Genomic DNA, 57671 nt, shown 5'->3' on the forward strand with positions numbered 1-57671 from the left:
CAATCAACATCAGTATAGAATTTTATCAATTTTATGCGTTTTAAAATGAACGCTATGACTTATCACCATATTTGAACAAATAGACTCATAACAGTGACGCGAGTGTACCTCTGCATTCGCAAAATAAAACATAGTTTTATTACTATAAATTAGAATGTCATGCCAGAGATACATGCTTGGCGAAGTGGTTGATTGGAGTGGAGGCTGAAGCAACAATCTTTGAGAAAGAAGCTTAAAATAAAGACTTATATCAATAGAAAAATCCGCCTCGCTTTCTTTGATCAAATCAAGAGCCACAAAAGTCTGCGTGGATTTTTCTCTTTTTATTTAAGGTAACAGATTCTCCTTTCAACTTAACAGCTACAGTCAATTTATTAACCATCGAATAATTATTTTAAAATAATAAAATGCGGACCAAAATTTTCTAAAATATACTATTTGATTACTTTTTGATACACTATTGGAAAAACAAAATGAGGTCAACATGAAAAGGAAAGTATTTATTTTACATGAGATTTATGGAGTCAACGATTTTATAAAAATGCAAGCTGAGGCATACAGTAACGCCAACACTACTGTTGAGTGCATTTCTTTATATATAGACAATAGAATATTTCCATATAAGCAAGAACAGCACGCTTATGCGTATTTCATAACTGAAATCGGCTTTGATACTCCCCTTGAACAACTCACAGAAAAAATATTGGAGGCTAGGTCACATTATGATGAAGTGCTCTTAATCGGATTTAGCGTGGGTGCAACATTAGCTTGGAGACTATCAACACTGCCATTACAAGGAATCGTTTGCGTTTATGGTTCACGCATTCGCCAATACCTAGATGTAATCCCCTCTTGTCCGACACTCGTTATTTTACCAAGTCATGAGAAAAGTTTTAATGTCCATGACTTAAAAGGAACACTCGATGCATTGCCATCTGTTCATACGAAACAATATCTAGGTCAGCATGGTTTTATGGACTGCAATCATTCAAACTATTTTTATGAAAGTTATCTACAGGCACAGGCTGAAATCTCGCAATTTTTCGAAATTAAACAAAGTCAAGGAGGACTAAGTAATGAATCAAAATGAAAGCATAATTATTGATCCTTATATAGAAGGAGGAAATGTAATTTATCCAAATTTCCACCTATCTATGCAGCCTGGCATTATTATTGGCATCTATACGGACGTGACAAAAATACATACATTAATACAGTGGTTTGCGAAGCAAAGCAATACGTATACACATTTTCGTGAAAATGCCTTGTATGAGCGACTGACGGTTCAAGAATATATCAAATTTTGCTTAAAGCTTTTTAATGCTTCTTCTGAAAAGCTGGAAGATCTATTAACATTGTTCGCTTTAACGGAGAAAAAAAGCATTAAAATCAGCAAGCTTTCAAATGGAGAAAAGCTACGCTTAAAATTTATTCATACATATCTTAATCAGGCACCGATACAAGTTTTAGAAGAACCATTCCAAAATCTAGATGAGTTTTCCAAACAAAAAGTCATTCAGTTATTGGACGTCCTTCAAAAACAGAATAAAACAGTCATTTTACTGTCTAACAATTTTGAGGATTTAATCGTTTCGAGTACAGAAATACATAGACTGGATGCAATGGGCTTACATGCATTAGATGTGAAAGAAGATGAGGCAGAACTAGCTTCTCCCTCTCTTGAAAGTGCACCTATTCGACTTGATAAAATCCCTACAAAGAAGAACGATAAGATTATTTTATTTAATCCCCCTGAAATCGATTATATTGAAAGTGTTGAGGGTGTTGTTTCACTGTATGTTACAGGTGAAGCCTTTCCATGTACATTATCACTAAATGAGCTTGAGCAGAAACTGACACCATTTGGCTTTTTTAGAAGTCATCGCTCATATATCGTTAACTTACAAAAGGTACGGGAAATCATTACATGGACTCGCAATAGCTACAGCCTAGCCTTAAATAGCAATGAAAAGACCGTAGTACCTTTGTCGAAAAATAAGCTTGCTGATTTAAAGGAAATACTCGGAATTTAGTAGATTTCCCAGGAAATAAACGACTCCTGTCAGCTAAACTATTTCTCCGCTAATGGTCATTTTACTGCCTTTCACCTGTAATTTAATGTTGTTATCTTCTTTGTCCCTTATAGTTGAGACATCAACAACAACACAGGGAGGTTATCAAATGAACGCAGTGATCGATGTTCAGCATTTGAAAAAAACATTTAATAAGGAAACAGCATTACAGGATGTTTCATTTACCATTCAAAAAGGAGAAATATTCGGCTTTCTTGGACCTAGCGGCTCCGGAAAAACGACTACTATTAAAATATTAACAGCACAAACTGAAAAAACTGATGGCGACGTTTTATTGTTTGGCCGCCCAGCAAATGAGATGAAACAAAGTAACAATCGTAAACGCTTCGGTATTTTAACAGATAATAGCGGACTATATACACGACTTTCAATCGAGGAGAATTTATTACTATTTAGTAATTTATATCAATTACCTAAATCAGCCGTAAAAGAGGCGTTGGATTTTGTTAACCTATACGGTGACCGTAAGAAGAAAATTAGTCAGCTTTCTAAAGGAATGATGCAACGTGTTACGCTGGCACGTGCCATCATGCATAAACCAGAACTATTATTTTTAGATGAACCAACTTCTGCACTCGATCCTGTTAATACACAACATATTTATAATGGATTGCGCAAATTAAACGAGATGGGTACAACAATATTTTTAACAACACATGATATGGGTGAAGCAGAAATACTTTGTGATCGTGTAGCCTTCTTACATAAAGGAAAAATTCGAGCAATTGGTGCGCCAAAGGATTTGAAAAAAGAGTTCGGTGATGAATCTATTACCGTTGAATTAAAAAATGGCGCCAGTGAAGTCATTCAAAATGGAGAACAGGATGCAGAAAAACTGTTTCATTGGATGCAATCGAACGAAGTTTCACGCATTTATACGAATGAGCCAACACTAGGTACTATTTTTATGCAAATAACAGGGAGTGATTTAGTATGAACCTTTCAATGACACGTATTCAAGCTATTTTAATGAAAGATTACAAGGAATTTTCACGTAACTATGCGGTATCCGTTATGTTACTTATGCCACTTGTTATGGCATTTTTATACAACAAAACAGGTGCAGCTACTATCGATGCCTATTTCCTTCCAATAAATATTGCATTTTCTACGGTGACTGCCTATGTACAATGCTGTCTAATTGCAGAGGAGAAAGAAAAAAATACGCTTCGTAGTCTAATGCTTTCCCCTGCTTCACTTGGCGATATTTTAATTGGTAAAAGCTTGTTTGTCTCTATCCTTACAATGGTAGTTGTAGCATTGACTATTTTCATAGTTGGCTATAACCCAGCTAATCTTTTCATCTTAGCTATCGCTTTAATACTTTCGACTGTGTTTTATATTGCAATAGGAACATTATGTGGATTATTCGCCAAAACGATTATGGAAGGATCTCTTATTATTCTACCAGTTATCATTATTTTCTCGTTTGGCTCGCTTGCCTTAGCATTATCGTCTGCCTTTCCTATTTTAAAAATCGCTGAGTGGTTACCAAGTTCTCAATTGCTACTATTAGCAGAAGCTTTAGAAGGAACATACACAACAATGGATGTCATTATTCCAATAGCTACTATCATCGCATGGTCAATAGTAACTTGGATAGTAGTAGGATATATTTATAAAAAAAGAATGGTCGATTAATTTTTATTAAAAGTCAAGTTATAAGCTAAAATTACTTTAAATAATGAATTCTTATTTAATGTCACACATTATATGTATAGAAATTAAGAGGATAGAAGAGCTTAAATAAATTCGCTCTATCTATCCTCTTTTTTACCAAAGATATAGGTTGTTTTCTAAAAGATTGTTGCTATTCAACTAACGGAGCAGGTTAGTTTAAGGAGGGGACTTATAAGTTAATAAAGAATAATTAAGAGGATAAACCAGAAAATGAGGTGTTGATATGAGGTTTATAGATAGATGGGCAAATTCAGAAAAAGTTAAAATTCATTACCTTGAAAGTGCTGATTATAATACGTCTGTAACCCCTTTAGTTTATGTGCCAGGTGCTTTAAATTTTGCAGAACAATCAACTGATTTGTTGGGAAAACTATTATCAAGAAAATGTATAACGATGAGTCTAAGAGGCCGTGGAAATAGTGATGCCCCCAAAGGTGGATATTCTTTTGATGACCATGTTAAAGACCTACATGCTATAATATCAGATTGTAAAGTTAAGAATTATTGTTTAATGGCATATTCTATGGGTGTTCCATATGCGATTAAGTTTGCTTCGGAACAGACTGATATAAAAGGTTTGATTATCTGCGATTACCCTGCAAAATACCCTTACATACCTGAAACATGGTCAGATAGAATTCTTAATAGTGGTTATTTAAACGAAGGCAGGAGACATGTTGTAACAGGTATCCAGAAAGAATCAAGACAAATTGACCTTTATAGTGAATTATCCTTGATTAAAGTACCTGTATTAATTATTAAGGGTGGAACTGATGGTTCACTTTTGAAAGAAATGGAAGTTGAAAAATATAGGAATTACCTTAATGATGTGAACATAATTGAGATAGCTAGTTCGGGACATGAACTATGGGAGCCAGATTTAAATAAATATCTTCAAATAATTAATGAATTCTTAGAAAAATTGGATAGTTCTTGTTAAGCTAGCCTAATAAATTTGAGTTCGATAGAACTCTTTACTTAGGAATCCCCCACTTCTAAACGAAGTGAAAGTGGGGGTAGTTCAATCAATAATTCCAATTTCTAGAGCCTTGTGGACAGCTTCTTCCTTGTTACGCACTCCTAACTTTGAGTAAGCTGTTGAAGCATAGTTCCTGACCGTACCATTCGATAAATATAGCCTTGAAGCTATCGTATTGTATCGAAGTCCTTTTGCTACTAGCTGCAATATTTCTATCTCCCTAGCTGTTAGCTCATAAGCGGTTGCTTTTGATTGTGGTGTCTCTTTTTGCTCATCAAACTTCTCAAATATTTTGTGAGACATCCCCTGATCAATCAGTGTCCCACCTTTGTGAATAAGTCGGATCGTATTAGCTAGCTCCAACGTTTCAATAGATTTGAGTAAAAAACCATCCGCACCGTTGCGAAGCGATTCTAACGCCTGTTCGGTATCTTGAAACGTTGTAAAAATCAATACGCGGATATGTGGCCATTGTTGCTTAATCTTTTTGGTTGCTTCGATTCCATCCATGTGCTGCATATCTAAATCCATAAGTATAACGTGGGGTTGAAGGCGCCCACACAAATCGATGGCTTGATTGCCATCCTCAGCCAAACCGACTACATTTAAATCTTCATATCTATCGAGTAGTGTCCTCAAACTTTCTCGAACAAATGGCTGGTCGTCTACAATTAACAAACGAATAAGTCCATCTTTTATTTCAATTTGTCGCGGTATGGTACATGTAACAAGCATTCCTTCCTCTGGCTTTGTATATACAGACAATTGCCCCTGCAAATTCATTGCCCGTTCTTTCATCGCATTCATACCGAAGCCTTCCTGCCATTCTACATTTCCTTTTCCGTTATCTTGAACTTCTAACCTCGTATATTGTTGTTCAAACTGCAATGAAACTATAATTTCAGTCCCCTGACCATGACGTACTGCATTTGTAAGAGATTCTTGTAAGCAACGAATGAATGCGATCTTCGCTTGCTGAGACAGTTGATATTCCTCTCCGAATGTCCTAAAACTTACATATACCTGAGCGTGCTCCTGAAATTCGGCTCCAAGATTTTGTAGAGATTGAATCAAGGAAGACGATTGACACGGAGAATCCATTTGATGTAGGTAACCTCTCACGTCCTCGATGCTTTTACGTCCCATTTCAAGCAAAGAATCTAGCCTCTGTATACCCATTTCAGTAGCAAGTTCGGTACGCAACGTTTCCATCCCCATAATAATAGAAGTATAAGCGTGACCAACTGTATCATGAAGCTCACTCGACAGTCTGTTCCGTTCTTCTGCCAGTGTAATGCGTTCAATCTGAGACATATATTGCTCAAGTACCGCGTTTTGTTTACGAATCGCTTCATTTTGCTTATGATTGACGATTAATAAATGGAAAGCGAAGCCCATTACATAAGCGAGTCCATAGTAGGTAACCAAAATCCAATAGCTATTACTTGGCGCAACCGCATAGAGAATTCCAGTTGTTATAAAAACTGTTGTTGGAGCTGTCCAATAATAGGACAAATGCTTACTATTCGCAGCAATTAGAAACACCGATATAAGAAATGTGATGTAAGCTTCCGGAAATAATGAGGTTAAATATATACATAGTCCACCATATAGCAGTATTTCTGTGAACAAATAATATTTATAATTGAATAGTAAGGCTACCCATGGAATCGAGAAGGCAACAACCTCCCAAAAAATAATAATCCAAAGTGGCAATGTTAAACTAACCGGAAAATCTAATGTGTTTATGACGATAGAGATACTAACAAGTATACGGACTCCTAACATAATCCAATCGTACCAAACCCAATACTTAACCATATCTAACAAGTCATTTACCCCCTAAATAGCCTACCTTTTTACTTCCTATTTTATAAATTAATCCTTCATACATTGTTATAATTTTTAATTTTACACTACAATTCTCTCACAGAAGGCAAACTTCTATCGATTTAGTTGCCGAATCATGCTACGTGTATAGCCCCCAATTTTCTTTGTCAAACCATCTACTATTCTACTACTTATGGCGATAAATACTATACCCATAGACATTACAAAGAGTGACTTGGCAAAAGTATCTATCTGTATGAATATAATATTCATTTCGAAGTAGCGATACAGTAGTGGTGCGAACAGCAACATAAGTGGCATTATATAAAAAATGGTTGCACAAATGAGACTAAAAATGCCAATCACAAATTTCTGCATTAACCAATAGACAGCAGACCAATTGCGACGATCGGTAAGCACTAATTTCACCTGAGTCCAGTTCGATGTATCTATTGTTATACTTCTATCATAAGAGTCTGTTGAAATATCTGTATAAATTTTCGTCTGTATGCGCTCGAATTGGATAAAAGGTGTAGTAGTCTGTAGTACGCGTATAACTAGTGGAATCCCAATTACCGTAAATGAAAGGGTGAAGCTGAATAGCAGAGCTATTAGATAAAAACAAAAATAAAACAATCCTGTAACGAAAGTTAGCAATAAAAAATAACCATTCTTGATGAATCTTGATTTCATAAAGTTCATCGCTCCTATCTATGTAATAACCGAAATGTACTGCTTTTTTTGTCATTCTCACTAGTGTAAAAGTGTCATATGACATTTCTAAATGATGCTAAAAAGGGGAGAGTAACCTACTTCTGGTTAAAAAAAGATGCTTTTATTAACCTCCACAAAACAATCCCGTTCTTGCAGATGCAAGAACGGATTGTTTTGCACTTTTATTTAATATGAGATGGACTTGTTTTTCGAATATGAAAAATAATATCAAATTGCTCAAGCAATGACTTATCAAAGTATGCCGATTCGTTCGGTACGAGTCGTCCCCCTATACTTAGTAATGGTCTTTTTGCTTTAACCCATTTCTCTGCTGGTCCTTTAAGGTGACGGTTATCCAATAAAAACATTTTATATGGTACTTTTCCGAGGGTATAATTGAAACTATTTACATCTTGTGGAATCAGATCCGTTATAATCTTATCTGCGGTGTCGTTGTATAAGGTGAAATTCCCCTCCGTAGTTGTACTGCCAATTGTGACATAATTATTGTCTAAACGTTCCTTCAAATACTTCCCCGCAACATAAGGGTATAATTTCTCATCGATAATTCCTTTAGCTATATGAACATTGTGTCCCCATACCATCGTTTTACCACCCAATGTCTCTTGTGCCCACATTGCATGATCGGCCAAGTATTGCTCATGTAGCTTTAACATACTTGGATAGTCGTTAGGAATTAGCATTGTGGTAAATTTCTCTATTGCACTTACCGTTGCTTTCGCCCAGATGTACTCGGGTGAAGCTATTTCTGTGTTGGCTTGCTTATTCTCATCTTTTAGTAATCGAGCTACTCTCTCAGCGTTTGCCTTGAACTTTTCTTTTATTTCAGGAGCAAGGTCCATATATTCCTGTGTACTTCCATTAAAAGCCGACAATTCTTTATAATTTTCTTCTACTTCTGCCAGCAAATCTGGTCGATGCAGCCTTACATAATCAATTACTTTATTAAAGCAACCTTGGTCCAACTCCTTTAAGTCGAGCCCAATAAATTGGATCTTTTTTTTATTGGATGGATCAGCATTATAATCTTTCATCCACTCAATCATGGCTATAATTTCATCAGTAGGATATAACAAGTTTAAAAATTCCCTAGGGTTTCCTTTTCCTGTTTGGATATATTCATTTAACTTTAAGCCGTTTCCCCAATCTTCTTCCATTGTGAAATTTGTAAAACCCATCTCAGTAACCAAATATTTCACAAGTCGAAACTTCATAGTGAAAATTTCAGAGCTTCCATGAGTATTCTCTCCTAATCCTACATATTGTGCGCTCCCAATCATCTTCTTAAGTGGTTTTAAATCCTCAAATGATTTTGACGGCTCTATCGTTTTTAATGGGTAAGCCTGTGATTGTATTGATTTAACTATATTTTTTTGGATTGATTGGCCTGAATTTTCGACTGCTACTTTTTCGACTGCTACTGTTTGAGCCTTTCCTACTTCTCCACATCCTGTGACTAATAAAGCTGTACTAACCATTGCAATTATTCTTTTCTTATTCATTTTTTTCCACCTCAATTGAATTATTTGTAAAAGCAAGATTGATTCATGTACTTGCACGAATCAATTGCCTTAATTCAATTGTTATCTATCCCATATCATATTTTCTAGTTACATATTGTCATAAGGTTAATTGACACAGGTCATAGGCTAATCATTACACTTTTGTACTATCGGCTATGACAACTTATAAATAATAATTACATTGATGAGTCGCAAGTAAGACTAGATTATAAATTTGGGAGGGATTTTAAAGATGAATTAATCTGTATGCCAAAATATTTTTATTCTAAGTTGTGTCTGTGGAAATGACAGGAAGTAAATTCGATAAACAAATGAATTAAAGAGGAAGGGCGGATTACAATGATATTACACGCAAAATCGTTCCACAATAAAGATAAAATCCAACGTGCTAAAATAGGACTTCAACTCTTTCTGAGTATTTTAATCATTACTTCTATCATCCTAAATGTAGTAGTAATAATTACGAAAAGTATGCCGCTTATTGTGGTATATATGTTTACCCCAGCATTTTCTTCTGTTTTGACTCGCATAATACTGAAAGAAGGGTTTAAAGATGTATCTTTTAGTCTCGGTAACTTAAAGATATGGAAGGGGATTGGTTTTGCTCTGCTAATCCCTATGATTATTTGTGGAATTACTTATTCTATCGCCTGGTTGAGCGGAATTGCGGGGTTTCAGAATCCCGAAGGTGGTATGTTAGAACCAATCTACAATATACTTGGGCTTCAGTATCTAACGGCCCCATTCAGTTTCATTTATCTAGTAGTATTGAGCGGCATTTTCGGAAGTTTGCTTAGCTTAATCCCAGTTTTGGGAGAAGAAATGGGTTGGCGAGGTTATATGCTCACAAGGCTAGTCGATGCAGAGTTTTCACGGCCCATCCTTATTAGTGGATTGATTTGGGCAACGTGGCATGTTCCAATAGTTATTGCTGGTCTATATGTAGAGGGACCATCTGTCCTTCTTTCAGTACTTGGCATCTATTTTTGTATTGTGCCATTCAGTTATATTACAGCCTATTTACGACTTATCACAGGTAGCATTTGGCCTTCGGTTATCATCCATACTACTTGGAATGCCATTATTCAAGGACCTTTCGCACGTGCAAGTACAGGATATCAAACTGAGATTTGGATTGGAGAATCTGGTTTGATAACCGCTATTATTATCTTAATTACTGCAATAATTACGTCTCGAATGGTAAATTTAACTAAATAGCATACGGATTCAATTATCGAGCGCGATTGTTTAATAAGCGTCGCTTTTCTTCTTAAACTCCCATGAAAGAACGTAAAAATCTTTCATTTTCTGTGGTGTAGTGTTGATTTTGCGCTACATGGATGGCTAACGGGGTGCTTTAGTTAAATTTTGATTCACGAAATATCAAACCAAGTTGTACAAAAAAGGTACTGCAATCGCAGTACCTTTTAATATGCTAATTAATTGTTTTTTTAACCTGCGATTTTGCTTTTTGTACTTCAAAACAGAACCCGTTAGTGTTTAGCAAGTTTTTTAATAAGCTTCACGTTTCTTCTTCAATTAAACCAGCTAATAGATTGTCAATAAAAATCTTTTAAATTAAAAAACACTTCATGCTATACTAAAAAGCGCAACCCAAATAACCATCCGAATTCAATTTGGAAGGTTATTGTTGTATTTGAAAATACTGTCACTAAATAGTTTCTTGAAATGGTGTTTTCGTTTTTAAAATAGCATAAATCCAATGTAAAAACTTATTTGCACAAGCAATAGTGGCTACTTTATATGGCTTTCATTCCTCACGTTTTAAATCGTAGAAGGCTCTTAATCGCTTATTTCGTGCTATATTTTCAGGTGTTGTTTTCTTTTTCCGACTATCTCGAATGGAACAACGAACAGCTGTATAAAGCATGTGACGAAGCCTAGTGGAGCCACGTTTAGTAATGTGATTTTTTATATTAAGCGATACAGCAAAACACCCAAGCAATAACAAAGATTCTAATCCGCCTGTTTACCCTACTGCAGGAAAATGGACGGAAATCTCACAGATATGAGAAGAAGACTGTCTTTGATATTATGGGTGTTTCCTATGATTATAATCTATGGCATGCATCCTTAAATTGATGGGCATGGGGTGTGGACTAATTACTAACAAATAAAAAAAGCAACCTCAGAGGAAGCCTCATAAAGTTGCGATCATCGCCTGCATCAATAAGTTTCTGAAAGTGACCTCTCAGTTACTGACGTTACGATTATGAGTCCGCACTACCAGCTCAGAAATCGTAATCACCTACATAGAACTAAATCATAATGACCTTTCGAAAAAAATAAAAATCGTCAGGTCTTTTTGGTGTATCTAAAAATGAGTGTGAAGTGGTGAGGGATATCCCTCACCACTTCACACTCATAAAAATATAAATCATTCTTTAAATAAGGTTGACTAATCGTAAGAAGAGGCTGGAACATAACTAATTAGCTTTTTGTGAAAACCCAATTACATTCAAACAAATCAAGCACTGTATTTAGAAAACCCGAACAATGGCAAAACACCGTATGAGTGTCTTGCAAATTTGTTCGGGTTTTACTTTAGCTAAAATACTTTTGTCCTAGCCTCTTGTGAATTAGGTATTATTAATTTCGTTTACTACTAACTTCTTTTTGCTTAAATAAACTGCTCGATCCGATTTTTTTGCAACTTCTTGTGAATGCGTAACAACAATTACGCATTTATTCTCTTGATGGGCGAGCTCCTGAAACAACTCAATAATCTCTTTTGCTGTTTCTTCATCAAGGTTTCCTGTTGGTTCATCAGCAATAAGTAAATCCACATTGCAAGATAATGCTCGAGCAATTGCTACACGTTGTTGTTGTCCACCACTTAGCTGCAAGATGTTGCGTTTCGCTTCTACTTCTGTGAGTCCTACCTTCTCTAGTAATTCTAATGCTCTTGCTTTTTTATTTTGTACCTTCACACTTGTAATTTCCATTGCCGTTAGTACATTCTGAAGAGCAGTCATATAGGTAATCAAATTATAGGATTGGAAAATTACGGATACATTTTGATTACGGTATCGATCCAAACCAATTTTTCGAATATCCTTGCCATTATATAGTACATAACCATTCTTAGGTATATCCAGCCCACAACCTAAGCTAAGAGTTGTAGTTTTACCAGATCCAGATGGCCCTAAAATCGTATAGAAAAGCCCTTTTTGAAAAGAAAAATTAACATTCTCTAGTATCGTTACTTTTTTTCCGTTACTTTCATAATAATAATCTAAGTTTTTAAATTGTAAAATCGTCTCCATATCGAGCCTCCTTATTCATCTTTTAAAAGGATTTGTTTTGGATTTAAGCGCAGAATAGATAATGCTGGAAGAAGAGTGGCTAATAGAGCAATAGCTAGTCCAATTCCCCCCATTTTCCCTAAATCCTCTCCTGTTATACTTACATCAATTTCATCAATTGGATCTTCTGTTTCATTTTGTAGCGTACCACCAGGTCCAGATACCACAACTGCACCACTATTTTGCGGATTTTCTTCTTCTTCGCTTGCTGTAGCAATTTCGCTCGAAAGTAAGCTATCCCCTATAAATTGAGAAACTTTAGCTCCTGTTGCTAGAGATAATGAAAATGCTAAAATAGCAATACATACTACTTCCACCATGAACTGTGCCATCAATTTCCATTTTTTCTCTCCAATGGACAATAGAATTCCCATTTCCTTACGACGTGATTTAATCGATAACATAATGATTAATCCTAAGATAATAGCACCTGCAATAGATACAATATAGATTATCATTTGAGAAGTAGACGAGATATTTTCGATAGGACCAATCATTTGTTTGTACAATGAATCATGTGCATCTAACTTAAAATACTTAAAATCAATATCAGATTGTTTTGCTTCTTTTTTAAATGCATCAATGTCTAGTGGATCGTTCAAGAAGTACACAACTTGAATGCTACTCATATTACCTTCATCTGCTTCTAATTTTTTTAGAGTAGAGTAAGGCATATATAGCTTATTAGCTGGATCAATAAATGGTGGGGGATTTTGACCCATTCCTTGCTCATCCGTTTCATAAATACCAATAATTTCAACTTCAAGAGTTTTCTTCTTATCCCCTGATTGAATTTTAACCTTATCTCCTACTTTTAATTTGTTTTGTTCCGCTAATCTTTTTTCCATTAAAGCTACATTCTGATCTTCCATCTTTTCTGTAATTGGTTTTCCATCAATGATTTTACTTTTTCCATTTTTAAAACTTTCTTGTAATAAAGTCTTCCGAACTCCTTCTATCAGAAAAGAGGAATTCATATCTATTTCTATAGCTGAACCTGCTGATCCTCTTGCTACACCCGCCATTCCCGCTTTGCCTGCTCCTGCGTCGTCTTCTCCTTCTTCTGGAGCTCCTACTAATTTAAGCCCCTCCGAAGTTCCCATAGTACCGGTTAGATAATTATAGTCTTTTACATACTGGGACTTCGCTAACTGCTCTGCTTCTTTTATGTTGAGATCTGGCACAATAGGCATTTCACCAGTTTCCCTTGCTTGTTTTCCTAATTTATCAAAATCAAGACCTAAAGTAACATCTGCGCCCAGTTTTTTTCTTGCTGAATCAGCAGCTTTTTGTGATGCATTTTGGATTGCGAATCCTCCTAGCACCAAATTTGTTACAATCAGGAAGACCGCCATCAAAATTAATGATGTTCCTATTCTTTTTTTCATACTAAGAATTGCGCGTTTTATAAAATTCATTTTCCTAACCTCCTTGATAGTTATTATTCTAAATATGCTATCTGGAGTTTGTATGAAGTTATTCAGGAGTTCGTATGGAGTTTTTCAGTAGATTGTATGGAGTCAATTTTATTACCCAATTATTTTTTCTTCTTAAATAAATATTTTCGGAATTGGATGATATTTTCTATTTTTTGTTCATTCAATGTGCAATCATAACATCATATTGTTGTAATCCACTTTTTCTGTTGGTGATTGATTGGAGATATTCCCTATTAATGGGTTTATTATAAAGGCTTGTAATGCTAATCCGTAATCACCGGTTACTTCTGTTTCTTCTACACATAGTTCTATAGTTTTCATTACTTTCAGCCATCCTCTTTCAGCCGGTTAAAACGTACCGAAAGCAAATAATAGCAAGTATTTGAACTGGGGATAAAAGAGTGTTCCCCACTTCTCTATTTTCTTGTATGAAGGACTTACCACAGCGATAATGTATTTAAATGCTAATATAGCCATTCACTTTTGCTTCTTTTACTATACAGCCTGGTTACTTGAATCCTTTTTAATCAACGCTCTTTTTGCATTTTCGCCTTCTCTTCCCCAGTTTCTTCAGCCAAGCATCTCGTTCTTCTTTTAATTTTAGTCCACGTTTTTTTGGTGGTGCCGTCTCTTTTTTCACCGAAGGTTTCGCTGCATCGCATGATTCGAAATGTGTGGCATCTATAGCGAGATGTTCATCGTTTAGAAAGCCTTCTGCCATTGCTATTTGTATCAATGTATCTTGCATCACATCAAGTACATCGGATTGACTAATGACATCAATCATTCGAGAATAAGATGCTTCAGAAGGCACAGCATCAGAAACAAGAAATCCACAATCCAAGCGGAATAAAGGATCATTGACCAAACGTTTGTTTAAATCCTTGATTGTTGGAATACGTTCGACAATGCGAACAATGAGTGACTGTATCATAGCATCGTAAATTAATTCACATGGAGCACCGCGTAACGTTTTTTGAAAATAGCTGAAAAATCGGCTGTACGTCGAAAGTGGCAAAAATCAATTCCTAATTCTTGATTTGAATTGATAAAGTTATATAATTTTAGTTAAAAAGGTAAGAGCCGTACTACAGATTATAAGTAGCAAGGCTCTTTAAGTTGTTTCATTTACATCCTTTATCTCGAATCTTGCAATATAGTTTATGCATTAAATACGCCTCAACTACTACACGAATTTTCTCCGCAGAATCATTCCATTGCACCAGTTCTCCTTGGAAATTACTATCTGTCTCTAACCATTTAAAAAAGGGAAGTAAGCTGTTTAAATACGAGATAGCCGAACTTTTACTAACTCGCCCTAAACAATCATGGTAATAATCTGTTAACGGTAAGAATGGCTCATACGCCTTAAATACTAATAATTGATATCTGCTTTTTATATGTTTTGGACAATAGTCATACCAATACAAAATAGATGCCCCCTATATATTAAGACTCGTTCTTGCTTGTAGACAATGTTACATACTATCCCTCTATTTTGACCAACGGAAATAAAAAATGTACACCACTAAAAGTTCATTTTAGTAATGTACATTTTATAATATGTGCAACATATTAAACAAGTAGGTGTGAATTTCAACTTCTTGTACCATTACTTGTCTTTAATAATACAGATTAGACCATTCTTTTTTTAGTATAATAATTTCTTCACCCTAATTTTTCAGTAGCATCCATTAGCAACCTCTGCAAATGTTTTTTCACTTGTAGCCACTCCTGTAGAGTAATGCTGTACATCACAGTATGACGAGTTGTACCATCCTTACGCACCATATGATTACGTAAGACTCCCTCCTTTGTTGCTCCTAGACGCTCAATTGCCCTTTGTGAACGCACATTTTCATGATCTGTTTTAATTTGAACACGCTGTAGATTTAATATCTCAAAGCAATATTGTAATAATAAATATTTGCAATTCGTATTAATAGCCGTACGCCAAAAAGCAGGTGTAATCCATGTAGTACCTATTTCAAGCCGTTTATGCGTGTCATCAATATCCATAAATCGAGTCGAGCCGATGATTTGTCCAGATTTTTTATCCACAATTACGAATGGGAACTCAGTTTTTTCTCGTTTTGTTAGTAATGCCTTATCCACAAATTTATTCACATCGTCCATCTTCTCTATTGCTGTGGACATGTATGACCAAATCTCTGGATAACTACCAGCTTCTAATATTCCTTGCCTATCCTCTTGTGCTAATGGCTTAAGTAATACGACCTCATTTTCTAACGCTAAGAATTCCATTTCGCTTCACTCCTTTTTAATAGTTAACGATAATTCTGATATGATAGATAGAACCAATTTTCAAAAAATATACCGTACCAGGAGGTGCACCGTTTTGGAATTATCGATCTCATTTACGGAAGATTCATCTAAGTACGTGCAAATTTACGAAGAAATAAAGCAGGCCATTTTAAGTAAGAAACTAATGGCCGATGAGCAATTGCCTTCTAAACGGACACTTGCGAAAACGCTTGACGTTAGTGTCCATACAATTAAAGAAGCTTATGAGCAATTACTTGCTGAAGGCTACATCTATAGTAAGGAACGCTCTGGCTATTTTATAGCGCCCTTTGAATTTGAATGGGGGCAGCAGCAAAAACATCACATATCCACAGCTAAACTATCAACTACATATACTATAAAATTTGATTTCAATAACGGACATGTGGATAAGGAGGCTTTTCCATTCACCAGCTGGCATAAGCTGTTGAAAAAGCACTTCAATGTGGATAATTTAACGACAAGTCCTTGGCCAGGAGAAGCTATATTACGGACGGAAATCGCTCGTTATGTTGAACGATCCAGAGGCGTTACTTGTGAGGCATCACAGGTGTTTGTGTATAGTGGTACACAAACTCAGCTTCAAGCTCTATGTCACTTTTTTGGTCCAAAAGCACATGTCGGTTTAGAGGAGCCTGGCTTTAAAAGAGTACGTGCAACATTGCAACAATGTGGATTAACAACTCAGGCTATTCCTGTTGATAACTCTGGGGTTACTATACCGAAAAAATCAATCCACATGTTATACACAACACCCGCACACCAGTTTCCGCTAGGCATGGTTATGCCTGTTGAACGGCGTGCAGCACTTCTGCAATGGGCTACTGCTGAGAAGGCATATATTATTGAAGATGACTATGATTCAGAATTTCGTTATAAGGGGCTCCCTATCCCCTCGTTAGCAAAAATGGATCAGCTTCAACGCGTTATTTATTTCGGAACCTTTTCCAAAACACTTATCCCATCGCTGCGCATAAGTTACATGATTTTGCCTAAATCGTTAGTTGAAGATTTTATTCTTTTTAATCAAGAACAAAAATCTGTTGTCTCTAAAATAGACCAGCTTGTGTTAGCCGATTTTATTGCTCAAGGTTTATTTGATAAGCATTTATCCAAAATGCGCACTATTTATCGCAAAAAGCAACAGACATTACTAGTAGCTATTAACACCCATTTTCCGAATGAATTCGAAGTAATTGGTGAAAAATCTGGACTACACATCGTTATGAAGTTACCAAAATGGCTTTCTGAACAGGAGGCAATTAAGCTTGCACAGGAGGTAGGAATCAAAGTCTACCCATGTTCAACCTCCTATCAGCACGACTCTGAACATGCTATGGTCATTATAGGCTATGGTGGGCTTACCCTTGAGCAAATCAATGAAGGTATCGCGTTACTTGCAACAGTTTGGCAATCATCCATTCCAGCATAATTTCAAAAATTTATAAAAACTATCGAAACCTTTTTAAAACTCTTCTCGTATTTAAAATAAATGCACATATAAGGGGAATAGACAAAATGGAGAATCTCGAGCAATTAGAAAAGTATTTGCAAGAAGTTCAAGCGTGGGAGAAAGATCAAAAAGATTTGTGGTTTTTGGAAAAATTAGGTCGCATTCCGTTTAAAATCTTAGATAAGATGACACCCGCCTTTCTTCAAAATAAGATAGCATTACTAGTTGATGAATTAGGGAGCTATATTCAATCAGGTGGGCAATACTTAATTAGTGAACAGGCTATGTTGCAGAAAATCCGTAACAATTCTTCGTTTCATACTATTTTTGCTATATCCGATATTGGACAAATCCCTTTGGAGGATATGATTGCTCTTAGTGACAAACTCCAAAATGAACGCGTAAAATTAGCAACAGTACAAGGCGCTTCTACCGGCTTTGGTGGTATCTTTACACTGGCTATTGATATTCCTTTTATTTTAGGAATGGCTTTAAAAACATTGCAAGAGATTGCGATCATTCACGGCTATAATCCAAACGATAAAATGGAACGAATTTTCATCGTTAAATGTCTCCAATTCTCCTCTGCTGATATTGTCGGCAAAGAAGCTATATTGAAGGAGCTTTCTTCTATGCATACTACGAATCGTGCAGCGGAGGATATGATTTCACAACTGCAAGGCTGGCAGGAAGTATTTTTTACGTATCGCGATCAATTCGGCTGGAAAAAGCTGTTTCAAATGATTCCGGTAGCTGGGATGATTTTCGGTGCCTATGCAAATAAAGGAATGATTCAGGATGTTGCTGAAGCAGGAATTATGCTCTATCGTAAACGACGTATATATGAGAAAATCAATGAACTAGACAAGCAATAACACTAACTATGCCGGTATAAAAAAGATGACTCTGACATATCCGAGTCATCTTTTCATTGTTTATTCAATATTTATATCTACCAATACATTTTTAAGGCACTTAAGATTCCTTTTTTTACAGATTGCATAATTAAAGAATCCCCAACGTTTGGATTGTAATGCGACCAATCGAAAAAGTTGTCCTCATCTCCGTTATTTCATTCACACCAGGGTTTGATTATTTTATATTTTAATTAATATTTTCCCTTGATGCTGGCGACTTTCCATCAAATCATGGGCTTTCTGCATATCCTCTAATTTAAAGATATTCGCAATAGGTACTTGGAAGCTCTCATCCTTCAGCAATGCAAACATCTCCTGGGTAACTTGTTGGAGCATTTCCGGCTTGGAAGCTCGAGTTGTTCCTAGGCTAAAACCTTTTACATTGCGGCAGCTAATATGTAAATCAGATGTTTTTATATTACCTGCTTTACCACCACTATTTCCAAATTGCACTAGCGTCCCATACAGAGCTAAACAGTTAAAGCTCTCTTCCGTAATATTTCCAGCGATGGAGTCAAAAATAATGTTTACACCTTGACCATCCGTAAATTCATTGACTTGCGCACTAAAATTATCGTATGTCAGTACATGGTGGGCACCTAGTTCATAGGCAATTGTCGCTTTTTTCATATCACTAACTGTGCCAATAATATTTTTAGCACCTAGCTTTTTCGCCATTTGAATAAGCATTGTCCCTACCCCACCAGATGCTGCATGAATTAATACGCTATCATTTGTTCGAATTGGAGCGATTTGATGTGTTAAAAGATAGGATAAAAACAAAACCGTTGGCACAGCGGCTGCCTTTTCCAAAGGGACATCATTTGGAACTTTGAAAACAAGCTGCTCTTTCGCCACCACATATTCTGCATAGGCTCCATCTTTCGGGAATGCAATAACAACATCTCCAGCTTTAAATGCACTTTTTTCATCAAAAACCTCTTCAACTACACCAGCTACATCTAAACCGAGTATCATTGGAAAATTTGCTTTTGCTTTATTACCTGTTCTATTTTTAATATCAGCAAAATTCACACTCGTATATGTCGTACGTATTAACACTTCCCCTGCTAAAATAGTGGGCTTTGGACATTCTACGTACTTTAAAACATCAGAAGTACCAAACTCATTGATGATCACAGTCTTCATAAATTTCTCCCCCCTTGTTATAGTTAGATTATAAAATAGAACAAATTTCACAAAAAGAGACAAAAGGAGATATTAAATGTCCACCTTTCTATCAAAAAATAAAACACTACTTTATTTACTTTCACTCTATTGTCAACAGAAAGGCAACGATTTTCATCACCAGCAATTAGCAACTTTATTAAAGATAAGTCCTAAACAACTGAATCGTTATCTTAAATTGTTTCAGCAACACAATTGGCTTATTTATAATGCCGGGAATGGACGTGGACACTTATCCAAAATTCAATGGCAAGGAGAAATTGAACAAGTTATTGTAGATAAGCTTAAACCTCATCTCTCAACAATGACTATGATGGATTGGGGGGAATTATTTGCATTTCCTAATTTAACAGATTCTTTAGCCGTGAAATTTAAGCATCTATATCAACAAAATTTAAAAAACAATATCCTATATAATGAGCATTTGATTGTACCAATCTACCATCCTATTCACACTTTACAACCGAATCAAGTAAACGATGTTTATAGTGCCGCACTCATATCCAATTTAACAAATCGTTTAGTTGAAGCAGATGCAAATGGTAATATCCTCCCTTCTCTTGCGCACCACTGGAAAATTAACGGAGAAACATTGCGTCTTTATTTACGAAAAAATGTTGCATTCCAGAATGGCGATTTACTAACAGCACAAGATGTAGCTTGGTGTTTACACCAATTACAACATCTACCTTTATGGCAGCCTATTCGAGAAATTATCATTGTTGATATGTGGACAATTGATTTTATTTTTTCGGAGTCTTGCACATATGCACTACACTTACTAACAGATATACAAGCAAGTATCTATAAAATTGTAGATAATGTAGTTTTCGGAACAGGTTCATTTGCAGTATCAAAACATACACCCCATCAAATTGTTTTAGAAGCATATGACAATTATTTTGGCATGCGAGCATTATTGCATACGGTAGAATTAAACATACTTCCAAAAGGATCTAATTCGTTTTATCAAACTAATTTCTCAAATGACACGAATCATAAAAAAATTAATATCCAAAACGGGATTTGTGCAGTCATTTTAAATAAAAATGAAGAAGCTTGTTCTACTAAAGCGCAAAGGCAACATATTAAAAACATCATACACAAACATTTATATAAAGCTATTGAAAAGGATTCTGCATTACAAAATCATTTAAGCAGTTTTAATAAAACTATCTCGACTCTATGTAAAAATGAGATTTTAAAAATCGGTGTACCTAAAGAGAAAATCAATCTAAGCCAACACTTATTTTCATCTTTAACGAAATATGGTTATCACCCACAAATAGAAACATTAACACTATCTCAATATATTAAAGATAGTCTTCAACCCCTTAAGTACGATGCATTTGTTTATACAAATGTCACAACTGTAAAAAGCGCTTTTCACAAATTGCATGACTTGTTCAGCCCTGTTTCTCCAATTTACAAAGTGTGCAAAGAAGATGCTTATTTTATAAATATCTTCGAAAAATTTAAATTAACCACGTTGGCAGAATGGCCGTCACTGTTCGATTCTTTAAACCACTATTTAATTGAAGAAGCTATTTTGATACCATTATTTACACATCTCGATGATATTCCGTTTGCCAACGATATTTTAGAATTGGACTTCAACCACTTAGGGCATATCAACCTTTCAACAATTTGGTATGACAAGGAGGAATTATGATGAAAATTAAACCGAGAAAAGAACAATACAACGATGTACCATACAATTACTTTGATAACGAAAGTGACAGGGTATGCTTTATGTTCTTTGGCACTGGCTATTCGTATGAAAAACCACTTCTTTATTATTCAACTGAGCTGATGCTAGAACTTGGCTATGATGTAGTACAAGTATGCTATACGTTTGATTCGCAACAATTTGAACAGGAGCCAGAAGCTATTTCAGCAATGGTTTATAATGCCGCAAACCCTATTGTGGAATATATTTTAAGTACCAAATCTTATACCGAAGCTGTATACATAGGAAAATCACTCGGAACATTACCGATCACCGATTTTTATATGCAGCGAGTGTCATCTGTTCCTTCTCGTTATGTGCTTTTGACACCCCTACTGTCACTTGATCATGTAATGAAAAATTTGCTTGGAAAGCAGGCATTTCTAGCAATCGGTACTGCTGATCCTCATTATTCTAAAGAAAGATTAGGACTACTTTCTTCATTCGAGCTTACTATTGTAGAAAACGCTGACCATTCTCTTGAAATAAAAAATCATACAGTAGCGTCAGTGATTCTTTGCCAATCACTTTTAACGGAGCTTAAAGCTTATCTTCAATAATGTCGGAACATTTTCGTGAAATATCGGAATCTTTTCTGAATTTATCGGAACATTTTAGAAGTTTATCGGAACAATCCTAAGATTTATCGGAATGTTTTTAATTCTTTATTCAACATCTTACCAAAATTGAAAATATATGCTACACTATCGAAAATACATTGAAGAGAAGAGTAAATAAGGTTGTTCTTCCCAGAGAGCTCGGGTTTCTGAAAACGAGTAAGAACGAATTATCGAAACAAGTCTCGGAGTAGCGCATTGGATTTCTGTTTGAATGATGGTGCGACGGGAACTCCCGTTACAGAGAAACAGTATAAGCATAAGTATTTATGCCGTACTGAAAAGGCTATTATGGTAACATAATAGTGAACTAGGGTGGCACCACGTGAGTATAAATTCCACAATCTCGTCCCTAAGACAAATCGTCTTGGGGGTGGGATTTTTTTGTTTTAGTTACTTGTCATAACTACAAGGAGGAATTTATATGGGCGTGAATAAATTAATAGAAAAGTGGCGTTATCCGGCTATATTATTGTTTAGTATTGGTGTTTCCAGCGTTGGAAGCTGGATATATTTTATAGCTTTAAATCTAATTGTTTTAAACCTTACAGGATCTGCTATTGCTGTGTCCGGCTTATATATCGTTAGAGCGTTATCTACACTTTTTACCAGTTTTTGGTCAGGTAGTTTGATAGATCGTTTAAATAAAAAATATCTCATGATTGTTCTCAATCTTTTCGAATCTTTACTAATTGTCACACTACCTTTCTTCTCTACTTTGACTTGGATATATTTTATGGTCTTTGTTATCACAATGGCTAGTTCTATGTATCATCCGACTTCCATGACCTACATTACGAAATTGATACCCGTTGAACAAAGAAAACGTTTTAACTCGCTTCGTAGCTTACTTGATTCCGGCGCATTCGTAACTGGTCCAGCTATTGCAGGACTGCTATTTACGATTGGAACGCCTAATATGGCAATTTACTTAAATGCCATTGCTTTATTTTTATCAGCCTGTATTACATTTGGGATGCCTAATGTTGAAGCCAATCAACAGCTGGCTAGTAAAGCTGTTGATGAGAAAATTTCCTATAAGATATTATTCAATGATTGGAAGCTTGTTATAAGATTCAGCCTTAAAAATCCCTATATTATGATGATCTATCTTTTATTTAGTGCGATGATTGTTATGATGACAGCGACGGATTCTTTAGAAGCTGCTTTTGCTACTCAAGTACTATCATTATCCGAAGGTGAATACGGTGTTTTGGTGGGTATAGCAGGTGTTGGAGTATTAGTTGGTTCTTTAATGAATACAGCCATCGTTGAAAAAATACCAACTGCTTGGCTTATAGGTTTTGGGTCATTAATAACAGCATTAGGCTATTTAATTTTTACATCCTCTTATATATTTCTTATCGCTTCTTTAGGATGCTTTATTTTGTCCTTTGCGATGGCCTTTGCCAATACGGGCTTCTATACGTTTTATCAAAACAATATTCCTGTCGATAGCATGGGGAGAATAGGCAGTATTTATGGTTTTGTAGAAGCCTTGTTTATTATTATCATCACTGCCATCTTTGGTGTTGCCGCTGAAATTACATCTATTCGATACGTTGTTGTATGTGCAGCCATTATTATGTTTGTGGTAGCATCTGTACTGCTAATTTTTAATGTTCAACCTTCGAAGGTCAGATTTTATAGAAATATTTCTAAGATTAATGACTAGACGCAATTTTATTTTATTGCTTTCGCTTCGCTTTCACACGCGGAAGCAATAGCGTTATAAAAATAGTAGCACCTCCTATTAGAGGTGCTACTAAAATGTTGGGATAAGACATAATGGCATTTTACAGATGTATCAATATCTTTATTTGTCGCTTTGGCTCTGCTATCCGTCACTTTGACGATTCTATCCGTCACTTTGATGGTTCTATCCACGATTTTGGCGGTTCTATCCACGATTCGGGCGAGGCTATCCACGATTTTGGCGGTTCTATCCACGATTCGGGCGAGGCTATCCACGAATTTGGTGGTTCTATCCACGATTCGGGTGAGGCTATCCACGACTTTGATGGTTCTATCCACGATTCGGGCGAGGCTATCCACGATTTTGGCGGTTCTATCCACGATTCGGGCGAGGCTATCCACGATTTTGGCGGTTCTATCCACGATTCGGGCGAGGCTACCCACGACTTTGGTGGTTCTATCCACATCTTCGGCCTCTCTATCCGTCGCTTCAGCTGTTTCTTCCGTCGCTCTGATTTCTTTCCGTCACCTTGGCTCTTCTTTCCGCCACTTTGACGATTCTATCCGTCGCTTCGGCTCTTCCTTCCGTCGCCCTGGCTCTGCCTTCCATCGTTCTGACTGTTCTTTCCGTCGCTTTGGCTGTTCCTTCCGTCGCTCTGATTTCTTTCCTTCGTTCTGACTGTTCTTTCCGTCACTTCGGCTGTTCCTTCCGTCGCTCTGATTTCTTTCCGTCGCTTTGACTGTTCCTTCCGTCGCTTTGACTGTTCCTTCCGTCGCTTTGACTGTTCCTTCCGTCGCTCTGGCTCTGCTTTCCGTCGCTCTGCTTTCTTTCCGTCGCTCTGCTTTCTTTCCGTCGCTTCGGCTGTTCTTTCCGTCGCTTTGACTGTTCCTTCCGTCGCTTTGACTGTTCCTTCCGTCGCCCTGGCTCTACTTTCCGTCGCTCTGATTTCCTTCCGTCGCTTCAGCTGTTCCTTCCGTCGCTCTGGCTCTACTTTCCATCCCTCTGATTTCCTTCCGTCGCCCTGGCTCAGCTATCCGTCGATTCGACTGTTCTTTCCGTCGCCCTGGCTCTGCTTTCCGTCGCTTCGACTCTTCCATCCAAATTTAAGGCTGAAATGTCTGGCATTCACTTCACCTTAAAATCTCCGTTTACCTTATCAAAACAAAAAGGGCATGAATTCAATATTACTATTGATTCATGCCCTTAAAATATTAGTACGCTAAGCCGAATAGCGCTTTAATGTGTGTAAGATAGCGAATGTTAGACGCTTCTTTCATAAGTGTTGCAGGAAGACCTTTAAGTTCTGTGTTGCTAGCACCGATAGTCGCAACAGCGTCTTTACGGCCTAAGCTTGCAAGTGTACCAGAGTTAATGGCAGAGAAAGGTTTCATATCTTGATTTTTGTATTGTGCGAATAGGTTGTATCCAGCGCACTCACCCATTTGCCATGCAACTTGAGCAGTTGGTGCGTATAGTGGACGTCCACCATCAGCTGGCAATGCTACAGATGCGTCACCGATTACGAATACGTCATCGTGAGATGTAGATTGTAAGAATTCGTTAATCGTAGCTTTACCGCGGTCTGCTGCAAGGCCAGACTCGCCTACCATTGGAAGTGGAGCTACCCCACCTGTCCAAATAAGCGTGTTGGCAACGATTGGTTCGCGATCTTTAAGAGAGATGACATTACCATCAACACCTGTTACAGGAGTGCTAGTAATGAATTCAACGCCACGTTTTGTTAAGCTTTCAGTAGCACGTTGGATAAGTACATCTGGAAGTACTGGTAAGATTTTTGGACCCGCTTCAACAAGTTTGATTTTAAGGTCAGCAAAGTTAACACCGTGTTTTGCTGCGATTTTCGGGAAGTTGTCCACGATTTCACCAACAAGCTCTACACCTGTTAAACCGCCACCACCGATAACGATTGTTGCATCTGCTTCGTCTTTTGTTTGCGCGTATGCTTTAATACGGTCTTCGATGTGTTTGTTAATTTTGTTTGCTTCGTTCACTGATTTAAGTACCATTGAATTTTCTTCTAATCCTGGGATACCGAAGAATCCAGTTTGGCTACCTAAAGATACTACTAAAGTATCGTAATTTAAAGTATAACCAGTATCTAGGTCAACTTTTTTATTGTCTACATTGAATTTTGTTACTTTAGCAATTTGTAAATCAATATCTAAACCTTTAAAGATTTTTTTAAGTGGTAAAGCAACAGCACCTTCAGCAATAGTACCACCAGCTAAACGGTGAAGTTCAGTGATGATTTGGTGTGTTGGGAATTGGTTTACTACAGTAATTTTAGCTTCATCTGCTGATAAATATTTGCGTGCAGTTAATGCAGTTAAAACGCCAGCGTAACCAGCACCTAAGATGACGATTTCTTTTGACATGATTAATTAATCCTCCGTCCGTACGTTTTGAATATATCTCAAGTCGAGTCTTATTTAGCTTTACGTTCAGCGTTTACTTGTAAGAAAGCATTAACAAAACGGAAAACACCTTGAACTTGTGGGTCTTTTAACATTTTCATAAGACCGAATAAACCAATCGCTTCTTGGCTTTCAGACGCACGGTCTTTCGCTTCAATTGCAGTAGCTGCAAGGTTTTTAGCTGAGCCTACTACTGGGCCTGCCATTTCTGTTACCGCACTAACAGTATCATTTTTCAGTACTTCGTCAGTTGAAACAGCTTGAGCAAACTCATATGATTTTGTTAACAACGTCATCATTTCAGTTAACTTTGGTAATTGTTCAACTAAAGTTGTAAGTGATTCCTGAACCTCAGGCTTTAATAATTGATCTAGCACATCCAATTGTTCTTGACTCACAGTTAATTGTTCAGACTGTGTTTGGTTATTCGTTTCTGACATTTTGAACTCTCCTTTGCCATCACTATCACTATTTTAATTTTTATTACTTCCATGTAAAAAAGACCATTAAGGCACTTCTTAACAGTCGTTACAGCGCGTATATCTTACAAATCACCAGTCTCAAGAACTGGATAGCAATTCGTATAATTTGTTATTACAATGTTAACTTTATTTTGCAAAAAGCGCATCATAATTCCATCCTATCTTGTCTTGGTGACGTTACAACCTCCATTATAAGACTGTTTGTACATTATTTCAATGAGCTAAATCACAATTTCGACAATCTTTTCAAAATTCATTGATTTGTAACTATATATCGTAGTTAAGTTTTCTTTTTGTCCCTACTGATAAAGAAGGATCCGTTCCGGTTGCCTCTGGACGTTTAGTCTATTTAAATTTCCCCTGCATCCTGCATGTAATACTTAATAAATAAAAATTTATCGCCTACATTTTTTGATTTATCGACCAACTTTTTAAGTTTATCGACTACTAATTACGTTTTATCACCCAAATTGCCTCATTTATCGATCAATTGGCCTTTCCTTTTATCAAAAAAAACCTGTTAGAAGAAAAATTCTACTAACAGGTCTAACTATCATAATTATTTAGTTGGTTTTTTCAAATCCATTGAAGTCGCTGTGCTTTCAATTTTAACGCGTTTTAAGAAGAACGCTAGCACAAGTGCAATAACTGTAATACAAGCTGCAATGAAGAATGAGTGTGTAATACCATCTAATAAAGCCGTTTGCTTTATCTGATCCAGCATTTGTTGCATTTGTTCTGGTGTTGATGCGACACCTGATTGCGATGCATTGACTTTTGCTTCTGCAATTAATTCTTCTACTCTTGCTTTTGTACGGTTATTCATGAACGTTACCATCACGGCACTACCAATCGCCCCCGCCACTTGCTGTACAGTATTATTAATAGCTGTACCATGCGGGTTCATCATTTGTGGTAATTGGTTTAAACCGTTTGTCATAATCGGCATCATCACCATTGATAATCCAAACATACGAATTGTGTACAAGGATACAATAAATGTATAGCTTGAATCTATTTCTAACTTTGTTAAACCGAATGACGCAATGGTTGTAATCGTTAAACCGATAATCGCTAGTATACGCGGTCCAAATTTATCGAACAGTTTCCCTGTAATCGGCGACATAATCCCCATTACAAGTGCCCCTGGAAGCATCATTAAGCCTGCTTTAAATGGATCAATTCCACGAATCGATTGTACATAAGCAGGAGTTAAAATCATCCCAGAGAACATAGCCATTGAGACGATAACCGAGATAGCTGATCCCAATGCAAACATTGGGTATTTATAAATACGTAATTCTAGTAAAGGCTGATCCATACGTAGTTGTTTAAATATGAAGATGATTAAAGCAAGAAGGCCCGCTGAAATTGTGCCATATACCCAAGGACTTGACCAGCCCTTATCCCCTGCAGCACTGAAACCATATAGTATACCACCGAATGCAATTGTTGATAATAGTACTGATGGGACATCTAAATGAACTTTACGTGTCTCCATTACGTTATCTAATTTCCAAATACCAAACAATAAGCTAATGACAGCAAACGGAATGATCATTTGGAATAGCATACGCCAATCATGGTGCTCAACAATATAGCCTGATAATGTAGGGCCGATTGCTGGTGCAGAAATCATCACTAGACCGAAAATACCCATTGCTGCCCCGCGTTTTTCTTTTGGGAAACTAATCAGCATTACATTCATTAGAAGTGGTGACATACTTGCAGCACCTGCTGCTTGCACCATACGACCAGCTAAAAGTGTACCGAAGTTAGGTGCAAAACCAGCCATAGCCGTACCAATTGTAAAGACTAACATCGCTGCAATAAATAAATGTCTATTTTTAAAGCGTGTTACAAAAAATGCTGAAGCCGGTACTAAAATACCACTTACAAGCATATAACCAGTTGCGAGCCATTGTACGGATGAATACGTTATACCAAAATCTTTCATGATTGTTGGTAATGCAACATTTAACAATGTGTTATTTAGAAAAGCAACAAAAGCACCCACAAACAAAATACTAATCATGCCATAGGGGGGCTTTTTCAATGTTTGCTCACTATTCATTTATATCCCTCAATTCTTTCTTTGTTTTTTCGATAAAACTTATTTTATACTCGTAGTCTATTTTTTTCAACCGTTAAGATTATAAATTTTAAAAAACATTGATATATAGGCGTTTTCAATATAGAATAAGAGTATAATATTTTAAAAAAGGTGAGGTTATGAACAAAAGAAAAAGACAAATCATTACAGCTGCCCGTGCTCTTTTTATTGAAAAAGGAATCGTGGATGCATCGATTAATGACATCATTAATGCAGCAAAAATTTCAAAGGGCACATTTTATAATCATTTTCCCTCTAAAAATGAATGTTTAATCGCCATATTAGATGAAGGGCGCGAAGAGGCAAGTAATCGCCGCCACGAACTTCTTTACGGTAAGGATCCTACTGATTTGGAAGTATTAACACAGCAAGTTGCAGTTCTCATGTATGTCAATCGAGAACATAATTTAATTCAAATTTTTGAATCGATTTTCCATTCAAGGGATAATGAATTAAAAAAAATAATTTTAAACTATCATTTACAAGAGTTGGAGTGGCTAGCCAGTCGACTTGTACAAGTTTTTGGAGAAGAAATTAGTCCAATTAGCTATGAATGTGCCGTGCAGACACTTGGTATGATTAACCTTACATTGCGCGCAGTCTTAATTGCTGACTATAAATATATAAATCGCGAAGCCATTGTACGTGTAGCATTACGCAATATTAGCGTAATTATACCCGTTATGCTTGAATCAAAAGAAATCATCATTAGTACGGAAATGATCAATACGATCCAAAACGTCGTGAATTTTAAAACAGTTGATAAGGAAACGGTCATCGAACAATTAACAGGCTTTAAAAAAGGATTAGCTAAGAACGAAACAGTAGAAGGGTTAGAATACGTGGAATTCTTATTAGAGGAATTACAGCGTGAGAAACCAAAGCTCTTTATTATCGAATCACTTCTTACACCTTTCCGTAAAGCATTCGTTGGAACCGTACACGCAGAAGAAGCACGTGATATCGCTAATAGCTTATGGCGCTACGTAAAAATTGAGCGACCATCAGAGCGCTGCTTAAAATAACCACATAAACAAAAGGAGCTATATAGAAAGTCAAACATTCACGACTTTCCATATAGCTCCTTTTTTCGGCTTCTATCCTATTACAATAATTTTATTTTACGATTTTTCCCTAGCCAAAAACCTACTATTTACATGTAAATTTCAATACAAAAATTGTACCTTCCGCTCCTGATTGGACACTAATGGTTCCCCCATGTAAATCGATTAACTGTTTAGTAATAGCCAATCCTAGACCTGTACCCGCTGTATCGTCCGTAGTATTCGTACCTCGATAATACCGCTCGAAAAGGTTATCAAGCTCTTCTTGGGGAATTCCCGGACCCTGGTCGGCAATTGTCAGCATAATCTCCTTGCCTATATTTTGCGCTTCTACGTTAACCTTTGTGCCATCAGGCGTATACTTTTTAGCATTGGTAATAAGATTATCTAAAATACGCTTTAATAAAAGCTCGTCCGCTTCCAGCACAACATCACCATAAACATTTACAGACACTTGCTCATCTGCAAATTGAGGTAACCATACGTTGAGTGGGATCAACACTTTCTCAAGCTGGATCGCTTTATTTTTTAATTGGTACGTATAGGTTAAGTCTTGTATAAGGGCATCCATATACGTTGCCTTCTCCTGCATCGTAGTTGCAAAGACGCGCATTTCTTCCTTCGTCCACTCATAGTCCTTAGAGGCAAGCATTGTTGAATAACCATAAATAGAGCTTAACGGTGTCTTTAAATCATGGGATAAGCCTGTTATCCATTCCTCACGTAATTGCTCTCCTTGTTTAATCTGTCTTTCATTGAAGGAAAGACGATCTGATAAATTATTAATCGATTCATCCACTGGATGGAATAACTTAAATTTCCTTTTTAACTTCCCTGTCTTCCGATCATGGATACTTTTATCTCTTACTTTCCTGTAGTCAAACTGAGTTAGTAGTTCGATACGAGATATTACATAAACAAGCGGACGAACAAATTGACGGGAAATACTAACCGATAAAAAGAGGATCCCTATTAACAATATAATATGTCCGCCAAAGAAGACGGAAACAAATAAAACCATTGCTTTATTAAAAGGCTCATCAAATGGCTTATACGATGGATTAGGCATACGTACAACTAGTGTTGAGCCATCCTCTAAAGCAACATTTCGCGTAAGCTCTTTATACTCAAAAATATCGTAGTTCTCTTCCAGCAATTGAGGCTTATGGAGTTTTTTATGGCGCTCGCCTATGACTTCTACACGATCCCACTGCTCATTATAGATTTCAACTGAGGCTTTCTTATCCTGTAAACGTTGGAGCAGTTCTGAAGGAATCTCTCTTTTATTCTTCCAATCCTGAACTACTTCCTCAAAAAGCGGTTGGACAGGTAAAGCCGGAAGGAATAACAAATGATATTTAGGAATCTCCCACGTGTGCATTCCCGGCCGTTTAATGGTCATTATTTCGTTATCTGTCATACTACATAGTTCACACGTGTCTCCCGTGTAATCAACAATGTCCATCGATTGATTGAACAAATATAATTGTCCTAAGTTCTCCTCGGCTCGCTTCACTAAATAATCAGCAATCTTAATGGAGTCCCCTTTTTCTACAACAGCATCATCTTTAATTTCGGAGGAAGACATTATATGAATATCGTCACCGACATGACGATTTATAAAGATAGCGAAAAATACCAAACTTATAATAAAGCCTGTAATGATTAGTAAATAAAAAATGATGAAATAAGATACAAAACGAAGCGTTAATCTTCTAGCTGGCTTCATGAATGAACATCTCCAACAAGTTTATAACCAATACCCCTCACAGTAATAATGCAGGTTGGTTTACCTGGGTTCTTTTCTATTTTTTCTCGCAGTTTTCGAATATGCACCATCACGGTATTATCATCAAACAAACAGTCACCCCACACACGCTCGTAAATTTGCTCTTTTGATAATACTTGCCCCACATTTTCGCATAAATATTTCAATAAATAAAATAACCTACCGCTAATAATTTCCTTTGTGCCATTTACAGTCACCTCTGCCGCATCTATATCGAATGTAAATCGACTGCATGAAAATAAATGACTTTCGGGTACATCTTTTTTCTTTATATATCTTGTAAGCTGGACCTTCACCCTCGCAACAAGCTCAAGTGGATTAAACGGCTTCGTAATATAATCGTCTGCACCGTTCATAAAACCACGAAGCTTATCTGCATCACTAGCTTTTGCAGTTAAAAAGAATATAGGTGCTTCACTTTGCTCTCGAATCATATTCGCCATATCAAGTCCACTACCATCCGGGAGCATAATATCTAATAGATAAAAATCAAAAACCTTCATTTCAATTTTCTTTTTTGCTTCTTGAACGGATTCGCAGAGAGTAATGTTTAAAAACCCTTCTTTTCTTAATATAATTTCAATCATTTCTGCAATTGCACGTTCGTCCTCTAATACTAAAATTGAAGCGTCTTGCATGCTATCACCTTCTTTTAAGATTACTTTAAGGTACTCATTATTTCACCATAAGCTTTACCAACTACACTATGTATAAGATAACCAATTAAGGAGATAAAACGCAATGACAACTAACCGTGTTACCTTCATAGATACAATGCGTGGATTTAGTTTATTTGGCATCTTAATGGCAAATTTGTTGATTTTCCAGTTCGGCATGTATGGCAAAGATGAACTAAAAGATTTATCCGCCCTCGATAATGGAGCCTTGTATTTTGTAAAAATCTTTATAGAAGGTTCATTTATGCCGATCTTCACCATTTTATTCGGCTTCTCTCTTATTAAACTTATAGAGTCTATTCGTAGAAAAAAGGATAAGAGTCGATGGTCCATTTTACGCCGCGCAACTGGGTTAATAGCCTTAGGTTTACTACATTCAACACTATTATGGGAAGGCGATATTTTATTTTCCTATGGCTTTATGATATTGTTCTTAATCCCATTTATTAATCGTAAACCAAAAACTTTATTCATTTGGGCTGGCTTCTTCTTATTACTTATTACCAGCTTATCATTTGTTTCCGTAGAAGAAACTAAAAAAGAACAGAAAGAAATAGCAACCTATGTAGAGAAAGCCGACAATGTATACGCTAATGGAAGTTACTTAGACATTTATGATTTCCGTGCAAATGCTCTACCTCCAGGCCTGGATGATGCAGGTTTAGTCTTTTTCTTATTAATTTTTATCGCACCAATGTATACCACTTCATTGACCCTTTTCGGCATGGGGCTCGCTAAAAAGCAAGCTTTTGTGAATATGGACGACGAAAAGAAATGGTATAAGCTTGGCGCTTTGCTTGTTCCAATAGGGCTAGCTTGTAAGAGTCTAAGTTTTATAGAAAGCAATTTTTCCGGAATTTTGTTAACAGGTGGATCTGAATTATTAGCGGTTGGCTATGTCTGCCTTGCTGCTTTACTATATAAAACCCGCCCTGTACAACGTCTCGCTCCTGCTTTTGAAAGTGTCGGTAAATTATCTTTAACTAATTATCTAATGCAAACCATTATTTGTACAACAGTATTTTATGGATATGGTCTAGGCTTATACGGCAAGCTAGGCGTATTTGGTGGTATTTTATTTGGAATCGCCGTGTATAGCTTGCAATGTGTTTTCAGCCTTGCCTATTTCAAGAAATTTAAACGTGGACCATTTGAAACTATTCTGCGTGTATGGACGAATTGGGCTTGGAACGGACAGATAAAAACAAAGCAGAAAGGGAGTACTTTACATGAATAGCGACTCTAAAGAGGACTTTACTGATACATGGTGGTTTTTAGGAATCTGTACTGCTGTTGCTGTAGTTTTAACACTATTTGCTGTTTAACATAGTAAGGCATTAAGTAGTGCTGTTTTCTTTCCCCCACACATTTTAATCACTCGGCTTTCCGAGCTGTTAATGGAGTAATTACTTTACAACAACATATTGAAATTCGTTTTCGCATGCCTCCTACTGTATACTATGACTACACATACTATACAGCTTAGGGGGCGTTTTTTTGCTAGAGCGAATTATTATTACTGGCTATAGACCACATGAATTAGGCATTTTCAATGACAAGCACCCCGGCATTGCCATCATAAAAAAAGCACTCGAAAACCGACTACGTATATTGATAGACGAAGGTTTAGAATGGGTGATTATTAGTGGTCAGCAAGGTGTCGAAACATGGGGTGCCGAGGTTATTCTTACGTTAAAAAAGGAATTTCCTCATCTACAATATGCTATTATCACTCCTTTTTTAGAGCAGGAGAAAAATTGGCAGGAACATAAAAAAGAAAAATATCAAGCATTAGTAGCGCAAGCAGACTTTGTGACGAGTGTAACGAAAAAGCCATACGAGGCTCCATGGCAATTTATCGAAAAAGATAAATTCATTATCCAAAATACAGATGGTCTGCTGCTAATTTATGACGAAGAAAACGAAGGCTCCCCGAAGTATATGAAACGTCTAGCAGAAAAATATATGGAGACACATGAATATACACTTTTAATGATTACCGCTTATGATTTACAAGTAGTAGCAGAAGAAATACAGCAACAAGATTGGTAGAATAGATATTGCTATAATTTTCTGATAATTATATACTGAAATAAATAAGTTTCCCTATGTTAATCATAAAACTTGTCACCTAAAGTTAGAGATGAAATTCGTTAAAAGGAATACCATTTTTATATAAGTTGATTGTAGCGGAGACTGGGCGACTCCTTGGGGATCAGCGATAGGGGAACGAAGGCTAAAACCATCACATCCTGTGATAACGCCTTCGTGACCAACATCGTGTTGGCCCGAGACCCTGCAGCGAGCAGCGCGAGTGAAGCGGCTCATCGGACGCCCCCAGGAAGCTTTGCTCTGTGCGAAAGCGTAGTGCTAACGTAGCGGCAGCAACAAAGCGCCCAGTCGGAACGGAAATCAACCACACGCTATTGTGATGACCCTATCAAGAATTAGGTCAATGTTTTTTTAAATAAACGTCTTCTTTTCTACCCTTTAGTGCTAATTTCTAAAAAGGAGCTGCTAACATTTGAGTAAAAAAATCGAAATGGTTCTTGAGTCGTCGCCGGTGAATGTTTCTCATGATACGTACCGCAGAGAGTGCAAATATACACGTGGGATTCATATTGAAGAACAAGAGTTTAAAGCAATCTTGGATGCAATGTGCCCTAATTCTCGCTTGTATTTTGATTTCCATAATCCAGGTAAAGAGATTAAAAAGGGAACATATTTAAATGGACACTCTGGGTTAGCACGTAATATTTATAATTACTATAAAACAATTCACAACATTGAACTGACCGAGCTTATAAACGGTAAAGATTTTTATGTAAAAATAATATAAAGAGATGATTGGATTTCCTATCATTAAAGTGGGCTGTTTCTTACATAACAACCCACTTTTTATATCCAAAAAAAGAGCTACTCTCTAATGAGAGTAGCTCTTTATCTTCATTCAGCAAATGTTTTTCTGTAGCGAAAGCAAGGCGTCAGCTACAATTTCACCAAGGTGAAATTGATTTTTTATAGATCCGATACTTGAGCACCTAATTCTTTATCATTGTACATTTCAGTGTCCAATTCTTTTGTAATACGTGCAGTTGTTACACCTGCAGTCATTGAACCACTTACATTAAGAGCTGTACGACCCATGTCGATTAATGGCTCAACGGAAATTAATATACCCGCAAGTGCAATTGGTAAATCAAGTGCTGATAATACAAGAATGGCTGCGAATGTCGCACCACCACCGACACCAGCTACACCAAATGAGCTGACTGCTACTACTGCAATAACAGTAATGATAAACATTGGATCAAGTGGATTAATTCCAACTGTCGGTGCAATCATGATCGCTAGCATTGCAGGATAAACACCAGCACAGCCATTTTGACCTATAGATAAACCAAATGAGCCCGAGAAGTTCGCAATACCTTCAGGTACGCCTAGACGGCCTGTTTGTGTTTTAATGTTCATCGGCAAGGCACCTGCACTTGAACGTGAAGTGAAGGCAAATAATAATGTTTCTGCAGATTTTTTTAAATACGTAAATGGATTTAAACCACTTAAAGTAAGAATTAATAAGTGTACTAATAACACGATAAATAATGCTACGTAAGACGCAACAACAAACTTACCTAGATTATAGATTGCCCCGAAATCAGATGTTGCAACTGTACGCGCCATAATGGCTAAAATACCATATGGTGTTAAACGTAAGACAATTGTTACAACGCCCATTACTAGTGCATAGATTGCATCCAAGCCTTTTTTAATAGTCGCTGCTGTGTCTTCATCTTTACGTGCTACACGTAAGTATGCAAAACCTAAGAACGCTGAAAAAATGACAACAGCGATTGTTGATGTAGAACGAGCACCTGTTAAATCTAAGAATGGGTTTGCTGGGAATAGCTCAATAATTTGTGTTGGTAAATCTGGTGCAGTTAATCCAGAAGTTTTCTCCTCTAAATACGCTCCACGCTCTGCCTCTGCAGCACCTTGCATAATATGAGAAGCATCTAAATCAAACACCGTTGCTGAAAAAATACCGACAGCAGCTGAAACAGCAGTTGTACCGATTAAAATGGCTAAAATAAGAGCTGCCATTTTCCCGAAGTTTTTACCAACCTTCATTTTCGTAAAGGCTATTAAGATGGAAATAAAAATTAATGGCATTGCAACCATTTGTAGCAATTTAACGTAGCCAGTACCAATAATATTGTACCAACTTGTTGTTTTTGCTAAAACGTCAGAATCAATACCATATATTAAATGCAATCCAAGACCAAGTACAATACCTAAGCCTAGCGCAGTAAAAACACGGTTTGAAAACTTAACGTGCTTTTTATTCATATAATATAAAATTCCAACGAACACGAGTAACACGGCAACGTTAAGAATAATTTGTAATGTAGACAATGGACAGCCTCCTAAGACGTTTAATTATAATGTAAATCGAATTATATACCCTTAATCCCGATAATTCAAGTAAGTTTTATTAAGATTAATAATTTCCTAAAGTAAAGCGGCTCATTTCTTTAGATTATGCCCTAAAAACCAAAATTGATAAAAATTGCATGTAGCACAACTGTTATTGAAATTTAACTTCTTTCAGCAAATGACGCCATCATATATGTACAGTAAAAGCCGCCCATCTCCCCGTCGTGAAAAGCGTCCGTTATGAAAAAAGACTATGGGCACGCTCCAATTATTGCGAGCATGCCCATAGTCTGACCTACTTCGTTTAATGAACGAGGTAGGCTTCTTTTCCATTGTTGTTAATAAGGTAACAGCTTCCCGAAATTTTTTTACATTGTTTTTTCACACGTGTCACCGCATCTGACAATTGGTCAATAGATTCCAATTGCTGATTTTGATTAGTAATAACCGCGATCGATAGCGTCGTACAAGATAAAGGCTCTAATTTACCAGCTCTATTTTGTACTTGTAAGCATGTTAAATCCTCTACATCATAAAAGCTTAAAATGAATGCATCAAACTCATCAATAATTCTTTGACAGATTGGGGCGGCCTCATAATGTGGAAGAATCGCAACGAAATCATCTCCACCGATATGTCCTAAAAAATCTTCTGCACCCACTATATTTCTTTTTAAAATATCTGTTAAATATAATAAAATCTTGTCCCCTTTATTAAAACCGTACGTGTCATTGTATGATTTAAAATGATCTAAATCAAAATATATTAAACTATATTGTGATAGTTGCAATGCTTCCTCTAGTTTTTCATCAATTAATTTATTGCCAGGAAGACTACTTAACGGATTCAAAAAGCTAGCAATGGCTACTTGAGTGTCTACGAGCTTTAACAGTAGTTCCCGAATACTTACGACACCATAATATAAGTCATTCCTTGTTACAATCACATCATCATATAAGTCCTCTGGAGGTCTAGACATTGCTAACGTACTGACCTCTGTTATAGGTATATTGCGATCTACAATTAAAGGATTTTCTTTCATAATAAGCTGATTATGCCGTCCCATAAATAAATTATAGCCATAGCGTGTACCAATCTTTTGATAGAAATGTGTACGTGTAATATGCCCAATTGGCTTGTCATCTCGAACAACGACAACACTACGTAATGACGGATTACTTGTAAAAAGTAAATCCACTTCTTTATTTTTCACAAATTCATCAATACATGGAACATTTTCTATGACTTCCCCTATCTTCATGGTCATCCATCCTTATTTTCCCCAAATGTATTTCCTTTGTGGGTTTCCCTATCGCGTATCCTTGCGCGTAGTGGATTCCAATACTATGTAAATAATCAAGCTCTTCCTGGCGTTCAATACCCTCTGCAATAATTTTCGTCTCAGCCTGCTCTGCGTATTTCATCAGCAATGTGACAAGCTGCTGTTGCTCGCTGTTTTTATCAATAAATTGGATTAAAGAACGGTCTAGTTTTATAAATTCCGGCTTTAAGTAAATAAGCGTTTTCAAGCTATTGTAGCCTGAACCCACATCATCCACTGCTATTCGATAGCCCTGTGATCGATAATGGGATAATACACGTTCAAACTCTACAAAATCTACCACTGCACTGCGTTCAGTTAGCTCAAACACTACCTGCTGTGGTTTTATGCCAAGCTCCTTTAATAATTGCAACGTTTCACCACTATGATAGTTCTTATCTAGTAAAACATTAGGATGTATATTTACAAATACTAAAAAATCTCTGTTTAGCCATTCCTCGTGCAGTCGTTCTTTGAAGCGTTGTAATGAAAGATTACGACAAAAGCATTCAAATAAAAATACGCAGTCCGTTTGCCCAACAAATTCATAAAACTGATCGACACTATTAAACAATTCTGAAGGCTCTGGACGATTCAGCGCCTCAAAACCAACCGTTTGCCTCGTCTGTAAATCAACAATAGGCTGAAAATATGTATGTAAACTCTTGTCCTGAATTATTTCTTTCAATGCTTTTAAACGTTTTATATAAAGAGCATTGTTTTGATGCTGCCCATATAAATACTTTAAATAAGAAAATAAATTACTTGTTTTTATGCTTTGACTAACAGCAGGCTCCATTCTCGCACCTCTTAAATCGGTTATTAGGATCTATTGTACGCTTTCATTGTAAATACACTATGAATTTCATGTAAAACAGGTGTCTCTAGCACTAGATTTCCTTTTCAATAGTCGACAATGCTTTATAAAAATAATCTATTTTGATCACTTGAAGGAGTGGGTTAAAGGATGTAGAGAAGGCTGTTCGAGGAAGTATTCAAAAGTGTGTAGTTCGGTTGGTTTATCAGCGATTCGCTATGTCCTTTCAGCAATACTAATAGTATTTTACTGACAAGTACTTTTATAATAAGTAATAGAAGCACAATCACAAGAAAGGTTGCTGGATATTGTAATGAACGTAGAGAACTTTTTACAACTGCCTATTACAAAAGAATTTACAGTCGTTGCCGGTCGCAATGGTTTACATAAACCCGTTCAAAATGTTGAAATTCTAGACTTTGAATTTTCACCCGATATTCAAACGGTGAGAGAAACGATTTTCACACCGAATAGCGTTGTGTTAAGCAGTTTATTATTCGCAAAGCACAAGCCAGAATATTTATGGAATGCCGTGAAAAGCCTTATTGAGCTGGGGGCAAGTGCTTTAGCTTATAAACCTGTCATCTATGAGGAGTTACCCGAGGAAGTGTTAGTCTATGCAGACGAACAAAATTTTCCGATCTTGCGATTTGGCGGAGATGAATTTTTTGAAAAGATTATTTTAGAAACGATGGCTTATGCAAAAACACAGGACTACTCGTTCTTTTTAGAAACGATTTTGCGACGTCTAATCGAGGAAGACGTAACAGATGAACAAATAAAGTCTATTTTACAGCAAATCAATAAGCCCTTCGACAAGTATGTATTTGTTGCTAACATTCAAGCGCATGATGATGCAAATAGCCAATGGATGCACTCCTTTTTTCAATTAGAGCCTCTATTGAAATCTGGTATGATTTGTAGCTATAAAAAGAGTCTCTTTATTGTAATGACCCATTCGTCACAGCAATTTCAATTTAAAAAAATTCTCAATGAATGGTTAACGATGTACGCAATCTCGACGAATTCATTGACCTTTGGCTATAGTCGTTGTCACCTAACACAATCAGAATTCCCTATGGCTGTTCGTGAAGCCTTTTATGCACGTATTATGGCTGAAATTGAATCGACTCCTATATGTCATTATGAAAACCTTGCTTCCGATTGGTTATTAATTGAATTGCATCGTAAGGACGCAACATTTGCTATGGACTATGTAAATAGCTATCTTGGTCCCCTACTTGAGGCAAAGGATGATCAGGATTTAATGAAAACAGCAATCACCTATGTTGTAAAACAAGGAAATATTAAAGAAGTAGCCGTTGCTCATTTCTGCCATCCAAACACGATCCGTTATCGCATGTCAAAAATACGTCAGCTAGTAGCACCTTTAGAAAATGATTATGTTTTTTATGAGCGTATAGCGGCAGCCGTTAAATTGTACTTATTACATAGCAAAACGAATGTCGAATGACAGCTTTGGAATAAGTACAAAAAAACGCCTGAATTTTTAGAATTAAAATTAAACTATTTTTTTCCATTTCATGCTATCCTATTGAGGTTAGGGGGAAGAACGATGAAACAATACATAGCTGATGGTATGCTATTAGTCACTGCAATCGTTTGGGGTAGCGGATTTGTAATAACGGCTATTGCATTGGAATATTTAACGGCCTATCAAGTAATGGCAGGTAGGTTTTTATTAGCCTCGATTATACTGACAGTCTTATTTGGATTTAGATTAAAAAAAGCTTCTAAATCCGTTATCTGGAAAGGTATTTTGTTAGGGACCATTTTGTATATTGCCTTCGCCCTTCAAACAGTAGGGCTCCAATATACAACACCTTCTAAAAATGCATTTTTAACTGCTGTAAATGTCATAATTGTTCCATTAATTGCGTTCGCGGTTTACAAGCGGCGTATAGATGGCTACGAAATTATCGGTTCGATGATAGCTATTGTAGGAATCGGTTTATTATCCTTACAGGGTTCACTGACGATGAATATCGGAGATGTGCTTTCCTTAGCTTGCGCTGTCGCCTTTGCCTTTGATATTTTCTGTACTAACCTATTTGTCCAAAAGGAAGATGCCATTGCCCTGACGATCATTCAATTTATCACAGCATCTTTTTTAGGTGTTTTGGTCGTAGTCAGTCAAGGCGAGATCCCAACTACTCTTGAAAAAGAAGCCATCTATTCGATTATTTATTTAGCCATTTTCTCAACTACTCTTGCCTATCTTTTTCAAAATGTTGCGAATCAATATACGTCTGCTACAAAGGCAGCTATTATCCTGTCCACAGAATCCTTCTTCGGCATGGTGCTATCCGTTATTTTCTTACATGAAGTATTAACAAGCCGTATGGTTGTAGGGGCTATCATGATTTTACTCGCCATATTAATAGCAGAAGTAAAGCCTGCACATCCTAAAAAACGAATGATGAAGAGCTCTCGATAAAAAATTTCAAAATAGTTTCAGTGCTACTGAAGCTATTTTTTATATTTTTTTAAACACGACTAGTCATGATGCTTGTAGTAATCCCTACTACCAAAATTGTAATAATTGAAAGCAATAATGTACTGGAAGATAAAAGCAGTCCCCCTATGACAATGACGATGGAATCGATTATAAAAATAAGGATCCCGACATTAATTCCAGTTTTATCACTTAAAAATTGTCCAATCAAATCTGTGCCACCAGTGCTTGTCTGAAATCTAAGCATCAAGCCGACACCAAACCCCATAAGGACCCCTCCACATATGGCGCTATAAATGGCATCTACCTGAATAAGATTCCGAACAGGCTTTAGTAAATCGATACTAAGAGAAGATACAAATAATCCATGTATACTATTGAAAAAATATGCCCTGTATTTATACCAAGAAACGATAAAGATTGGAATGCTAATAATGATGATCATTAAACCTATTTTAAGCTTATATAAATAATGTAAAATAAGCGCTATCCCTACAACTCCCCCATCTAAAATTTGATAGGGCGTTAAGAATAAATTAATTCCTAATGATACCGCAGCACTTCCTATGAGAATGACCAAGCCTTTCGTAAAAAAATACATACAACACCCCTCCGAGACTTGCATGTTTTTATAGTATGAAAAAATCAATTTGAACATGTTATTGTTCACGTCTGTCGGTATACTAGTATTAATATTTTTTATCGAGCTTGGTCGCTAAATTTCTCTATAAATTGTGTGAATACAAAAAATGGATCATCACCAAAACGTGTGGTTGATTTCCGTTCCAACTGGGCGCTTTGCCGCTGACGCTTTGCTTTCGCGCAGAGCAGAGCTTCCTGGGGGCGTCCGATGAGCCGCTTCGCTGCGTTGCAGGGTCTCGGGCCAACACGATGTTGGTCACGAAGGCGTTATCACAGGATGTGATGGTTATAGCCTTCGTTCCCCTAATCGCTAATCCCCGAGGAGTCGCCCAGCCTCCACTCCAATCAACTTATTAACATAATAGACGTTTTAACAAAGCCATCCACAACTTTTGGTGATGAACCAAAAAAGCCCTTCTGCATATACACAGAGGGCTAGGAAAAAACTATTTGTTTTTTGCCTTCATTCGATTCAGCAAAAATCCACCTTTAAATGATTTAGGCTCGTAAGAAATAATAAAAGCATTTGGTTCATAATGCTCCACAATTTGAAACAATTCTGTCTCGCGATTTCTCTTTGTTAATATTTCATATTTATAGCGATTACTATCTCTACCTTCACCAATATAAATCGTCACAGCAAAGCCTTCATTACGAAGAAAATTCACGAGCTCTTCATTTTTATTTTGCGTATTGATTGTCGCATAGACATAGCCAATCGCTAGTTTCCGCTCAATTTTAGCACCTAGAAAAATACCTAAACCAAAACCAGCAGCATAAACAACCATCGCTAAAATACTTTGGTCTCCATTAAAAACAAGAGAAAGGCCAAATACATACACTAACATTTCCAGCATACCGAATATGGCAGCAAGGAACGTAATGTTCTTCACTAAAAATATTGTACGTAACGTTAAAAAAGGCACATAAATTAATTGAAGTAATACAATCAGAAATATACTTTGCATTTGTAAGAGACCTTTCAATAAGTAGTTTTATATACTATAAGTGCGTTGCCTTAACTATCTATTAGACGCTGATTTCCGCTGGCGAAAGTAGAGCACCTCCCCGCTACAAATAACACCCACATGCCAGATATTTATAAATGTATGTTCAGACATTGCCTTGCATTCTTCTCAACAATTATGTCTCGGCATCGTCCTAAATCCGCTTGTACAAAGAACTCCCGTCCCATTCCCTAGATTCCCTAACAATTCATCTACTTTTCATAAAAAAATGCCACCTACTATAAAAGTAGATGACATTTTGTATATTATAGAAATCCTTTATGCTTCCCATGCATCAGGTCTTCCTTATGCTTTGCCCAATTATATTGAACAAAATGTTGCGGATAATCGCAGTGACAGAACCAAATGGACAACTCCGAAAAGAAGTGCCCTATTTAAATGACTAGCAATCCGAATTCATCGGTACTTTATTCTTTATTAGTTCATCTATGTAGTACTCTTTTAGCCAAACTTCCAATTTCATTTTTTCTTCTGAAGACATATGTGACTCCATAATTACATGTAGTTCTTCAATAACTTCTTTAGCAGTTTTCAAATTCATTTATAGCCCTCCCTTCCATAAGGTTCATAATATTCTATATTCTCTTGTATTACAATAACCAATTTTTACCATCAACTATTACGCCTGTAAGTCCAATAAGACACAACTATCTCCTTTTACCTTCTAAACCGCCATAATGGGCAACTATCTTTCTTAACTCTTCAAACGAAGATAACAAATAGCTTTGTTCACTTTCAAATTCAAAATGTAGTTTATTTTCTTCACTCAAAAACTCTTGGAAATACCCTTCTATAGTAATCTGCCCCAATCGATTAAAATGCATTTCAAACTCAATATTAGAACTTGAGTCTGTAAAAGTCACACTTCCATTCAATTGCTTAAAACATTTTTGAAGTTGGCTAAAAAACGTATAGATCTGACCAGTTGAAAACCATAGTTCTGCGTCTTTCACAAAATAGTTACCACTTTTTATATCAATTTTCCCTTTAACTTCGTATCCACCCAAATAACTAGTTTCATTCGGAAATCCAAAAACCTCAATGATTTCTATCCGAATAAATCCTTGTTTGCCTCCTATTAAAAAAGCATTCATTTATATCATCTCTTTTCAAAATATAGCACTGACTTCTTCTACAAACTTTATCTTTAGAAACAAGCTTTCCTCTATTTCAGTGGGTGTTTGGACATCTGCTGGGCAGCTTAAATCCGCATTCATTTCAATCCTCTTCTATTATACTGTATGTCATAAAAAAGCGGTTTAAAAGAAAGCTCGTTGACAAATGACATCAATAGTGTAAAATTACACTAAGTTAGGTAATTGACTCAAATAAAATAGTTTAAGAGCGAGGTGCTTGGAATGTTATTATTCTTATTAAAATGTATATTACCTTTTATCTTAGTAACACTGTTATATATAATTAATATCATTTATTTATCAAAGAAAACGTTGAATAATATTAAAATGTGGAAAACCTCGATTTTAGTGGTCAATATCATTGCGTTATGTTTAAGTATTTTAATCGTTTTACCATCAGTTGTATTAATCACCGCGATGTCTTTAGGCACAGGTTCCACCTTAAATATAATAGAGGATGATTTTAATTTAGAAGCAGCCACGCTTATACTGTTGTCCATTACTAGTTTTATATATTTCTTCGTTACAAATATTGTATTAACTGTTTTAACAGCTAAAAAGCAATTCCGTCAGGGGTAACTTGTTCCATGAAGAAGTCTTGCTGTAGAAACAGCCTTTTTTCCGCATAAAAAAGCCACCTCCTTAAATCTAAATCAATAGATAAAAGTAGGTGGCAACGTTCTTTTCATCAAAATATGCGAGGTATTTAGATGAACGTTATTAAATTTTTAAACTTCTCCATGCATCGGGTCTTCCTTATGCTTTGGCCCAATCATGTTGAATAAAATGTTAAGGATAATGGCTGTGACAGAACCACAGACGATACCGTTAGATGTTAGAAGAGATACTTTTTCTGGTAGTGCATCAAAAATTCCAGGAACAACTGATACGCCTACACCAAGGCTAACTGCAATTGCAGCAATCATGGCGTTTTCCGCTGATTCATTCATAACAGGTACTAGCATACCCATACCTTGTGTAATAACCATACCGAACATCGCTAGCATTGCCGCACCAAGTACTGGTGTTGGAATAATCGTTGTTAATGCTGCGATTTTTGGTAGGAAACCAAGCGCTACTAGTAAACCACCTGTAATGTAAATGACTTTGCGATCTTTGACGCCTGACATACGCGTAAGTCCCACGTTTTGTGAAAACGTTGTATATGGGAAAGCGTTGAAAATACCGCCGATCACAGAGGCAAGACCTTCAGAACGATACCCACGTGCTAAATCTTTTGAATCTAATTTTTTCTTACAAATATCACTTAGCGCAAAATAAACCCCTGTTGATTCTACTAAAGAAACCATTCCTACAAGCGTCATTGTAATAATCGCAGATGCATTAAATGTTGGCATCCCGAAGTAAAATGGCTGAACCATGTGTAATACGGCAGCATCTGAAACTGGGCTAAAATCAACCTTATCCATAAATACTCCTAGGATTGTCCCAGCAACTAATCCGATTAAAATGGAAACTGCACGAATGAAGCCCGTAGAAAAACGATAAACGACTAAAATAATGACCAATGTAATAAACGCTAAAGCTACATTCGAACCCGATGCAAAGTCTTTTGCGCCTTGTCCACCTGCCATATTATTTAAAGCTACTGGTAATAAAGAGATACCGATAATCGACACGACCGAGCCTGTAACAACTGGTGGGAAGAATTTGACTAACTTACCAAAAAAGCCTGCGATAATCATAATGATTACACCTGATGCAATAATAGATCCATAAATATCAGTAATACCTTGTTCAGGATTAGTACCAATTGCAATAATCGGACTAACCGCTGTAAATGTACAGCCTAGTACTACCGGCAAACCAATACCGATAAATTTACCTGAATACACTTGTAAAAGCGTTGCGATCCCACACATCATAATGTCAATCGCTACTAAATACGTCATTTGTCTTGAATCAAAGCCAATTGCCCCACCGATAATCAGTGGCACTAAAATGGCACCTGCATACATCGCAAGTAAATGTTGAATAGCTAGCGTCGTCGATTTAACTTCTTTCAGCAAAAGTTTCCCTCCTCTATAGGTGAAGTAATGAATGCGGATTTAAACTACTTTTCAGCGGGTGTCCAAACACACGCTAAAAGAAGTTAAAGCCTCCGGCGGATGTCACAGAATCGGAAAGGAGTTCAATATAGGATGTTATCCTAAAAACATCGCATCCATGCGATAACGGCTAACTGACCTGCATCACGCAGGCCTAAGCACAAAGCCGATTCCGGACGCAATTATGCCGAGGCATAATTGATCGGTATTCATTACGCATTAGCCTCCGCAGCAAATGTTACTTTACCATCCTCAAGGGAATCTACAATTGCTAATGATTCCACGCGAACCCCTTGCTGGCGTAATAATTTCCCACCGTCTTGGAAGCCTTTTTCAATAACAATGCCTACACCCACAACATTTGCACCAGCTTGTGCTGCGATATCAAGCAAACCTTTGACAGCTTCCCCATTAGCTAAGAAATCGTCTACAATTAGAATGTTATCATCTTCATTTAAGAAACTACGTGAAACTGAAATATCGTTCGTTTCATTTTTTGTGAAAGAATGTACTTTTGAATTATAAAGATTATCTGATAGTGTTAATGATTTACGTTTACGTGCAAACACTACAGGAGCACCGATTTCAAGCCCTAGCATAACAGATGGTGCGATACCTGAAGATTCGATCGTTAATATTTTTGTAATCACTTGATCAGAGAATCGAGTGGCAAACTCATGACCAATTTCTTTCATAAGCATTGGGTCAATTTGATGATTTAAAAACGAGTCTACTTTTAATACAGATGAAGATAGAACTTTACCTTCTTGCACAATTTTGTCGTGTAATAACTTCATTTCCTTTATATCCTTCTTTCTTATAGTAATAAATTTTTATGAGCAAATAACCGAAAGCGCCGTGCTAACGCAGCGTCAGTAACACGATATCGTTGTCACGAAGGCGTTATTATAGAAGAAATGCTCATTCCAAGTAATAAAAAACGCCGAATACTTTGATTCCAGTCATCTACGAGTGGAGCAAAGCATTCAGCGTAAAAACGTCGAAACGAATAGAAAACATCTTATATAAAGTCTTCTAAAGCATTGCTACCCATAGTCGATTTTTTTACGGTAAATCGGTAGAGACTCGCGAGCCATATTCTCGCTATTATATGAGTGAACTATTATTAAACTGTATCATCACCAAAACGTGTGGTTGATTTCATAGTATACGTTTTAACAAAAGTCATCCTCAACTTTTGTTGATGAACCATTAAAGAACTTCCTAATCTTTATCACGCCTTGGCGTTATTTCCAAAAATGGCACTTTATTCGGTATGTGCTTGTATCTCACACTGAATAAAGTCTGTTTTTTCGGAATTTACTATTATTTTACTGACTTTCAATTGTAAACGTTCGTGTTTTACAATCAACGTTATGATTATATCAGACAATTTTCGAGCTTGCTAGTCATTATTTTGATAAATGGAAGGGCACAGTCATAATAACGATATTTTTGTGAAATAACAGCGACGTGCGAATTAATAGACTTGATTGATTGTGTAACATATGATGCCATCCTTTTTTCGGTAAAAACTGTGGGATGATAACTGTTACTTGATGGCCTGTTTTCGCACATTGATGTTCAACCTTATCAATAAATTTCATTAATGGCTGTGTAATACTTCGATATGGTGAATAGTATGTGACAAGCCGTATATTTGGTTGCCAAGCTTTCCACTTCTCCTCAAACGCTTTTGCATCCGCTTGATCGAAGGCTACATAAAAGGCAATAATTTTATCAACGTGTAGTGACTGCGCATAATGCAAAGTGTTTTCGACTACTTTCGTAATACCAGCGACAGGTACAATGAAGACATTCCCCTCCACATTCGGTATTTCCTCATTATCCAATCTTAATTGTTCACCAACTGTTTTATAATGCTGCTTAATCCGGTGGAACGTCCAAATAATAATTGGTAAAAAGATAAACACTGGCCATACTTGAGGCAATTTCGTCACAAAAAACATCATCGCTACAATAAAGGAAATGATTGCTCCAATCGTATTAATCGAAAATTTAGCCACCCAACCTTTTGGCTTTTCACGCCACCATTTTCGCATCATTCCAGCCTGCGCTAAAGTAAACGGAATAAACACACCAACTGCATAAAGCGGAATCAAATGCTCTGTTGTTCCATCAAATAAAATGATTAATACAATGGCCGCTAAACCAAGCATCATGATGCCATTTGAATAACCAAGTCGATCCCCACGAATCTGGAATATTCTTGGGATAAAACCGTCCTTCGATAAATTGACAGCTAGTAAAGGAAAGGCCGAATAACCTGTATTCGCAGCAAGTACTAATATCATCGCCGTTGTTCCCTGTACTATATAATAAAAGATATGGCGACCTACACTTGCCTCCGCAATTTGTGAAACAACCGTTTCTTTCGCATTGGGAGCAACTCCATAAAAATAAGCTAGGCTCACAATACCAATAAATAACACTGCTAAAATACCGCCCATAGCTAATAATGTTTTAGACGCATTTTTCGGCGCTGGATCTCTAAAATTAGGAATAGCATTTGAGATTGCTTCAACACCAGTCAAAGCTGAGCTTCCTGATGCAAATGCCTTTAATAATATAAATAGACTGATACCTGCAACTGGTGTACCGACCTTTGGATGCAACTCTGCTGGAACTTGCCCTGTTATTACGTTATAAATTCCTACTCCGATTAACACCAACATCACTACTACAAACAAATAAACGGGATAAGCTAAAATGGATGCCGATTCTGTGACTCCACGCAGGTTTAAAAGCGTTAAACATATAACAAAAAACACAGCGATGATCACATTATAGGAATGCAGACTTGGAAATGCCGAAGTAATGGCATCTGTTCCAGCCGATACACTTACCGCAACTGTTAAAATATAATCGACAAGCAATGATCCACCAGCGACTAAACCCGCATTGACACCTAAATTTTCCCGAGAAACTACGTAAGCTCCACCACCATGTGGATACGCAAAAATAACCTGACGATACGAGAAAATAAGTGCTGTCAGTAACACAACTACCCCAGCAGCAATCGGTAAAGAATACCAAAAAGCAACAGTGCTCACTGTCATAAGTACAATTAAAATTTGCTCAGGTCCATACGCAACTGATGACAACGCATCGGACGATAGTATGGCAAGTGCTTTTGTTTTACTAAGCTTTTGTTCCCCTAACGCTTCAGATCTTAATGGTTTACCGATAATATAACGTTTTAATGAAGATTTCATTTTCTACACCTTCTAGTTTCATAGAATGTGTTTCACATTTCTAAATCGATTACACTTTAGCATAATCGGTTTTTGTGCTGTTTACGGGGCCTTGTTTCATTTTTAGAATGAAGATAAAAAACGCCTACAAGTCATCACTAAATAAGACTTGTAGACGCTCATTCGTCTGCCAAGCTCCACTTTTCTGCTCTTAACGCTTACGAGGTTAGCTGTCGGATTCGGGCCTGAGTAGCCCTACCCCTCAATAAATGAAGAGATTCACCCCAAGGATCACCTATGTAATCCGTAAAAATTGGGTCCCCCGCGTCATTGCTTCAGCGATTTAGAAATTTGAAACTTTTATAATGATGTCATATTACGCCTGTAATTAAAAAAAGTAAAGATGAAAATAATGCTTACAAAAAATTTTTTTACTTGCTATTTTGAACATTTTTATTTAGGCCCAAACCAAACATAACGTGTGGTTGATTTCCGCTCCGATTGGGTGTTTTCCAAAGCGCGTCCGATGAGCCGCTTCAATCAACTTATATACATGACCTATGTTTTAACAAACGTCACCCCAAACTTTTGATGATGAATTCTTCTTTGAAGAATAATGTTTTAATACTAGTAGAAAATATGTGAATACCCGAATTGAAAATCAATCAATTATGCCTCGGCATAATTACATCCGGAATCGGCTTACCAATACGATGTTGGTCCCAGGCGTTTTCATAGGATGTGATGTTCTTAGCCTGAGTTCCTCTATTTCAGCTGGTGTTTAGACACCTGTAGCTGTAGCTGCCGCTTCGCTTTCGCTACAAAAAACACTCGCTGAAAGAAGTTAAAAAAGCTACCTTTTAAGTATATTCCCACTTTTAAAGAAGCTAAGTACATTCACCCTTGAATCATTTTCAAATGAATCGAATATTCTGCTATGATGCTTCCATACATTGATTCACAAGCGAAATTCCTCCATTAAAGTTGATTACTATATCAAAAACATTTCGAATTCCGCAAAAAATTGAGCAAACATCTTCACATTTTTTAGTTCTAGCTATAAAATAGGAATATAACACTTTCCTATAGGAAACTTTATTTCACCCGTGATACTTTTTGAAATGAGGGAACAACATGGTTTACAAACGAATGACAAAATCGTCTGCTGAGGCGGTTTTAGATGGAGATATAACAGGCTGGCGACGCATTTTACCGTTTCTTGGTCCAGCCTTCATCGCTGCGGTTGCCTATATTGATCCAGGCAACTTCGCAACGAATATTACAGCAGGTTCACAATATGGCTATTTATTACTTTGGGTAATCGCCTTTTCCAATTTAATGGCCGTATTAATTCAATCTTTGTCTGCAAAGCTTGGCATTGCAACTGGCAAAAATTTACCCGAAGTAGCACGTGAACATTTTTCTAAAAAGACTTCTATCTTTTTATGGATTCAAGCTGAATTGGTCATTATTGCAACAGATCTTGCAGAATTTATTGGTGCGGCATTAGGGCTGTACTTGTTGTTCAATATTCCAATGCTGCCTGCAGCGCTGATAACAGCGGTCGGTTCATTTGCTATTTTAGAATTACAGCGCAGAGGCTTTAGAGCGTTTGAAGCAGGTATTTCTGGCATGGTGCTTATTGTCGTATTAGCATTTGCATTCCAAACATTTTTAGCACAACCAAATTGGGGCGAAGTAACAATGGGCATGTTTTCACCGCGCTTTGAGGGTGTAGATTCTATTTTACTTGCAACAGGTATTTTAGGGGCAACTGTCATGCCACATGCTATTTACTTGCATTCTTCATTAACCCAAAATCGTATCGTTGGCCGAAATGATGAAGAAAAGAAACGGATTTTCCGTTTTGAGTTTATTGATATCATCATCGCGATGATTATTGCTGGTGCCATCAATATGAGTATGCTTGTTATTGCTGCGGCAGTATTCCATACACAAGGCGTAGTAGTTGAAGATTTAGATATCGCTTATAACGGATTAAAAGAGGCGCTTGGTCCGATGGCGGCTGTATCCTTTGGTCTTGGCCTTCTCATTGCAGGTCTTGCTAGTTCTTCAGTTGGTACACTTGCAGGTGACGTTGTGATGCAGGGCTTTATTAGAAAGAAAATACCGCTTTATTTACGTCGAGCTATTACAATGTTACCACCTTTGGTTATCATTGCATCTGGTGTGAATGCGACTTATGCGCTTGTCCTAAGTCAGGTTATTTTATCCTTTGGTATCGCATTTGCTCTTGTACCACTTGTAATGTTTACAAGTAAGCGTGATGTCATGGGAAGCCTAGTCAATCGTCGTATTACAACTATATTAGGATGGATTGTCGTGGTCATTGTCGTTGCTTTAAATCTTTATTTATTATGGCAAACAATATTTGGTTAAAAAAAATGCCAGACACAAAACCTTTAACTTTGGTTTTGTGTCTGGCATTTAAGTTTTGGCTGTTTTCTCAAAGATTGTTGCTATAAAGAAAAGTTGGGCTATACAACAATCGCGCCCGATTGTTTAATACATTGCATCCTTATAAAACAGAACGTTATAAATCTGCTACTTTTTAAATGCAACAATATACCAAACGATATTGGCAATTAGTGACATAACGCAAAGAACGATCACATATAGAAAATCAGAAACATTATAAGTAACCGTTCCCATTACAAATGCCAGTACAATTATTGAAAGTGATATAAGTAACCCTACTCCGCAAAAAACTGCCATAACATATTTCATTCCTTTAACTCCTACCCAATACAAAATTAAAGACAGAATATAAAAGACAAGAAACATTATAATATTCAGCCACATACCTAAAGAATTGAATCCACCAGGATCCGGAAGGGGAGTTAGCGAAACTGCAATCATTATAAAACAGAAAAGTAGCCCCGAAATTATGGTCATTAAGATAACACCATTTCTCATTCTACAACCTCCATAAGAATAATTTTTGGTAAGTTCACTTTACATATAGCACCTCAACAATCTGGCCCGATTGTTGAATAACACTATTTAACCAAAACAACAAAGTTTACGAAAACAGCCTAAGTTTTAAAGCGCTATTTTCTTATCCCTAAATATCTATCTGCTCAATGTTTCGAAATGATAAGTAGGCCACGCTTATACCGATAATAGCTAAAGTGATAGGTATGAAAATAATATCATACAAGGTGAAATTACCCGAATTTGATGATACGACCGATACAATTAATATCGATGATACAATCGTTGCCGGAATGGAGTATTTTCTCATACCAAAATACAACGGTATTAATGCGATGCATGATGCTGAAATTGCATTCATAATCACAACGGGAATTCGTTGTATTATGAATGAGAGCGTTACTGTATCCGGAAGCAATTGGAAAACCTCGCTAACAGCACAAAAAATCGCTGTGACAAAAATAGTCGATAAAATAATTGCACTAAAGGTAAAAAGAAAAACAATGGCTAGCTTTGAAGCAATTAGTTTTTTTCTATTGATCGGGTACATAAATGCTACAGTGATCGTTTTATATTTAAATTCTCCGATAATAAACTTGGCGATTAACACACTAGCAAAAATAATAAATACTGCTCTTACACCTGAATCTATAAGGCCAAATGCCCTCTGATAAGTTCTAAAATCTTGATCCCCTTCTATTTTAGTGATAAATAAAAGCATAAATATAATAGCTAATATCACAAAATTTGCGAAAACAGCTCGTTTTATATATAAACCAATATGATATTTTTTCATTTCTAGCCGCATTAAATTAAGCACTAGCGACACCTCCATTGATTAGCTTCAAGAAATAATCCTCTAATGAGCTTGTTTTTTTGCTAATGCCCTCAATTTCAATATCATGCTCAATTAATGTTTTAGTTAGCACCTTTTGTGAAGCTGTCGATTCATAAATTCGAATACAATTGTCATCCATTAGTTTGAAATTAGTAATATTTAATTTACTTTCTAAAATAAAGGCAGCCTTTTTCCCATCACTAACAATCATTTCAATATGATCTGCTTGACTGCGATTGACAGCGTCCATTGATACTTCCTTAATTAACCTTCCACCCTTAATAACTCCGACTGTATCTGCCAATTGTTCAATTTCACCCAAAATGTGGCTAGAGATTATAATTGTAATTCCATACTCTTTACAAAGCATCTTGAATAGCTCTCGTAGTTCTTTAATGCCAACCGGATCTAAACCATTAATAGGTTCGTCTAAAATAAGTAATTCCGGCTTCGTAATAATTGCACGTGCAATACCCAATCGTTGTTTCATCCCAAGAGAAAAGTCTTTAACACGCTTATTCTCCGTATTTGTTAGTTTTACTAAATCTAGAACATGCGTAATCTCTTTCTTGTCATAATAGCCCATATATTCGCAATGTAATTCTAAAGTTTCCAGTGCTGTTAAATCTTCATAAAAAATCGGATATTCAATAATTGTCCCCATCCTTTTCAGCACTTCGTATGAGCGATCATTTAATTTCTCACCAAAGATTTCAATATCTCCACTCGTTGGCTTCGTAAGGTTTGTTAGCATTTTCATGACTGTCGTTTTACCGGCACCATTAGGACCTAAAAAACCGTAGATCTCTCCTTTTTTCACATGCATAGTAACAGCAGAAACGACTTCTTTCCCCTCATATACTTTCGTAAGCTGATTTGTTTTCACAATATATGTCATGTAGATCTCTCCCTTAAATTTAGCTATCCTTATTATAAAAAATGAAACTCTCTAATTTATTACTTGATTCTTACAAATTTCTTAAGTGCATAAGAAAAGCTTGTAAAGCCATTCAAATGCTCTACAAGCATGACTGCTCAGTATGTCATTCGTTTTAAAGAAACTGTAAAAATAGTCTTCTCATATTGGATACTGGAAAGTTGGATGGAGCCCTCCATTAATTCTACAAGACGCTTTGTAATCGTTAAGCCAAGACCACTACCTTGGAAGGATTTATTTCTAGAATCCTCAAGCGTATACATTCTTTCAAAAACATTATCAATATGATATTCGTCAATCCCTTTACCACGATCCCATACATCGATAAAAATATTAGCATCATCATTTCTTACTGTAAGCCCAATGATGTTTCCTGCCGCCCCATAGGCAATTGCATTTGACAATAAATTATTCAGAACCCTATCTAACGCTTCTTCATTGCCGAGTGCATACATGGACATCTCTGGTATTGCTATATCAATCTCTAATCCCATCGACGTGATCATATCGTAAAATGATAAAATGTTTTTCCGGCAAATTTCACTTACATTAATTTTCGTCATTGGATAATCTGTATCTCCAGCTTCCAATTTTGCCAGATCAAAAAATGTATGGATTATTTTTAATACTTCCAATGTTTTCGAATGAACGCCAGTGAGTAACCGTTGCCGCTCCTCGTCACTAAGTGATTGTTTAAGCTGCAGCATTTCCGTATAACCTAGCACAACCGTTAAAGGTGTTTTAAGATCATGTGAAATATTGGCCAACATCTTTTTCATGGAGCCTTCCATTTTCCGATGTGTTGCTTGCACTTTTTGATTGTGGTCTAACAATGCATTCATCGCGATTAGTAACTGCTGTAATTCTTGATTAGCTGTCGATACTAAAATCTTTTCGCTCGATTGTTCATCAATGATTGCTTGCAGTTTTTGATGCATGTATTGAATAGTAGTGTCTTGTTGTTTTTTTGCTCTCACCTGAAAAATAATAATTCCTACGAGTAATACAATAATCAGTAATAGAAATATAATCATGGAGTTTACCCTTCAAATTTATAGCCAATTCCCCAAAGTGTTTTAATATACTTAGGATTGGACGGATCGTCTTCAATTTTTTCACGTAATCTTCTTATATGTACATTAATAATATTTTCATCCCCATAGTAAGCATCATTCCAAATCAATTGATAAATTTGCTGCTTTGTAAAAACGCGATTACGATTTGTCACGAATAACGTTAAAATGGCAAATTCCTTTGACGTGAGCTTTACATTTTGTCCATTCTTATCAACTGAAAAATTAACAAGGTCTATCGATAAGTTGTCTATCTCTACTAGATCTTTCTTATCCTCTACTTGACTGGAGTATTTTGTAGCTCTTCTAATCGCGGCTTTAACACGTGCCGAAAATTCCAGCATCGAAAACGGCTTGGCAATATAATCATCTGCCCCTAATCCTAAACCTAACGCTTTATCAACATCACTATCCTTGGCTGACATAATGATAATTGGAAGCGATACTTGCTCTCGTATAATCTTTAAAACTTCTAATCCATTCAGCTTCGGTATCATAATATCCAAGATCACTAAATCAAAAGGATTGTTTAAACAATAGTGTAAGGCTTCTTCTCCATTTACTGCAGTGGTGACAAGGAACCCCTCCATTGTTAAATAGCTTTCCACCATTTCACGAATGGCTTCGTCATCTTCTACTAGTAAAATATGCTTTTGCATGTTCATGCACCTCTTTCCAACATAAAGTGTCTATATATGACTTTCCATTTATATGGATCATTACCACAACGAGGGTTGATTTCCGTTCCGGCTGGGCGCTTTCCTGGGGGCGTCGGGGCAACAGGATGTTGGTCACGAAGGCTTTATCACAGGACGTGATGCTTTTAGCCTTCGTTCCCCTCCCGCTTCACTCGCTGGGCTCGCTCCAGGGTCTCGGGCCAACAGATGTTTTCTGCGCGAAAGCGTAGTGCAAACGTAGCGGCAGCAGCACCGATGTTGGTCACGAAGGCGTTATCACAGGATGTGATGCTTTTAGCCTTCGTTCCTCTATTGCTGATCCCCAAGGAGTCGCCCTGCCTCCACTCCAATCAACTTATATACATGGTATACGATTCGACAAATGTCATCCCCAAAATTTGGTGATTATTCATTTCTATAACAGTTTACCATATTAAGATTGTGCACCAAAAGTGAGGATCGATTTGCAAAAACTAAGTCCCTTTTTTTCCAGTAGTCTTATCTGAAGACCCAAAAAACCAAATTTGTAACATTAAGGGATGGACTGATATATTCTTCTTAATAACTTAAAATTAATTTAGAAAGAACCGTGAAAATGGCATTTTCAGGATTTACTTTTATTCGGGTGCTCTACTCTGGATAGTGAGTATTTATTTGGGGATATCCGGAATTAGATCAAAACAAGCAGGTATTACACATATTTAGGTTTGCTCATCATTTTGCTCATTCTTGTAATCTACGGATCAGTGATTGCTATTATGGGGATACGGGGTTTTGGAGCTTAAAAGATGTTCACTGGCAGTATTTTCTCTGACAAGATTGTAAGTTTGGTGTTACAAATTCATTTTTCAACTAAAAAAACTGCCCTGCAAGTCATTTTTTATGACTCACAGGACAGTTTTATTATTCATTATCGACTTTTAAATCACATTGCTCGAGTGGAAGCATCTTTGTTTTATGCTTGATTTTATAGCCAAGCCATAACAGCAAGAACAGTGGAATACCGATATACGAGACAAGGACTCCGTACCAATCTACTGTATCCCCCGTAAAGGCATTGTAGTTTTGTCCAATAACAACAATCATACAAACCGTAAAGGCAAATAGCGGGCCGAATGGGAATAGCCTTGCTCTATACGGCAACAATTTCGGATCTAAGCCCTGTACCTCGAACGCTCGACGGAAACGGTAATGGCTAAATGCAATTCCTAGCCAGGCAATAAAGCCAGACATCCCAGAGGCATTTAGAAGCCACATGTAGACCACACCATCACCAAAGAATGAAGCTAAAAATGCTAGGGAGCCTACAGCTAAAGTCGCCATTAATGCGTAAATCGGAATACCTCGACGGCTTAGTTTAGCGAAAAATTTCGGTGCATGTCCATCTATCGCTAATTGCCAAAGCATACGAGAAGATGCGTACAGCCCTGAATTCCCCGCTGACAGCATTGCCGTTAGAATGATAGCATTCATCAATGATGCAGCAAAGGCAATTCCTAAACGGTCGAACACCAGTGTAAATGGTGAAACAGCGATATCTTCAGATAGCAAACGTGCGTCTGTAAATGGAATCAGCAGCCCAATTGCACCAATCGCTAAAATATAGAATAAAAGAATTCGCCAGAAAACAGACTTAACAGCTTTCGGAATATTTTTACCAGGATCATCTGTTTCACCTGCTGTTATTCCAAGTAGCTCTGTCCCTTGGAACGAGAATCCCGCAGCTAAGAAAATACCAAATGTAGCAAGGAATCCACCATGGAATGGTCCATCACTGATAAAGAAATTCGTAAAGCCTACCGGAGCGTTTCCTCCTAAAATACCAAAAATCATTAAGAAACTGATGATAATAAAAATGATTACAGTTACAACCTTTATCATGGCAAACCAATATTCACTTTCACCATAGCTTTTTACCGATAATAGATTGAACGATAAAACGACAGCAATAAATAAAACAGTCCAAAGTGCTGATGAGCTATCT

50 protein-coding genes, 2 pseudogenes, 2 riboswitches and 1 other annotated feature (1 of these 55 only partly in view) are annotated in these 57671 nt (G+C 36.7%); of the genes and pseudogenes, 19 read left to right on the forward strand and 33 right to left on the reverse strand.

Going from position 1 to position 57671, the window contains the following annotated elements; translation table 11 throughout:
• Positions 1-460 precede the first annotated feature (460 nt).
• From ACQKN2_RS11650 to ACQKN2_RS11670, 5 genes are all read left to right on the forward strand, one after another.
• On the forward strand, positions 461-1090 hold the full coding sequence (locus ACQKN2_RS11650) for a dienelactone hydrolase family protein (protein WP_427415120.1): 630 nt from the start codon (positions 461-463) through the stop codon (positions 1088-1090).
• A complete protein-coding gene (locus tag ACQKN2_RS11655) occupies positions 1077-2033 on the forward strand; it encodes a LytTR family transcriptional regulator DNA-binding domain-containing protein (protein WP_427415121.1) in 957 nt (318 codons plus the stop codon). The genes ACQKN2_RS11650 and ACQKN2_RS11655 overlap by 14 nt, the downstream gene beginning before the upstream one ends.
• A 148-nt stretch (positions 2034-2181) precedes the next feature.
• On the forward strand, positions 2182-3030 hold the full coding sequence (locus ACQKN2_RS11660; RefSeq protein WP_427415122.1) for an ABC transporter ATP-binding protein: 849 nt from the start codon (positions 2182-2184) through the stop codon (positions 3028-3030).
• Complete coding sequence (locus ACQKN2_RS11665) at positions 3027-3734, forward strand: ABC transporter permease (RefSeq protein ID WP_427415123.1); 708 nt, start codon at positions 3027-3029, stop codon at positions 3732-3734. The genes ACQKN2_RS11660 and ACQKN2_RS11665 overlap by 4 nt, the downstream gene beginning before the upstream one ends.
• Positions 3735-3996: 262 nt before the next feature.
• On the forward strand, positions 3997-4713 hold the full coding sequence (locus ACQKN2_RS11670; protein WP_427415124.1) for an alpha/beta fold hydrolase: 717 nt from the start codon (positions 3997-3999) through the stop codon (positions 4711-4713).
• An 81-nt stretch (positions 4714-4794) separates the two neighbouring features.
• Here ACQKN2_RS11670 and ACQKN2_RS11675 read toward each other — a convergent pair whose 3' ends face one another.
• From ACQKN2_RS11675 to ACQKN2_RS11685, 3 genes are all read right to left on the reverse strand, one after another.
• A complete protein-coding gene (locus ACQKN2_RS11675; protein WP_427415125.1) occupies positions 4795-6582 on the reverse strand; it encodes a response regulator in 1788 nt (595 codons plus the stop codon).
• Positions 6583-6696: 114 nt separating this feature from the next.
• On the reverse strand, positions 6697-7275 hold the full coding sequence (locus ACQKN2_RS11680) for a sensor domain-containing protein (RefSeq protein WP_403000213.1): 579 nt from the start codon (positions 7273-7275) through the stop codon (positions 6697-6699).
• Positions 7276-7478: 203 nt separating this feature from the next.
• Positions 7479-8819, reverse strand: coding sequence for an erythromycin esterase family protein (locus ACQKN2_RS11685; protein WP_427415126.1), 1341 nt, complete (start codon positions 8817-8819; stop codon positions 7479-7481).
• Positions 8820-9179: 360 nt separating this feature from the next.
• Here ACQKN2_RS11685 and ACQKN2_RS11690 point away from each other — a divergent pair, with 360 nt between their 5' ends.
• Positions 9180-10058 (forward strand): CPBP family intramembrane glutamic endopeptidase, encoded by an 879-nt coding sequence (locus tag ACQKN2_RS11690; RefSeq protein WP_427415127.1) that lies wholly within the window; start codon positions 9180-9182, stop codon positions 10056-10058.
• 454 nt (positions 10059-10512) lie between these two features.
• On the opposite strand, the pseudogene ACQKN2_RS11695 reads toward ACQKN2_RS11690, so the two are convergent.
• The 7 genes and pseudogenes from ACQKN2_RS11695 to ACQKN2_RS11725 all read right to left on the reverse strand — a co-directional run.
• Positions 10513-10764, reverse strand: a pseudogene (locus ACQKN2_RS11695) (IS110 family transposase); the annotation flags it as partial.
• 676 nt (positions 10765-11440) lie between these two features.
• Positions 11441-12127 carry an ABC transporter ATP-binding protein gene (locus tag ACQKN2_RS11700; protein WP_427415128.1) on the reverse strand — a complete coding sequence of 229 codons (687 nt, stop codon included), beginning with the start codon at positions 12125-12127 and terminating at the stop codon, positions 11441-11443.
• 11 nt (positions 12128-12138) lie between these two features.
• Positions 12139-13584, reverse strand: coding sequence for an ABC transporter permease (locus tag ACQKN2_RS11705; RefSeq protein ID WP_427415129.1), 1446 nt, complete (start codon positions 13582-13584; stop codon positions 12139-12141).
• A 119-nt stretch (positions 13585-13703) separates the two neighbouring features.
• Positions 13704-13842, reverse strand: a pseudogene (locus ACQKN2_RS11710) (serine protease); the annotation flags it as partial.
• Between the two features lie 286 nt (positions 13843-14128).
• Positions 14129-14623, reverse strand: coding sequence for a transposase (locus ACQKN2_RS11715; protein ID WP_427415130.1), 495 nt, complete (start codon positions 14621-14623; stop codon positions 14129-14131).
• 106 nt (positions 14624-14729) lie between these two features.
• The gene (locus ACQKN2_RS11720) at positions 14730-15035 is read right to left on the reverse strand and encodes a hypothetical protein (RefSeq protein ID WP_427415131.1); all 306 of its coding nucleotides are present in this window, start codon (positions 15033-15035) and stop codon (positions 14730-14732) included.
• 238 nt (positions 15036-15273) lie between these two features.
• A complete protein-coding gene (locus tag ACQKN2_RS11725; RefSeq protein ID WP_427415132.1) occupies positions 15274-15870 on the reverse strand; it encodes a GNAT family N-acetyltransferase in 597 nt (198 codons plus the stop codon).
• 94 nt (positions 15871-15964) lie between these two features.
• On the opposite strand from ACQKN2_RS11725, the gene ACQKN2_RS11730 reads away from it, so the two are divergent.
• On the forward strand, positions 15965-17341 hold the full coding sequence (locus ACQKN2_RS11730) for a PLP-dependent aminotransferase family protein (RefSeq protein WP_427415133.1): 1377 nt from the start codon (positions 15965-15967) through the stop codon (positions 17339-17341).
• An 86-nt stretch (positions 17342-17427) separates the two neighbouring features.
• Positions 17428-18237, forward strand: a complete 810-nt coding sequence (locus tag ACQKN2_RS11735; RefSeq protein ID WP_427415134.1) for an EcsC family protein — start codon at positions 17428-17430, stop codon at positions 18235-18237.
• Between the two features lie 222 nt (positions 18238-18459).
• Here ACQKN2_RS11735 and ACQKN2_RS11740 read toward each other — a convergent pair whose 3' ends face one another.
• Positions 18460-19428 carry a quinone oxidoreductase family protein gene (locus ACQKN2_RS11740; RefSeq protein ID WP_427415135.1) on the reverse strand — a complete coding sequence of 323 codons (969 nt, stop codon included), beginning with the start codon at positions 19426-19428 and terminating at the stop codon, positions 18460-18462.
• A gap of 76 nt (positions 19429-19504) precedes the next feature.
• Here ACQKN2_RS11740 and ACQKN2_RS11745 point away from each other — a divergent pair, with 76 nt between their 5' ends.
• From ACQKN2_RS11745 to ACQKN2_RS11755, 3 genes are all read left to right on the forward strand, one after another.
• Positions 19505-21139 (forward strand): ABC transporter substrate-binding protein, encoded by a 1635-nt coding sequence (locus tag ACQKN2_RS11745; protein ID WP_427415136.1) that lies wholly within the window; start codon positions 19505-19507, stop codon positions 21137-21139.
• Entirely contained in the window at positions 21136-21756 is a 621-nt protein-coding gene (locus tag ACQKN2_RS11750) for a hypothetical protein (RefSeq protein WP_427415137.1), read from the forward strand. Before ACQKN2_RS11745 ends, ACQKN2_RS11750 begins: the two co-directional genes overlap by 4 nt.
• A gap of 149 nt (positions 21757-21905) precedes the next feature.
• Positions 21906-22170, forward strand: a binding site (T-box leader).
• A gap of 67 nt (positions 22171-22237) precedes the next feature.
• Complete coding sequence (locus ACQKN2_RS11755) at positions 22238-23488, forward strand: MFS transporter (RefSeq protein WP_427415138.1); 1251 nt, start codon at positions 22238-22240, stop codon at positions 23486-23488.
• An 8-nt stretch (positions 23489-23496) separates the two neighbouring features.
• Here ACQKN2_RS11755 and ACQKN2_RS11760 read toward each other — a convergent pair whose 3' ends face one another.
• From ACQKN2_RS11760 to ACQKN2_RS11775, 4 genes are all read right to left on the reverse strand, one after another.
• The gene (locus tag ACQKN2_RS11760) at positions 23497-23973 is read right to left on the reverse strand and encodes a hypothetical protein (protein ID WP_427415139.1); all 477 of its coding nucleotides are present in this window, start codon (positions 23971-23973) and stop codon (positions 23497-23499) included.
• Positions 23974-24720: 747 nt separating this feature from the next.
• Positions 24721-25905 (reverse strand): NAD(P)/FAD-dependent oxidoreductase, encoded by a 1185-nt coding sequence (locus ACQKN2_RS11765; RefSeq protein WP_427415140.1) that lies wholly within the window; start codon positions 25903-25905, stop codon positions 24721-24723.
• Between the two features lie 50 nt (positions 25906-25955).
• Positions 25956-26384, reverse strand: coding sequence for a DUF1641 domain-containing protein (locus ACQKN2_RS11770; RefSeq protein WP_323651041.1), 429 nt, complete (start codon positions 26382-26384; stop codon positions 25956-25958).
• Between the two features lie 601 nt (positions 26385-26985).
• Positions 26986-28500: a DHA2 family efflux MFS transporter permease subunit gene (locus ACQKN2_RS11775; protein ID WP_427415141.1), complete on the reverse strand. Its 1515-nt coding sequence runs from the start codon at positions 28498-28500 to the stop codon at positions 26986-26988.
• A gap of 158 nt (positions 28501-28658) precedes the next feature.
• Here ACQKN2_RS11775 and ACQKN2_RS11780 point away from each other — a divergent pair, with 158 nt between their 5' ends.
• Positions 28659-29564, forward strand: coding sequence for a TetR/AcrR family transcriptional regulator (locus ACQKN2_RS11780; RefSeq protein WP_427415142.1), 906 nt, complete (start codon positions 28659-28661; stop codon positions 29562-29564).
• A 124-nt stretch (positions 29565-29688) separates the two neighbouring features.
• Here ACQKN2_RS11780 and ACQKN2_RS11785 read toward each other — a convergent pair whose 3' ends face one another.
• A complete protein-coding gene (locus tag ACQKN2_RS11785) occupies positions 29689-31332 on the reverse strand; it encodes a sensor histidine kinase (RefSeq protein ID WP_427415143.1) in 1644 nt (547 codons plus the stop codon).
• Positions 31329-32030 carry a response regulator transcription factor gene (locus tag ACQKN2_RS11790; RefSeq protein ID WP_427415144.1) on the reverse strand — a complete coding sequence of 234 codons (702 nt, stop codon included), beginning with the start codon at positions 32028-32030 and terminating at the stop codon, positions 31329-31331. Before ACQKN2_RS11790 ends, ACQKN2_RS11785 begins: the two co-directional genes overlap by 4 nt.
• A gap of 103 nt (positions 32031-32133) precedes the next feature.
• Between ACQKN2_RS11790 and ACQKN2_RS11795 the strand changes: the two genes are divergently transcribed.
• The 3 genes from ACQKN2_RS11795 to ACQKN2_RS11805 all read left to right on the forward strand — a co-directional run bounded on the left by ACQKN2_RS11795 (position 32134) and on the right by ACQKN2_RS11805 (position 34908).
• Positions 32134-33306, forward strand: coding sequence for a DUF418 domain-containing protein (locus tag ACQKN2_RS11795; RefSeq protein WP_427415145.1), 1173 nt, complete (start codon positions 32134-32136; stop codon positions 33304-33306).
• Between the two features lie 260 nt (positions 33307-33566).
• The gene (locus ACQKN2_RS11800; protein ID WP_427415146.1) at positions 33567-34121 is read left to right on the forward strand and encodes an SLOG family protein; all 555 of its coding nucleotides are present in this window, start codon (positions 33567-33569) and stop codon (positions 34119-34121) included.
• A gap of 472 nt (positions 34122-34593) precedes the next feature.
• Positions 34594-34908, forward strand: coding sequence for a hypothetical protein (locus tag ACQKN2_RS11805; protein WP_427415147.1), 315 nt, complete (start codon positions 34594-34596; stop codon positions 34906-34908).
• A gap of 179 nt (positions 34909-35087) precedes the next feature.
• Here the strand turns inward: ACQKN2_RS11805 and ACQKN2_RS11810 are convergent, their stop codons facing one another.
• From ACQKN2_RS11810 to ACQKN2_RS11820, 3 genes are all read right to left on the reverse strand, one after another.
• Entirely contained in the window at positions 35088-36416 is a 1329-nt protein-coding gene (locus tag ACQKN2_RS11810; protein WP_323651094.1) for an L-cystine transporter, read from the reverse strand.
• A 391-nt stretch (positions 36417-36807) separates the two neighbouring features.
• Positions 36808-37764 carry a GGDEF domain-containing protein gene (locus ACQKN2_RS11815; protein ID WP_427415148.1) on the reverse strand — a complete coding sequence of 319 codons (957 nt, stop codon included), beginning with the start codon at positions 37762-37764 and terminating at the stop codon, positions 36808-36810.
• Complete coding sequence (locus ACQKN2_RS11820; RefSeq protein ID WP_427415149.1) at positions 37724-38623, reverse strand: EAL domain-containing protein; 900 nt, start codon at positions 38621-38623, stop codon at positions 37724-37726. The genes ACQKN2_RS11815 and ACQKN2_RS11820 overlap by 41 nt, the downstream gene beginning before the upstream one ends.
• Positions 38624-38954: 331 nt before the next feature.
• On the opposite strand from ACQKN2_RS11820, the gene ACQKN2_RS11825 reads away from it, so the two are divergent.
• Positions 38955-40115: a PucR family transcriptional regulator gene (locus ACQKN2_RS11825; RefSeq protein ID WP_427415150.1), complete on the forward strand. Its 1161-nt coding sequence runs from the start codon at positions 38955-38957 to the stop codon at positions 40113-40115.
• A 102-nt stretch (positions 40116-40217) separates the two neighbouring features.
• Positions 40218-41099, forward strand: a complete 882-nt coding sequence (locus tag ACQKN2_RS11830; protein WP_427415151.1) for a DMT family transporter — start codon at positions 40218-40220, stop codon at positions 41097-41099.
• A 49-nt stretch (positions 41100-41148) separates the two neighbouring features.
• Here the strand turns inward: ACQKN2_RS11830 and ACQKN2_RS11835 are convergent, their stop codons facing one another.
• The 4 genes from ACQKN2_RS11835 to ACQKN2_RS11850 all read right to left on the reverse strand — a co-directional run bounded on the left by ACQKN2_RS11835 (position 41149) and on the right by ACQKN2_RS11850 (position 43881).
• The gene (locus ACQKN2_RS11835) at positions 41149-41718 is read right to left on the reverse strand and encodes a YitT family protein (RefSeq protein WP_323651029.1); all 570 of its coding nucleotides are present in this window, start codon (positions 41716-41718) and stop codon (positions 41149-41151) included.
• A gap of 487 nt (positions 41719-42205) precedes the next feature.
• Entirely contained in the window at positions 42206-42727 is a 522-nt protein-coding gene (locus ACQKN2_RS11840; protein WP_427415152.1) for a DUF2179 domain-containing protein, read from the reverse strand.
• A gap of 442 nt (positions 42728-43169) precedes the next feature.
• The gene (locus ACQKN2_RS11845) at positions 43170-43328 is read right to left on the reverse strand and encodes a hypothetical protein (protein ID WP_427415153.1); all 159 of its coding nucleotides are present in this window, start codon (positions 43326-43328) and stop codon (positions 43170-43172) included.
• A 106-nt stretch (positions 43329-43434) separates the two neighbouring features.
• Entirely contained in the window at positions 43435-43881 is a 447-nt protein-coding gene (locus ACQKN2_RS11850) for a WapI family immunity protein (protein WP_427415154.1), read from the reverse strand.
• A 369-nt stretch (positions 43882-44250) separates the two neighbouring features.
• Between ACQKN2_RS11850 and ACQKN2_RS11855 the strand changes: the two genes are divergently transcribed.
• The gene (locus ACQKN2_RS11855; protein ID WP_427415155.1) at positions 44251-44502 is read left to right on the forward strand and encodes a hypothetical protein; all 252 of its coding nucleotides are present in this window, start codon (positions 44251-44253) and stop codon (positions 44500-44502) included.
• 149 nt (positions 44503-44651) lie between these two features.
• On the opposite strand, the gene ACQKN2_RS11860 is transcribed toward ACQKN2_RS11855, so the two are convergent.
• The 3 genes from ACQKN2_RS11860 to ACQKN2_RS11870 form a co-directional block, all read right to left on the reverse strand.
• On the reverse strand, positions 44652-45950 hold the full coding sequence (locus tag ACQKN2_RS11860) for a nucleobase:cation symporter-2 family protein (RefSeq protein ID WP_427415168.1): 1299 nt from the start codon (positions 45948-45950) through the stop codon (positions 44652-44654).
• A 254-nt stretch (positions 45951-46204) separates the two neighbouring features.
• Entirely contained in the window at positions 46205-46789 is a 585-nt protein-coding gene (locus ACQKN2_RS11865; RefSeq protein ID WP_323651023.1) for a xanthine phosphoribosyltransferase, read from the reverse strand.
• 236 nt (positions 46790-47025) lie between these two features.
• Positions 47026-47127: riboswitch (purine riboswitch) on the reverse strand.
• Positions 47128-47404: 277 nt separating this feature from the next.
• Entirely contained in the window at positions 47405-49228 is a 1824-nt protein-coding gene (locus ACQKN2_RS11870) for an APC family permease (protein ID WP_427415156.1), read from the reverse strand.
• Positions 49229-49408: 180 nt separating this feature from the next.
• A riboswitch (cyclic di-AMP (ydaO/yuaA leader) is annotated at positions 49409-49558 on the reverse strand.
• A gap of 783 nt (positions 49559-50341) precedes the next feature.
• Here ACQKN2_RS11870 and ACQKN2_RS11875 point away from each other — a divergent pair.
• On the forward strand, positions 50342-51607 hold the full coding sequence (locus tag ACQKN2_RS11875) for an Nramp family divalent metal transporter (RefSeq protein ID WP_427415157.1): 1266 nt from the start codon (positions 50342-50344) through the stop codon (positions 51605-51607).
• A gap of 165 nt (positions 51608-51772) precedes the next feature.
• On the opposite strand, the gene ACQKN2_RS11880 is transcribed toward ACQKN2_RS11875, so the two are convergent.
• From ACQKN2_RS11880 to ACQKN2_RS11905, 6 genes are all read right to left on the reverse strand, one after another.
• Complete coding sequence (locus ACQKN2_RS11880; protein ID WP_427415158.1) at positions 51773-52144, reverse strand: DUF5391 family protein; 372 nt, start codon at positions 52142-52144, stop codon at positions 51773-51775.
• A gap of 148 nt (positions 52145-52292) precedes the next feature.
• A complete protein-coding gene (locus tag ACQKN2_RS11885) occupies positions 52293-52982 on the reverse strand; it encodes an ABC transporter permease (protein WP_427415159.1) in 690 nt (229 codons plus the stop codon).
• Positions 52975-53898 carry an ABC transporter ATP-binding protein gene (locus tag ACQKN2_RS11890; RefSeq protein ID WP_427415160.1) on the reverse strand — a complete coding sequence of 308 codons (924 nt, stop codon included), beginning with the start codon at positions 53896-53898 and terminating at the stop codon, positions 52975-52977. The genes ACQKN2_RS11885 and ACQKN2_RS11890 overlap by 8 nt, the downstream gene beginning before the upstream one ends.
• A 137-nt stretch (positions 53899-54035) precedes the next feature.
• Entirely contained in the window at positions 54036-54971 is a 936-nt protein-coding gene (locus ACQKN2_RS11895) for a sensor histidine kinase (protein ID WP_427415161.1), read from the reverse strand.
• Between the two features lie 5 nt (positions 54972-54976).
• Positions 54977-55669 (reverse strand): response regulator transcription factor, encoded by a 693-nt coding sequence (locus tag ACQKN2_RS11900; protein ID WP_427415162.1) that lies wholly within the window; start codon positions 55667-55669, stop codon positions 54977-54979.
• A 921-nt stretch (positions 55670-56590) separates the two neighbouring features.
• Positions 56591-57671, reverse strand: partial view of an amino acid permease gene (locus tag ACQKN2_RS11905; protein WP_427415163.1) — the 3' portion only. It continues 386 nt past the right edge of the window; only the last 1081 of its 1467 coding nucleotides appear in the window; the start codon falls outside the window, past its right edge; it ends in the stop codon at positions 56591-56593.

It is taken from the genome of Lysinibacillus sp. NPDC093688 (assembly GCF_050280145.1).
In the GTDB taxonomy this organism is placed as follows: domain Bacteria; phylum Bacillota; class Bacilli; order Bacillales_A; family Planococcaceae; genus Lysinibacillus; species Lysinibacillus xylanilyticus_B.

Excerpts from the sequence above, each read along its gene's own strand:
- ACQKN2_RS11655 (WP_427415121.1), top strand. The coding sequence starts at position 1,077 with ATGAATCAAAATGAAAGCATAATTATTGATCCTTATATAGAAGGAGGA.
- ACQKN2_RS11660 (WP_427415122.1), top strand. The coding sequence starts at position 2,182 with ATGAACGCAGTGATCGATGTTCAGCATTTGAAAAAAACATTTAATAAG.
- ACQKN2_RS11665 (WP_427415123.1), top strand. The coding sequence starts at position 3,027 with ATGAACCTTTCAATGACACGTATTCAAGCTATTTTAATGAAAGATTAC.
- ACQKN2_RS11670 (WP_427415124.1), top strand. The coding sequence starts at position 3,997 with ATGAGGTTTATAGATAGATGGGCAAATTCAGAAAAAGTTAAAATTCAT.
- ACQKN2_RS11680 (WP_403000213.1), bottom strand. The coding sequence starts at position 7,275 with ATGAAATCAAGATTCATCAAGAATGGTTATTTTTTATTGCTAACTTTC.
- ACQKN2_RS11685 (WP_427415126.1), bottom strand. The coding sequence starts at position 8,819 with ATGAATAAGAAAAGAATAATTGCAATGGTTAGTACAGCTTTATTAGTC.
- ACQKN2_RS11690 (WP_427415127.1), top strand. The coding sequence starts at position 9,180 with ATGATATTACACGCAAAATCGTTCCACAATAAAGATAAAATCCAACGT.
- ACQKN2_RS11700 (WP_427415128.1), bottom strand. The coding sequence starts at position 12,127 with ATGGAGACGATTTTACAATTTAAAAACTTAGATTATTATTATGAAAGT.
- ACQKN2_RS11705 (WP_427415129.1), bottom strand. The coding sequence starts at position 13,584 with ATGAATTTTATAAAACGCGCAATTCTTAGTATGAAAAAAAGAATAGGA.
- ACQKN2_RS11725 (WP_427415132.1), bottom strand. The coding sequence starts at position 15,870 with ATGGAATTCTTAGCGTTAGAAAATGAGGTCGTATTACTTAAGCCATTA.
- ACQKN2_RS11735 (WP_427415134.1), top strand. The coding sequence starts at position 17,428 with ATGGAGAATCTCGAGCAATTAGAAAAGTATTTGCAAGAAGTTCAAGCG.
- ACQKN2_RS11740 (WP_427415135.1), bottom strand. The coding sequence starts at position 19,428 with ATGAAGACTGTGATCATCAATGAGTTTGGTACTTCTGATGTTTTAAAG.
- ACQKN2_RS11745 (WP_427415136.1), top strand. The coding sequence starts at position 19,505 with ATGTCCACCTTTCTATCAAAAAATAAAACACTACTTTATTTACTTTCA.
- ACQKN2_RS11750 (WP_427415137.1), top strand. The coding sequence starts at position 21,136 with ATGATGAAAATTAAACCGAGAAAAGAACAATACAACGATGTACCATAC.
- ACQKN2_RS11755 (WP_427415138.1), top strand. The coding sequence starts at position 22,238 with ATGGGCGTGAATAAATTAATAGAAAAGTGGCGTTATCCGGCTATATTA.
- ACQKN2_RS11765 (WP_427415140.1), bottom strand. The coding sequence starts at position 25,905 with ATGTCAAAAGAAATCGTCATCTTAGGTGCTGGTTACGCTGGCGTTTTA.
- ACQKN2_RS11770 (WP_323651041.1), bottom strand. The coding sequence starts at position 26,384 with ATGTCAGAAACGAATAACCAAACACAGTCTGAACAATTAACTGTGAGT.
- ACQKN2_RS11775 (WP_427415141.1), bottom strand. The coding sequence starts at position 28,500 with ATGAATAGTGAGCAAACATTGAAAAAGCCCCCCTATGGCATGATTAGT.
- ACQKN2_RS11780 (WP_427415142.1), top strand. The coding sequence starts at position 28,659 with ATGAACAAAAGAAAAAGACAAATCATTACAGCTGCCCGTGCTCTTTTT.
- ACQKN2_RS11785 (WP_427415143.1), bottom strand. The coding sequence starts at position 31,332 with ATGAAGCCAGCTAGAAGATTAACGCTTCGTTTTGTATCTTATTTCATC.
- ACQKN2_RS11790 (WP_427415144.1), bottom strand. The coding sequence starts at position 32,030 with ATGCAAGACGCTTCAATTTTAGTATTAGAGGACGAACGTGCAATTGCA.
- ACQKN2_RS11795 (WP_427415145.1), top strand. The coding sequence starts at position 32,134 with ATGACAACTAACCGTGTTACCTTCATAGATACAATGCGTGGATTTAGT.
- ACQKN2_RS11810 (WP_323651094.1), bottom strand. The coding sequence starts at position 36,416 with ATGAATAAAAAGCACGTTAAGTTTTCAAACCGTGTTTTTACTGCGCTA.
- ACQKN2_RS11815 (WP_427415148.1), bottom strand. The coding sequence starts at position 37,764 with ATGAAGATAGGGGAAGTCATAGAAAATGTTCCATGTATTGATGAATTT.
- ACQKN2_RS11820 (WP_427415149.1), bottom strand. The coding sequence starts at position 38,623 with ATGGAGCCTGCTGTTAGTCAAAGCATAAAAACAAGTAATTTATTTTCT.
- ACQKN2_RS11825 (WP_427415150.1), top strand. The coding sequence starts at position 38,955 with ATGAACGTAGAGAACTTTTTACAACTGCCTATTACAAAAGAATTTACA.
- ACQKN2_RS11830 (WP_427415151.1), top strand. The coding sequence starts at position 40,218 with ATGAAACAATACATAGCTGATGGTATGCTATTAGTCACTGCAATCGTT.
- ACQKN2_RS11835 (WP_323651029.1), bottom strand. The coding sequence starts at position 41,718 with ATGTATTTTTTTACGAAAGGCTTGGTCATTCTCATAGGAAGTGCTGCG.
- ACQKN2_RS11840 (WP_427415152.1), bottom strand. The coding sequence starts at position 42,727 with ATGCAAAGTATATTTCTGATTGTATTACTTCAATTAATTTATGTGCCT.
- ACQKN2_RS11845 (WP_427415153.1), bottom strand. The coding sequence starts at position 43,328 with ATGAATTTGAAAACTGCTAAAGAAGTTATTGAAGAACTACATGTAATT.
- ACQKN2_RS11850 (WP_427415154.1), bottom strand. The coding sequence starts at position 43,881 with ATGAATGCTTTTTTAATAGGAGGCAAACAAGGATTTATTCGGATAGAA.
- ACQKN2_RS11855 (WP_427415155.1), top strand. The coding sequence starts at position 44,251 with ATGTGGAAAACCTCGATTTTAGTGGTCAATATCATTGCGTTATGTTTA.
- ACQKN2_RS11865 (WP_323651023.1), bottom strand. The coding sequence starts at position 46,789 with ATGAAGTTATTACACGACAAAATTGTGCAAGAAGGTAAAGTTCTATCT.
- ACQKN2_RS11870 (WP_427415156.1), bottom strand. The coding sequence starts at position 49,228 with ATGAAATCTTCATTAAAACGTTATATTATCGGTAAACCATTAAGATCT.
- ACQKN2_RS11875 (WP_427415157.1), top strand. The coding sequence starts at position 50,342 with ATGGTTTACAAACGAATGACAAAATCGTCTGCTGAGGCGGTTTTAGAT.
- ACQKN2_RS11880 (WP_427415158.1), bottom strand. The coding sequence starts at position 52,144 with ATGAGAAATGGTGTTATCTTAATGACCATAATTTCGGGGCTACTTTTC.
- ACQKN2_RS11890 (WP_427415160.1), bottom strand. The coding sequence starts at position 53,898 with ATGACATATATTGTGAAAACAAATCAGCTTACGAAAGTATATGAGGGG.
- ACQKN2_RS11895 (WP_427415161.1), bottom strand. The coding sequence starts at position 54,971 with ATGATTATATTTCTATTACTGATTATTGTATTACTCGTAGGAATTATT.
- ACQKN2_RS11900 (WP_427415162.1), bottom strand. The coding sequence starts at position 55,669 with ATGCAAAAGCATATTTTACTAGTAGAAGATGACGAAGCCATTCGTGAA.